Here is a 54,512-nt window from a genome sequence, read left to right as displayed (position 1 = left end):
CCAAACGCAAACAGCATGGTTTTAAGATAAATCGCTAAGTAAGCCTTGACGGTATATTGAGCAGAAAACTTGCGCTTACCATAACGGTATCCGTTAGCAAAATAGTTCGAAATTCCCACCAAAACCCAGACGAACACAAAAGGTATCGTCAGCAGTAAAAGTACACCAACCGGAACGATCTCGAAGCTAATTGCCGCCATAGCAGAAAGAAACAACGCAATGATTGCCATCCCTCTTCCTAGAATAGCCATGTAAGCTTCCTTTAATGTCCCAGTAAAAGAGAAGTGCACATTGCGGTAACTGGTCATTGCGGAATCAAAACGCGCATTACTCCAAGCCAGCCAAGGTAGAATGGCGAGAAACGCCAACATCAGAACCCCACTCACTTCGGGTGCAAACTGATTTGATACGCTCCAAATGATAAAAACAACCACCGCTATAATACGACCCTTTAAAATTTGAATCGGCTTAGCGTGATATTCAAAACCATCACCATCGAGCCGAGTGTTGCCGTAAAAATATTGATTGGTTCTCACCTTCGCCCACGCCGAATAAATACCCAGCGTAATCACGGATAAGAGAACATTAACGATCCAAATCCCAAAAAACTCGGCGCCTTCCCCTTCAAATTTGAACGGGTACTTGTTGTTCTTCTCTTCGATAGAGTTGTTCTGTTCAAGCCTGTTGTTCTGTTCCATATTTTTCCATTCTGACGTGTTCGCCCCATACCTTTTTTACCGAGATCGCAGCTTTGTTTAGATCATTGTTTTATTTAGATCGCTGTCTTCGGACTCGGAGCGAGAGAGTGATTACCATTATTAGCTAATGGCGGTTAAAAATAACCGCTATCTAAAATACCAGCCTGATCAAATATCAGCCACTAACCAATTCATTCGCTTCAACTTTATTTTCAATATTGCGAATCAAGCAATGCGCACTCCAACAATGTTAGGTATTAGCAATTAAAACGATAGAAACAATCGTTTTTACCGAACCAATAAAAGTAGAGATACTAGGGTCTATTCACTTACGAGGACAGAATAATGAAGAAAACACTCACTTTCGCCGTACTCCATTTTTCAATCGCATTTTCTGTCGCGTACCTACTAACAGGGGATATTTTACCTGGCAGTTTAATTGCGATGATAGAGCCCTCAGTTAATACCGTTGCTTTCTATTTCCATGAAAAAGCTTGGGGGCAAATACCGTGGCTAAGACGCTACCAATCCCAAACTCAATTAAAAACAGCCAGCTTTGCCAGTGTGCATTTTGGTGTCGCATTTACCGTCACCTACTTAATAACAGGGGATGCATTCATTGGTGGCGTCATGGCATTGTTGGAACCCAGTATTAATACGGTTGCCTACTATTTCCATGAAAGAATTTGGCTAAAGCGAAGCCGTTTGGCTCCAATTTGCCAACACAACCACATTTAACATCCTTGCCTCTTGATTTAGTTGCCACATCACACTAAATATAGTTGTTAGTCGCAACTATATTTAGTGGTTAATATGGATACCTCAACGCTACGTACCCTTTCTCGCAACCTTGTTCGTGAACTTGGTTTACTCGATAAACAATGTGGGAACATCGATTTATCTCCGATTCAAGCGCACTGCTTAATTGAATTAGAGCAGCAGGTACTCACCGTAAATCAGGTTGCTCAAAGGCTGAACATCGACAAATCCAACGCCAGCCGAGCACTTAAAAGCCTCGCCAGCAAGCTGTGCATTGAAGTCACAACGAATCAACAGGACAAACGCAGTGTTCTCTATACATTAACGGCAAAGGGGTACGATCTTCTTCAACAGTTAAACCACCAACAAGACGTGCGCTACGAAGCCGCACTAAACCAAATGTCTTTTGAAGAGCAAGCAAGTTTACAGAGCGCTCTGGATCACTACATTCGCTCACTGACATCCTCCAAAATGAGCTATGAATTAACGCTACGCCCAATACGAAAAAGCGACAACGCCGCATTAGCTGCGGTGATCCGAACGGTCTCAGAAGAGCATGGGCTTTCTTCAGATAAAGGCTATAGCGTGGCGGACCCGACTCTAGAATTTTTATACGACGTGTACTCGCAGCCCCGCTCCCAATACTGGGTTATCGAGAACAATGGAAAAATAGTCGGAGGAGGTGGTTACGCCCCTTTACGTGGTCGAGATGACGTGTGCGAATTACAGAAAATGTACTTTTTACCGGAAGCCAGAGGTAAGGGGTTAGCCAAAACCATCGCAAAAATGGCCATGGAGCACGCCCAACATCAAGGTTTCAAGCAATGCTACCTTGAAACCACCCAATGTTTAAAAACCGCCATCAAACTCTATGAAAATCTCGGATTTAAACATTTAGACGCCCCGTGGGGGGATACCGGTCATGATGCCTGTGAAGTGGTAATGGCGAAGGCGCTTTAGGTCATTGGTTTAATTAAAACAACTCCCCTAAGAAGTCTATACTTGTCATTTTTTGAGGGGGCTTGCTCGTTCCTAGACTCCTGATCATAATGCCTTTGATTTTTTCTACAGACACTCCATAGTTCTTACCTTCATGAACTCTAAGCCATTGTGCCACCGGATTGTATTCAACAAACCCATATTTGGAGTAGATGCTCGGAACGTCGGCCACAAGGACATTGCATTCTATTCCCATATCCCAGCTCATGGTCTGAACCTCATCAAGCATGGATTTTAAGAACCCTTTCTTCCTGTACTTTTCATCGACCCATGCATCCGACACCCCAAGAATGGGTAAGAACGATTCATCAATATTTATGTACCGATAAATTATCGAACATTGAGAGACCAATTTATCCCCATCAAATATCACAATAACCCCATAAGGCACTTGTTTGTAAAAGTAGTTATTTGACGAATGATTCGGAAAGCTCTTATTTCTGCCTTCTATTATCTGATTTTTAAGCGTATCGCTGATGTCACTTGCATGAAAAAACACATTAGATCCTTTATGTAAAACAGCCAAGTTGAGCTGCTAACATAAAATCATAATATGGAGGGAACCGATAGCTGCCACATTTAGTAGTAATACCAATTCGTTGCACTTCACTAAACAGGAAAATGCATCACGCAGAGATCTTTACTGAGCCCTATCCGCATATTTTGGCTTTGCCCGTCTAGCATCACATCCAATTGGTAGAGATCGCGATCGTCTGGGAAGATCGGGTTAGCGTAGCGTGGTGCTTCGACTTGGAACAACGCTGTGGCGTGATCAGCTCTGACATCAATAGGAATATGATAGGTCATGCCATCAAATTTCACCGATGCCGACACCAATCCCGCAGCGAAGGTCTGATAATAGAGATCCACTTTAAACTCACAACCACCACCATGGTGCCAGATCTGCTCAGTGGTAATATGATCAAGCCTCAAATTACGAATAAATTGCAGGTATGGAGCCTGCCATATTCCAACTCGCTTATCTGTTTCTAACACAGGCTCTGGGTTCAACTGGCAAATCTCTGGTGTTTCGTCCAGTAGCCAGTCTTCATCTTGTTCCAAGAACAAAATTTCAAAGCGATTTCTACCTGGCTGTAAATAGGGGCGAATGTCCTTCTTATAACGATTCTGAGTGCCATCGCAATCAAATACCGCGACACCATTAATCCGCACCTCGGCATAGTAATCAACACCAGCCATCACCAAATCCACCGCTGGAAAAGCCAACATCGCATCATCGACTTCAATATCATGCATTAAATGCCATTCTTGATTTCGGATGTCAGATTCAGAAATAGACTCAGGCAACACATCGCTAAGCGGTGCTGGGAAGGTGATATCGTCCTGCGGGATAGAGAGGTCTGTGAGCGGTGAAAGCTGCCAAAGACCAGCGAGCGAAAGTTGCATGATAAATTGAGCCAGATCAAGTTTGGAGGCATTATAATGAAAGTAGACACATAATTTCTAATGAAATTTCAATTGTCTGACCACCACATGATCAAAATGGGAGCCAAGGTCTGCGTTTAGATATAAAAAAACGCCAGCATTAAGCCAGCGTTTCTCGATGAGGATGGGAAGGTTATTCTTCGTCGTCTTCTTCAACGTCGTAAGCGGCATCTTCACCTTCATAAAATGTACCCCACCCGTCGTAGATGATGTCGTATTTTTCAGCAAGGTTAACCAGCTTTTCGACTTGTGCATCGATGAGTTCAGCATTTAGAGCTGATTCCATCACGGCATCACAACAAAGAAGTTTGTTGCCATCTTCATCTTCTGTTTCTTCTGCTTCAAGGACTTCAAAGCCCATTTTGAACGCTTCTACTACGGCTTTTTCTAGCGTATTGAAGTCTTCGGCAAACAGGTGATGTTCAATTTCATACAGAGCATCAGGTTCACTGCCGTCTTCAAGTAATGCACTGATGATTTCGCGAGTGTCTTCTTTTTGAATTTCAAGTAACGCTTCTACCGATAGGTATTCATCTTGTTGAGACATTCGATTGCTCCGCTCTCTGGGTAATTAAACGCGTGAAATATGGCACGGTTCGCAGCAAATTACCACCAGCAAACTCGATCCTTGAGCATTTTTTCTGCTAACCAAAACCAACCTTGAGTCACAGAAACAAAATATTAACAAATGTACTTACTTTTTTTGAAACAGAACAAAGTCAGGTCAGGCTTTTCACCGCGTTTTTTAATAAATACGCCGATTTATGACTCAATATTGCATAGAGTTGAAATCCATAGAACTGCATAAAATCTAACGATTCACCGTGATTTGACCAGATTAATGCATCTTCATTCACACAGTAATGGGTATCATGACGCTTCGCTGACCATCCGACATGAATATTCAGGCACCCCAGCACTGTATCCATTTCACTCAAAAACAACACTAAAATTTACAAACACAAGCCAAAAAGGACTAATCCTCTAAAAATACGCCCTAAACATCGACATTATCACTAAATTACCGACTTGCATCTTGTCTTCATCCTTGTCATAAATGTGAGTCGGACCTCATTTTAAAGTAGGTCGCCCTTTTGTTTCATCTAAACCACTGGCTTATTGCAGCGTTTGTTGCGAGCACTTGTTACAAGAAAGTGGAATCGGATTAAAGCAAAGGGTCAGTCACGGAATTATTAGAAAGGACACCCAATGAGTAAGCTGTATGTCGGCTCTGAAGTCGGTCAATTGCGCAGAGTGTTGTTAAATCGTCCCGAGCGCGCACTCACCCACTTAACCCCTTCTAACTGTCAGGAGCTGTTGTTTGACGACGTTTTAGCAGTAGAAGCGGCAGGTGGAGAACACGATACTTTTGCACAAACACTAAGAGAACAAGACGTAGAAGTATTGCTGCTTCACGATCTTCTTGTTGAAACCTTAGCCGTGCCAGAGGCCAGAACATGGCTGCTTAATACTCAGATTTCAGATTTTCGCTACGGTCCAACTTTCGCGCGTGAGTTGCGTCATTACCTGAGTGAAATGGACAACGAACACCTAGCGACAGTTTTGCTTGGTGGTTTAGCCTATTCAGAGTTGCCTATTGCTTCCGCTTCCATGCTACCGAAGATGCATCAACCTTTGGACTTTGTGATAGAGCCTTTACCAAACCACCTATTCACCCGCGATACGTCTTGCTGGGTATACGGTGGGGTATCACTGAACCCGATGATGATGCCTGCACGTCAGCGTGAAACGAACCATTTGCGCGCCATTTACCGTTGGCACCCTGTGTTTGCAGGTCAAGATTTTATCAAATACTTCGGTGATGAAGATTTGCATTACGATAACGCAAATATTGAAGGCGGCGATGTTTTGGTTATTGGTAACGGTGCCGTCTTGGTCGGTATGTCAGAACGAACCACGCCTCAGGGTGTCGAGAACTTGGCAGCAGGGTTATTTGAGTCAGGTCAAGCATCTCAAGTGATTGCGATTAACTTGCCCAAGCACCGTTCCTGTATGCACTTAGATACTGTGATGACGCACATGGACGTTGATACGTTCTCGGTCTATCCAGAAATCATGCGTAACGACTTGGAAACTTGGCGCCTTACGCCAAATGGCGGCAAAGCGATGAACGTAGAGCAAGTGCCAAACTATATTCATGCCGTTGAACAAGCGCTGGATGTTGATCACCTTAAAATTATTACGACAGGTGGCGATAATTACGAAGCAGAACGCGAACAGTGGAATGATGCTAATAACGTTCTGACAGTGAAGCCTGGTGTTGTCGTCGCATACGAACGCAACGTTTACACCAACGAAAAATACGATAAAGCAGGGATTGAAGTTCTGACTATTCCGGGTAACGAGCTAGGACGTGGACGAGGTGGCGCTCGCTGTATGAGCTGTCCTATTGAACGCGACGGAATCTAAAAAACACCCGCTCTCCTTCAACCCACCTTGATGTGGGTTACTACACTCAAAAGGTTGATGCTAACAGCGTCAACCTTTTTTTGTTTTATTTAAAATAAACATTCACAAAAAGTGAATTTATATGTATAAATGATTTTTAACGTACTTGCCTTATCGAAGGAAGATTTATGGCTTTCAATTTACGCAATCGCAACTTCTTAAAGCTGCTTGACTATACGCCCAAGGAAATTGACTTTCTGCTTCAACTGTCTCAGCAGTTAAAAGCGGCGAAATATTCAGGCACTGAACAGAAAACGCTTATCGGGAAGAATATCGCATTAATATTCGAAAAAGCCTCTACCCGAACTCGATGCGCATTTGAAGTGGCCGCTTTTGATCAAGGCGCCCAAGTTTCCTACATCGGTCCATCGGGCTCTCAGATTGGTCATAAGGAGTCGATGAAAGATACGGCTCGTGTACTAGGCAGAATGTACGATGGCATTCAATATCGTGGATTTGGGCAAGACATCGTCGAAACACTCGGCAAACACGCTGGCGTGCCTGTTTGGAATGGGCTTACCGATGAGTTCCACCCCACTCAGATCCTTGCAGACTTTTTAACCATGCTTGAACACAGTAATGGTAAACCGCTGAATGAAATTCAATTTGCCTACCTTGGCGATGCCCGCTACAACATGGGGAATTCTCTTTTAGTCGGCGCAGCCAAAATGGGTATGCACTTTACCGTGGTGGCACCAAAAGCCTATTGGCCAAGTTCAGAGTTAATAGATGAATGCCAAACCATCGCTCAATCCACAGGTGCTTCTTTACACTTCACCGAAGATGTAGAAACAGGTGTTCAGGGTGCGGACTTCCTCTACACAGATGTGTGGGTTTCAATGGGAGAAGCACCTGAAGCATGGGATGAGCGCGTGGCACAAATGACGCCTTACCAAATTAACGCTAAGGTCATGAGCGCCACAGGTAACCCGAACGCCAAATTTATGCATTGCCTGCCTGCTTTCCACAACGATGAAACCACCATCGGGAAAGAGATAGCCGACAAGTACGGTTTAAAAGGACTAGAAGTTACTGAAGAGGTGTTTGAATCTGAGCAATCCATTGTTTTTGATCAAGCCGAAAACCGCATGCATACAATCAAAGCCGTTATGGTGGCAACCCTAGGACAATAGAAGTAACAAAAAACACAATGTAATCGCTTGCGATCACGTTCCTTAGGCGTATAATTCTCCGCAATTTGTCTGAGGAACGATTAATGAAACACACTCTCATCCCTGATTTAGTGATGATTAAGAAGCGACTAGGCTTCCCTGTTTTGTTTTATTGTTCCCGTATTATTTTTTAAAGCCTCCCTTCAATAGGGGGGCTTTTTTATGGCATCACCATAGGGAAGAAGATCATGGCGAACTCACTCTATCAAAAACACATTATCTCCATTTCTGAGCTGTCTCGTGACGAGCTGGAGCTGATCGTGAAAACAGCAGGTCAGCTGAAAAATGAACCTCAACCAGAGCTCATTAAAAACAAAGTTATCGCAAGTTGCTTCTTTGAACCTTCCACCCGAACACGTCTTTCATTTGAAACCGCAGTGCAACGTATTGGTGGCGATGTAATTGGCTTTGATAACGATGGCAACACCTCTCTGGCTAAGAAAGGCGAGACTCTAGCGGATTCTGTGCAAGTCATATCTTCTTACGTCGACGCGTTCGTTATGCGCCACCCACAAGAAGGGGCAGCTCGCCTTGCGTCTGAATTCTCTAATAATGTTCCAGTGATTAACGCTGGCGATGGTGCAAATCAGCATCCAACACAAACATTATTAGACCTATTCAGCATCTACGAAACTCAGGGAAGTTTAGACAACCTAAACGTCGCCTTCGTGGGTGATTTAAAATACGGACGCACGGTGCATTCACTAACACAAGCCTTGGCTAAGTTCAGCAATAACCGCTTCTTCTTCATTGCGCCAGAAGCATTGGCAATGCCGGATTACATTTGTGAAGAACTGGATGATGCTGGCATCGAATACAGCCTGCATACAGAAATGGAAAGTGTGGTCCCAGAACTCGATATTCTGTACATGACTCGAGTTCAAAAAGAACGTTTTGATGAATCTGAATATGCCCATATCAAATCGGCGTACGTGTTATCTGCTGCCACGCTAACCGGTGCTAAAGACAACCTAAAAGTCCTTCACCCACTCCCTCGTGTGGATGAAATTACAGTGGATGTCGATAAAACCCCTTACGCGTATTTCTTCCAGCAAGCTGAAAATGGCGTCTACGCCCGTGAAGCACTGTTGGCACTTGTACTTAACGACACTCTGTAACTGAGGAGAAAGATCATGGCTAAAGAAACTCAATTGCAGGTAGAAGCGATTCGTAACGGTACCGTTATCGACCACATTCCTGCTCAAATCGGTATTAAGGTTTTGCGCTTGTTCGATATGCACAATTCAGAAGAGCGTGTCACCATCGGATTAAACTTACCGTCTTCTGCATTAGGCGCAAAAGATCTTCTGAAGATTGAAAATGTCTTTATCAATGAAGATCAAGCGCAAAAGCTGGCGCTGTATGCTCCCCATGCAACCGTGAATCAAATTGAAGAGTACAAGGTTGTGAAAAAGCTAGCGCTAACACTGCCTGAAAAAATCTTGGGGGTATTCGCATGCCCTAATAGCAACTGCATCTCAAACTTCGAGCCTATCGATACGTCATTCTCTCTCATCGAGCGAAATGAAGATGTGCGTTTGAAGTGTAAGTACTGTGAGAAAGCGTTTTCGCGTGAGATTGTCACCGAACTTTAATCATCGTAGATTACCTTGTTAGTATAAAGAGCGACCACTTAGGTCGCTCTTTGTTGTTGGAATAATGACACCGGTTTGAAAGGGTAGAAAATTCGCTTGCAGCACCCTTGTTATGTTATTACATTTAGCCTTTATTTTTGATATTTGACTCAAATGCATTTACGGACGTTTCAACAATTCTTCGTTTTTCTCGCCATTAGCTGTGTGCTTTGGTTGAGTGCGGCGTTTGTTGTACACAGTCAGGATTGGGAACCCGCACACCATGAAGAACATGCGTGTGAGATGTTTTCGATCAGTAAGTATGCGCTTTCAGGGTCCATTCCATCAATTCCATATGTGCCGCATTTTTTCTGGACAAAAGCCTACGATGTTCTGAAACCAAGCTTTGCACCGTTGCCGTATTACCATGCTCGCTCTCCACCACGTGTTCTCGTTTAGCCATCTACTTTTCATTCAAATTTATAAACAGAGGTAAACATGAACCACGTATTTAAACTTTCACTATTGGCAGCGGCTATCGTTACAACATCGGCACACGCAGAAGAATTTCGTCAACATGATGCGCACGTCCACGGTGTTGTAGAACTTAACATTGCACAAGACGGTGACGAGCTGTTGATGGAAATCCATGCTCCTGGCGCTGATGTTGTTGGTTTTGAAAGTGCACCTAAAAATGCAGAGCAAAAGAAACAGCTAGCAAACGCGTTGTCTGTATTAAACAAAGCAGACAAAGTAATGACGCTTTCTAGTGCAGCTCAGTGTAAGCCGACCTTTACTGAAGTTCGCCATACACTTGGAGAAGATGGCGGTCACGACGATCATGACAAGCATGACCATCACGACGACCATGATAAGCACGATCATGACAAACATGACCACCACGATGACCATGATAAGCACGATCATGACAAACATGACCACCACGATGACCATGATAAGCACGATCATGACAAACATGACCATCACGATGACCATGATAAACACGATCATGACAAACATGATCATCACGACGACCATGATAAACACGATCACGATAAGCATGATCATGAAGAACATGGCGGTCACGGTGAGTTCATCGTTGAATACCACTTCGATTGTGGCAATATCGCAAAATTAAACCAGATTGATACTCAATGGTTCAAACACTTCCCATCAACAGAATCAATGAGCGTAAACATGATCACCGAAAAAGCTCAAGTAGCAACCGAGCTGAGTAAGAACAACCACAAGGTTTCGTTCTAACAATCTGTTATTGATTCATAAAATCAGATAAAACAATACCCAGAATACCGAGTTCGGTTTATCTTTCGAAAGGTTTAACCACGAAAGATAAACCGGTCCTAACTGGGTATTGAATAAACAGGATCTATTGACGCTAAAACAGAACGGATCGCACCATGACAGCCTCTCCTACCTCTTCACAGATAATTTCTCTGAAAGATATCCGTTACACTTGGACACCAGATGCACCGGATACCTTGAATATCTCTGAATTTGCCGTTTCACAAAAAGAGCGAATCTTCATCAAAGGGCCAAGTGGCTGCGGTAAATCGACATTACTGGGCTTACTAACCGGTATCTTAACGCCCCAACACGGCAGCGTGTCTATATTAGGTGAAACGGTTTCCAGTTTTTCACAAGGACAACGGGATCGCTTTAGAGCCGATCATATCGGTTACATATTTCAACAATTCAATTTGCTGCCGTATTTGTCAGTGATTGATAATGTGCTCTTACCTTGCCAGTTTTCTAGCCTTCGAAAAAATAACGTCAAACAATCGCTGGAACAAGAAGCCAAGCATTTACTGGAGCGTCTGCACCTACCAAAAGATAAGATCCACTCTCCCGTTATTGACCTCAGTATTGGTCAACAACAGCGTGTTGCTGCTGCCCGAGCTTTGATTGGTCACCCTGAATTACTGATTGCCGACGAACCCACGTCCGCACTCGACCATGACAACCGTGCCGCCTTTATTGAACTTCTAATGGAAGAAGCCACACAAGCCAATACCACCTTAGTATTTGTTAGCCACGACCCAACGTTGGAGTCTTTCTTTGATCGAACCATCGATCTACCAAATATTAATCAGGCTTTAGGAGGCGATCGCTAATGGCTATTCTTCATCTTGCCCGTAAAAGTCTGGGCAATCGCAAAGCAACGGCATTCTTAACGATTCTCACCGTCGCCATATCAGTGGTGTTACTCCTTGGAGTAGAACGCATACGCACGCAAGCCAAAAGCAGCTTTGCCAATACGGTTTCAGGTACCGATTTGATCGTTGGCTCTCGATCGGGTCAAGTCAACCTGCTGCTTTATTCTGTTTTTCGAATTGGTAATGCCACAAATAATATCGACTGGAGAAGCTTTGAAGAATTTAGCCAGCACCGATCAGTAAAGTGGGCGATTCCAATGTCTCTAGGTGACTCCCATCAGGGGTTCCGCGTGCTTGGTACAAACCAAAGTTACTTCGAGCATTTTCGTTATGGCAAAAAGCAGCCGCTAGAATTGCGTGAAGGTAAGCCTTTCAACCGTCTATTTGAGACGGTGATCGGTGCCGATGTTGCCAAAGCACTTAACTACAAGGTAGGTGACGAAATCATTATTGCCCATGGCATTAGTGATAAGTCATTCACTCGCCACGACAACCTTCCTTTTAAAATTGTGGGCATCTTTGCGCCAACAGGAACACCAGTAGATAAAACCGTTCATGTTTCCCTGCAAGCGATTGAAGCGATTCACGTGGGTTGGGAGTCCGGTGCAAAAATTGGCGAAACACCGAGCTCAGAGGTTCTAGAGCAACAAAATTTCCAGCCAAAGCAAATCACTTCCTTTATGCTAGGGCTGAAATCGAAGATTCATACCTTTGCGCTGCAGCGCCAGATCAACACCTACAACAAAGAACCCATGAGTGCGATTTTACCTGGTATCGCACTTCACGAACTTTGGGGGATGATGTCGGTGGCTGAACAAGCATTGCTGGCAGTATCGGGATTTGTGGTCGTTGCTGGGCTACTGGGTATGCTAAGCAGCCTGTTAACCAGCTTGCAAGAGCGAAGAAGAGAAATGGCGATATTGCGTGCGATGGGTGCGCGCCCTAAGCACATCTTTTTCTTACTGATTAGCGAAGCCAGCGCATTAACACTTGCAGGTATTGTATTTGGCATCGCACTTCTTTACATATTAATTGCAATAATAAGCCCCATTGCAGCGCAATTGTATGGCATAAATATAGAACTTACCGTGTTGAGTGCTCACGAGTGGATGTTACTTGGTTTAGTACAAAGTGCAGGTATACTCATCGGGTTTATTCCCGCATTCAGAGCGTATCGTCAATCTCTGGCGGACGGTATGACCATTAGGATATAAGGATATAAGGATATAAGATGAAAAAAATCCTACTCATCCTTTGCTGCGCCTTGAGCTTTATGGCTCCCGCATACGCAGACAAAGTGACTGTAGAAACATTAACCCTGGACTGGATTGATCTCATCCCAGAGAACGAAAGAAAGCAATTTACAGCTGGAGGGATGCCGGTTGCGGATCACAACACAGACGTTGTTCGTCAATCCAAAGTGGGCAGCGTTCGCCCAGAATTGAATGGCAGCAAAGTGAAAATCCCAGGCTTTGTTATCCCCTTAGAAGGCGACGATAAAAAGGTGACAGAGTTCTTATTGGTTCCCTACTTCGGCGCTTGTGTTCATGTCCCGCCACCGCCACCAAACCAAATTATCTACGTGAAGTTTGAAAAAGGTGCTCCGATACATCAACTGTGGGATGTCATTTACGTGGTAGGAACGTTGAAAACTGAGACCATCAATTCCGATTTGGCTGAGACAGGCTATTTGATTGAAGGAATTGAAATAGAAGAGTACGACGACGCTTAAGCCGCTAAAATAGGAATGTTAGTCTGCCTGCTAAACAATGAATTTAGAAAGGTAGGCTAACACTGCAATATAGATCAAAAGCAACAACGCAATTGATACATGCTTTCTAAGCTTTACCCCTTTCATCTCCTGCATATCACCTCCAATATACTCGCAACAATTTTAACAAATCGTTATCATTAGGAATAGTCAAAATCTTGATAAAATTCCATTAAGTTTGCTGGACTCGGGCTGGAAAGCCACTTTAGTATAGTAATCGAGCACTTAAACTTTATTTGGAATCGAATCAATGGCAGACGACAAAAAGCCTGTAGTTATAGAACAAGCCAACACGAAAGGCACATCCAATAAAAAGAAGACGTTTATACGCGACAGTGCAAGCCGAGTGATTCAAATCGCTCAGGTACATCAGTTGGATGCCTTATTAGAAGACGAGCCGCCTGAAACATCTGCTATTGAACGAGCCATCAGTCGCCAGAAGAAACGCCAAGAGCAACGCCAAAAGAACTTAGAGAAAATTCTTAAGTTTGCGCACGACAGCTGCAATAACGAAACCGCAGGTGAGCCCGATGCCGATTGGCTATACCGTTTCTTCGATATGGCGCAAGACATTCACAACTCCTCAATGCAAAAGTTGTGGAGCCAAGTCCTTAAGCGTGAAATCACCAACCCGGGCTCAACGTCTATGAAAGCCCTTCAAGTTCTAAAAGACATGTCGCCAAAAGAAGCTCAAAACCTACAACGCGCTGCATCATTAGCGTGTAGCTTTGGCAGCGATAACAGCAAAAAACTGCTGCTCGGTTTTAAGTCGAAAGAGGGTTTTTTAGGGTTCTACAAAAAGGAAAATACCACGGTCGTCAACATGGGGACCTATCAGCTTCCATACTCCAGTTTGTTGCATTTGATAGAGCTCGGATTAGTGCTCGGTACGGAGTTAGAGTCAGGTGAAGTGGATTTCGACCCTGCTCTGCTAATAAGCTATCAAGGTAAACAGATAGCACTTCAGCCAATGAACAAAGGCATCCGCTTGCTCTACTACCGCTTTACACCAACGGGCGATGAACTTTGCCGCTTATTAGGTAACAAACCCAATTCCAACTATTACGACCAACTTATGGCGCTATTGGCACAAAAATTCACCGTCCAAACAGAAGCAGGCAGTCACGTTAATCAAAGTGTATAGCTCGCTTATGAACTGACTCTTAAAGCCGGAACACTAAAATCAAAAAAGGGAATCACTGAGTGATTCCCTTTTTACTTTCTGTATCTAAGCTATCGATGTCTAAGCTATTTATTTCTAAAAGTGGCTTACTTAATGATGCCGCGGCTTCTTAGATCAGCTAAACACAATTCAACCAGTTCATCGATGCTCTTCTCACCAGCTGGCAAATCAATTTCAGGGTTTTCTGGCGTTTCATATTCAGAATCAATACCTGTGAAGTTTTTGATTTCACCAGCACGAGCCTTCTTATAAAGACCTTTAGGATCTCGCTGCTCACACACATCTAAAGAAGTATTTACGAATACCTCAAGGAACTCGCCTTCGTCGAGCATTGTGCGAACCATTTGGCGCTCAGCACGATGCGGTGAAATAAACGCAGACAGCACAATCAAACCAGCATCAGCCATTAATTTTGCTAGCTCGCCAATACGACGAATGTTTTCGCGGCGATCTTGTGATGAAAAACCCAAATCGCTACATAACCCGTGTCGAACGTTGTCACCATCCAACAGGTAAGTGTGATAACCCAATTCCGCTAATTTCACTTCCAGTGCACCAGCGACAGTTGATTTACCTGCACCCGATAATCCCGTAAACCACAGCACCGCTGGCTGTTGATTTTTTTGGTTAGCACGCGAAGCCTTACTTACCGAATGCTGATGCCATACGACGTTTTCATCGCGTTGCACGGTTGCTGTTGTCATAGTCGTTCAGTCCTTTATAAACCGCCACACCCAATCTTAGGCTGTGGACTTAAAATGGAAAAAAGTAAGGGATCAGCGTCAGCACTAGAGCTGAATACACCAGTGAAATAGGTAAGCCAACCCGCAAATAATCCGTTATGTGATAATTGCCTACGCTGTACACCAATAAATTGGTTTGATAACCGTATGGCGAAATAAAGCTGGCACTTGCCCCAAATAACACCGCCATAATGAATGGCATCGGGTCGACCCCATAACCAATCGCCATGCTGTACCCTAATGGGAACGCGAGCGCAGCGGCGGCGTTGTTTGTAATGAGCTCTGTCAGTACCAATGTGAGTAAGTAGGTTGCGACCAATGCGCCAAACACACCCCATCCATTGAACGCTTCAATGAACATGTCCCCCAGCCTCACCGACAAGCCCGACGACATCATGAGTTGAGCAATCGTCAATGCGCTGCCCACAATCACCACGATATCGGTAGGAAAACGTCTTCTGAGCTCGTTAAACGTTACGGTGCCAGCCGCAAGTAATACCAGTAAGTAACCTGCTAAGCCTTTCAGCAATGGAAGCACTTCCAGTAGCGCTAAACCAATCACACTCGCAAAACCGAGCAGTACCATAGTGGATTTATTCGAATCCAACCTTGCAGTGGAATCAAGGTCGTTAACCAGTACAAATTCTCTGCTGTGTGTTCGTCTTTCTGCTTCAAAGCGTTTACCGGGAACGAGCACTAATGTGTCACCCGCAGTCAAACGTACGTTGCCTAGCCCACCCTCTAATCGCTCATGACCACGGCGAATGGCCACCACTACGGCATCAAAACGGTCACGGAATTGCGAAGATTTCAGTGTTTTATTGCAGATAGATGCAGAAGAGCTGACAACCACCTCCAGAAAGCTTTGCCCGTTAAGATGGTGCTGACCAAACAGCTTCAACCCCTGAATTTCCTGTAATGTAGCGACGCTTTCTACATCGCCACAAAACAGCAGGCGATCTTTTGCTTGCAGCACAAAATCAGGGTCAACTGAGGCGGTAGTTTCACCATCGCGTATCACTTCAGCCAAAAACAGCTTTCTTAAGGCACGCAGATTATTTTCAGCAATGGTTCTACCCACTAATGGAGAGCCTGGCTCTACTATCGCTTCTAAGAAATAAGGTAAATCGTCTTGAGAATGATCTTCATGATTCGGAAGAAGATAGCTCAACGGAATCAGGATCAACATGCCACCAACCAAGACCGACAAGCCGATCATCGTTGGGGTAAAAAAGTTTAAACTCGGTAAACCTGCATCTTCCACAAAACTGTTGATGATCAGGTTTGTCGACGTGCCGATCAATGTCAGCGTTCCGCCTAAAATCGCGGCATAGCTGAGAGGAATCAACAATCGCGATGGTGAATGTTGTTGATTGCGCTTTATCGCACCAATCAATGACACTACAACCGCGGTATTGTTGGTAAACGACGAAAGCAACGCAGTCGAAATCCCCAGCTTTGCCACTACCGATCCCAAACGTCCTTCTGAGATATGGCGGCTTACCCAGCTGATTAAGCGAGATTTTTCCAGCGCACAAGACACCAGTATCAATAGCACTAATGTCAGTAATGATGAGTTAGTAAAGTTTGCGGCGATCTCGGTGATGTCGCTCAGTCCAGCCATATAAGCGAGAAATGCCGCACCAGCAAAAATAATACTCGGCTTAATGCGCGTGACCAATAAACAGGTCACGATGCCAAGTAACACCGCTAATACAAATCCTTGTTCCCACATACCCTACTCTCTGAGAAAAGTAAGGGAGCGTTGTCGCTCCCTTATTTAAGGGCTTTCACCCTTGAGCTTCTATTTAAGCAATTTGCTTAAGTCTTTCGCATCCCAGTGAGGGAAATGCTTACGAACTAAAGCATTCAGTTCAAGCTCAAAGGCAGAGAAATCGCCCGCTTGTACTTCAGTTTCACTTAAACGCTCACGAATCAGACCAGCACCAACGGTGACATTGGTTAGACGGTCAATGATAATAAAGCCACCTGTATCAGCGCAGTCTTGGTAAGCATCTAAAGCAACAGTCTCATTCAGAGACCACTCACATGCAGCAATACCATTTAGCGGTACTTCTTGTGCGTCATGCTTAGATAGGTTGTTGATGTCATATTGATATTGAATCGCTTCAACCTGACCAACCGTTTTCTTACCCGCTATCTTGACGTCGTAATCTTTGCCCGGCTTAAGTGGCTCTTCCGTCATCCATACAACATCCGCCAAAATACGGTTCGTTGAATCGATGTTGGCTTTCTCAAGCACAATCAAGTCGCCACGGCTAATGTCGATTTCATCTTCTAAGGTCAATGTTACGGCTAGACCCGCTTGCGCAGATTCTAAGTTGCCATCGAACGTAACAATGCTTTCCACCTTCGAGGTTTTACCTGAAGGAAGAGCACGAATCGCATCACCTACAGAAATCGAACCTGAAGATACCGTGCCCGCGAAACCACGGAAATCGAGATTAGGACGGTTCACGTATTGAACAGGGAAACGGAATTCGCCGTCGCCTCTTTCTTGGTCTACGTCAACATCTTCAAGTAGCTCAAGCAGTGATGGACCTTCGTACCAACTCATAGGCTGGCTCTTGTCTACCACGTTATCGCCTTCCAGTGCTGAAATAGGAATCAGCTGGATATCGATATTGCTTTCAAGCTTCTTAGAGAAATCCAAGTATTCTTGTTTGATTTGCTCGTAACGATCTTGCGAGAATTCAACCAAGTCCATCTTGTTCACCGCTACGATGAAATGACGAATACCAAGAAGGCTAGAAATAAACGAGTGACGACGCGTTTGATCCAAAATGCCTTTACGTGCATCCACAAGGATAACGGCCACATCACACGTTGATGCACCTGTCGCCATGTTACGAGTGTATTGCTCATGTCCCGGAGTATCCGCGATAATGAACTTACGCTTCTGAGTCGAAAAATAGCGGTACGCTACATCGATGGTGATCCCTTGCTCACGCTCTGCCTGCAGACCGTCAACCAATAGAGCCAAGTCAGGCTTTTCACCTGTTGTCCCTACACGCTGGCTGTCTGAGTGAACGGCGGCTAACTGATCTTCATAAATTTGCTTAGAATCATGCAGCAAGCGACCGATTAATGTACTTTTACCATCATCTACTGAACCACAAGTCAGGAATCTAAGTAGAGATTTGTGTTGGTGTTCATTGAGGTATCCTTCGATCCCCAACTCTGCTAATTGAGCTTCAACAGCACTGTTCATGTTTTCTTTCCTTAGATTTAGAAGTAGCCTTGACGTTTCTTAAGTTCCATCGATCCTGACTGATCGTGGTCGATCGCACGTCCTTGACGTTCACTCGATGTTGCTACTAGCATCTCTTCGATAATTTCCGGAAGCGTAGTCGCTTCAGATTCGATTGCGCCTGTCAGCGGGTAACAACCCAAAGTACGGAAACGAACGTTACGCTCTTCTACTTTTTCATCTGCTGCAATTTCCATACGTTCATCATCAACCATGATCAGCATGCCATCACGCTCTACAACAGGGCGTTTGTCTGCTAGGTACAATGGAACGATTTCAATATTCTCTAGGTAGATGTATTGCCAAATGTCCAACTCGGTCCAGTTTGAAAGTGGGAATACACGAATGCTTTCCCCTTTGTTTACTTGACCGTTGTAAGTTTTCCAAAGCTCAGGACGCTGATTTTTCGGGTCCCATGTGTGGTTTTTGTCACGGAAAGAATACACACGCTCTTTCGCACGTGATTTCTCTTCATCACGACGAGCACCGCCAAACGCCGCATCAAAACCATATTTGTTCAGCGCTTGTTTCAAGCCCTGAGTTTTCATGATATCGGTGTGCTTTGAAGAACCGTGAGTGAACGGACCAACGCCCATTGCCAGACCTTCTGGGTTCTTGTGAACCAAAAGATCGAATCCGTATTTTTCTGCTGTGCGATCGCGAAACTCAATCATTTCGCGGAATTTCCAGTCGGTATCGACGTGCAACAATGGGAAAGGAATTTTCCCTGGGTAGAACGCTTTACGTGCTAAATGCAGCATCACCGATGAATCTTTACCGATGGAGTACATCATGACGGGGTTATCAAACTCAGCAGCCACTTCACGGATGATATGAATGCTCTCCGCTTCTAGCTGTTGTAAGTGAGTTAATCGTTGTTGATCCATTTTCTTTTGCTTCCTTTAAGGCTCGTCGACGAGCTTTCAAATATGCTCAGAGTCAAACAAGAGTTAGGCAAAACTCATTGCCGGCTCTAAATCTTGTTGGTTTTCACCAAACCAGCTCAACTTGCTGGACAGATTAACCACTTCCCCTACTACGATGAGAGAAGGTGATTCCGCATGCACGGCGAGATCTGCCAATTCGTTTAGCTGGCCTTTGAATACTTTCTGACAGGATTGAGTACCACGTTCGATGATGGCAATCGGTGTTTCAGCATCGCGACCAAATTTGATCAATTGCTCTTGTATGTAGCTGGATTTCATTAACCCCATGTAGATAACCAATGTCTGATTTCCACGAGCTAACGTTGACCAGTCCATTTGATCGCTTTCCGCTTTCAAATGGCCCGTAATGAACATTGCCGATTGCGCATAATCGCGATGCGTCAATGGGATCCCTGCGTACGCTGTCGCGCCAGCAGCTGCAGTAATGCCTGGAATCACCTGAAAAGGCACACCCGCTTCAAATAAAACTTCCAATTCTTCGCCACCACGACCAAATACAAATGGATCGCCACCTTTAATGCGAACGACTCGGTGGCCTTGAAGGGCAAAATCCACCAGCAACTGGTTGGTTTTCTCTTGTGGAACACTGTGGTGACCCGCACGCTTTCCCACGCACACCAATATCGTGTCATCAGGAACCAACTCCATGATTTCATCGGAAACAAGATAGTCGTAAAGAACGACATCGGCTTGTTGAAGGTAGTTCAGTGCTTTTAAAGTGAGTAGCTCTGCATCACCCGGACCTGCGCCAACTAACGCAACTTCGCCAGGACGCAGCTTACTTTTTCGAGCTGAACTCGAACGTTCTGCCACTAAGCGAGGCTTTTTATTTGGGAATTGCGTCAGTGTGTCTATACCGGCCATGGTGCTCATCATCATTTTTCCTGTGATGATGGCATTATGACCAGCATCCGTTATTACCTGAAATTCTAAAATTTCATTTTTTATTCGAAAAGTTGATAAGAACAAAAAAGCATGAGACATGAATATTGAGCAATTTATTCATTTCGTGAAAAAACTCCCCCTATATTGCGCCCAATTGCATTTATAAGATGCGGTTTAAGGGAATTATCAATTACAAAACCAATAGAAAATTTGGCTTATAGCTAACAGTTTGACATTTCCAACTTAGCCACAGATCACACTATTCATAAGCAAGACAAATTTGTTTCATTGATTTTTGTTACATTTCGACATGTCAATTTTCATCCTATTACTTTTCGTCTTATGACTCTGGAGCAAACCATGAAACTGGCTGTGAAACCTCTTTCTATTGCGGTCCTTGGTGGCTTATTGACCATTGCGGGTCCAGCAATGGCTGACACCATTAAATTGAGAATCATTGAAACCACCGACATTCACACTAATGTGATGGATTATGATTACTACAAAGATAAGCCATCTCAAAAGATTGGCTTAACCCGTGCAGCTACATTAGTGAAGCAAGCTCAGCAAGAAGTGACGAACAGCGTTCTGGTTGATAACGGTGATCTGATCCAAGGCAGCCCTATGGGGGACTACATGGCAGCCAAAGGGATCGAAAAAGGCGAAGTTCACCCTGTTTATAAAGCCATGAACCAGTTGAACTATGATGTGGGCAACATTGGTAACCATGAATTCAACTACGGTTTGGATTTCCTAATGGAAACCATTGATGATGCTAACTTCCCATACATCAGTGCCAACGTATTCGACAAAAAAACAGGCGAGCACTATTTCACGCCTTACATCATCAAAACTCATAATTTCAAAGATGTGGATGGCAATGTTCAGGAAGTCAAAGTTGGCTACATCGGTTTCGTTCCGCCACAAATTATGGTGTGGGACAAAAAGAACCTTGAAGGCAAAGTGTTTGCCAAAGACATAAAAGAAACAGCTGAAGAATTGGTACCAAAGATGAAAGCTGAAGGCGCTGACGTCATTGTTGCCATTCCACACTCCGGTATTTCTAGTGACCCGTACAAGCTTGGGGCCGAAAACTCAACACTCTACTTATCTGAAGTCGAAGGCATTGATGCGATTGCATTCGGTCACGCTCACTCTGTATTTCCGGGTAAAGGGTTTGATAACCTCCAAGGCGTTGACAATAAAAAAGGCACCATTAATGGTGTTGTGTCTGTAATGCCTGGTCGCTGGGGTAGCCACGTAGGTGTCATGGATCTTGTCTTAGAAAAAGATGGGGAAGGCTGGAAGGTATCGAACGGACAAGCCGAAGCGCGTCCAATTTTCGATAAAAAATCCAAAACCTCGCTAGCAGAACCAGATAAAGACATGGTGAAGGTGTTAGAAGCCGATCACAAAGGCACTCGCGACTTTGTAAACCAGCCAATAGGTAAAGCTAACGATGTGATGTACAGCTTTTTAGCATTGGTTCAAGATGACCCAACTATTCAGATCGTCAACTTAGCTCAGAAAGATTACGTGGAACGCTTTATACAAGGTGATCCTGATCTAGACGGAATCCCAGTACTTTCAGCGGCAGCACCGTTCAAAGCGGGTGGGAGAAAGAACGATCCAGCCAACTTTACTGAAGTGGAATCTGGTGAGTTGACGTTCAGAAACGCCGCCGATCTTTACTTGTACCCGAACACGTTAGTCGCACTCAAAGTGACGGGTAAAGAGGTGAAAGAGTGGCTTGAATGTTCACCGGGTCAATTCAAACAAATTGATACTGCTTCATCGGCACCACAAAGTTTGATTGATTGGGACGACTTCCGTACGTACAACTTCGATGTCATTGATGGTGTTAACTACCAAATCGACATCACTAAGCCTGCGAAATACGACGGAAATTGTAAAGTCATCAATGAAGGCTCTGAGCGTATCGTTGGTTTAACTTATCAAGGCAAACCTATCGATTTGAAGCAAGATTTCATTATCGCTTCAAATAACTATCGCGCATACAGCAACAAGTTCCCCGGTACAGGTTCTGAATTTGTGGCATTCGATGCACCCGATGAAAACCGCACGGTATTAGCAAACTACATATCTCGTGTGAGCCAAGAAAATGGGCAATTTGCTCCGAGTGCTGATAATAATTGGTCATTCGCCCCAATTACAAGTGACACAAAGCTGGATATCCGCTTTGAAACCTCACCAAGTGAAAAAGCAGCCGCCTTTATTAAAGAGAAAGGTCAATACCCAATGGAGCGCGTCGCAACCGATGATGTTGGATTTGGTGTATACCGATTAGAATTGCAAAAATAGCCACTACCTATTTAAAGCAACTCTGATTAAGATAAACCGCAGCCAAGGCTGCGGTTTTTTATCAGATACGCCGATTCAATGAGTAGAATATGGACAAAAAATTTACCACACATCTCGAAAAGCTTGGGTTTTCACCTCAAGAAATAAAACCTATTCAGGATCAATCCAGCCTATTAGAGCTTCCGACGCGCCATATCCTGACACACCAAGGGGAATCCCCTTCTCATGCGTTCTTTTTGTTAGAAGGCTTGTGTCACGCATGTTATCTGACTAGTGATGGAAAGCAGTACAGCAAAGAGTTCTACTGGGAAGTGGATTGGCTAATCAGTTTTGAAAGCTTAGTAAAAAATGGACCTTCTCCGTATTTATTGGAATCTCTTACGCCAGTCAAATTGCTGTCGTTTCCAATTGAGTTAATCGAGCAATGGCGGGCTGAATCACATCCGCTTTATATCAAATTGCTGGAGACTCAGTTGATGTACAAAGAAAGTAAGGAACGCTTTATGTTGCTCCACTCTCCAGAAGAGCGTTACAGCCTGTTTTGCGAAACTTACCCAGATTTGGTTTCAAGAATCACGGATTACCAAATCGCTGCATACCTTGGCATTACTCATATCAGCCTAAGCCGTATTAAAAAGCGCTTGAAAGAGAAAGTTAACAAAAGTTAATGAGTGCTTACCCCTCTTTGTCATACATTAGTCGATTCTAGATATACAGAGGTTTACTATGATCAATTGGCAACTCCTTTCATTTACCCAACTTTCCACTATGCAGCTCTACCAAATGATCAAATTACGGGTGGATGTATTTGTTGTGGAGCAAGACTGCCCTTACCCCGAATTAGATGACAAAGACCATGCAGAAGGGGCTTTTCATCTATTGGGATATGATGGAGAAGAGCTGGTCGCCTGTGCGAGGTTACTTGCTGAGGGGATTAGCTACCCAAGTGCTGCGAGTATCGGTCGAGTGGCGACCAAAGAAAGTGCGCGAGGCACCGGACTTGGGCATGAATTGATGCAGCAAGCCCTTACGAACTTAGAGTCTGTGTGGGGTAATGTTCCCGTTAAAATAAGCGCTCAAGAACACCTTAGCCAGTACTACGGAAAACATGGCTTTGTGCAGTACACAGAAATGTACCTAGAAGATGGTATTCCCCATATTGGCATGGTCAGGGAAGCGAAAGAAAGGTGCCTATAACTCCAACTAATCTTGCGCTTTTATTCTTGATTGCGGGCAACTTAATGGCGTCTGTATCGGATGTTGCTGTTAAGGTTCTGGGAGACGGTGCGAATGTTTTCCAATACATATTCATTCGCCAATTGGTTTCCGCTTTGGTTGTTTTACCACTATGGATTCAACTTCAACCAACCGAACGTAGATTAAAAGGCTTGCCTATCAACCTCCTACGTTCACATTTAGTGCTTATTGGCAGTGGTTGTATGGTGATAGCAATTACTCACTTACCGTTAGCAACGGCTAATGCGGTTTTCTATGCCGCTCCGCTATTAATGCTTCCTCTTTCAGCTTGGTTACTCAAAGAAAAACCTCAAACGACTAAAATTATCGCCACATTCATTGGCTTTGCTGGCGTACTACTGGTACTTCGCCCTTCTCAATTCCATTGGGCAGCCATTTTTGCTTTAGGCACGGCCGTAACGTTAGCCTTATTTAATGTATTGGTTCGCAAGCTTCCAGGCAATCAACCTGTCGTGGCTACTTTATTTTGGACCTCCATTTTCTCATTGCCAATCTCAGGTGCGCTAGCTTGGGCAAACTGGCACCCCATTTCTTTCGAGTCCTTATTGTGGATCGTTTTCAGTGCATGTTGCATTCTGGCCTACAATGGCTTTGCCGTTGCTGCCTACAAAAAAGCTGAAACATCGCAAATTGCCCTAGCGGAATATTCTGGATTGTTATTCGTTACGTTATTTGGCGTGTTGTGGTTTAACGAAATTCCAGACTGGCTCACGGCGGTCGGTATCTTACTGATTGTTTTGCCTATGATGCCTATTAAAGCCACCAAAAAGCGTCAATCTCCTTAATAACGTCTAAACTTTTTATGAAATGGTGAATACTTCAGCACTTTTATCCGGTCTTTGTTGAAGTTATCGCGCTATTCCTGACATTTTCCACGCTCCGTGGTCACTCCAAGAATAGCTTCACGTAATTCATACAAAGGTGCAGGTAGACGTGGCTGAATATGCGCAACAGTTTAATCTTTGGGCGTCACAACAAACACTCTTAAGCTTAATGCTAGGAGTGATTTTGGTTTCCTATCTGCTAGAAGATTTAGCCATTCTTGGCGCGGCTGGACTTGCGACTCAAGGAGCCATGCCGACATCTATGGCTCTGATTGCTATCTTTATCGGTATCGCAACGGGTGATTTAGGGCTCTATTACTTAGGAAAATGGGCTCACCAATCTCGTTGGTTACGTTATCGCCTGCTTTCTCACAAATCGATGCGCTGGGTTCGTCACAAACTGCACAACCGCCCTATTTTCAATCTATTCATTATTCGCTTTATCCCTGGTCTTCGGACATTGGGCTATTCCTTAAGTGGCTTTTTTCAACTGCCTCTCGCTTCTTTTATGTCTGCCGTACTGTTTGCGACTGCATTGTGGACGGCACTGATATTTGGCTGCACTTTCTGGCTGGGTCAACAGGCATGGATTCAAGCCAGCTCACATCAATGGTTACTAATACCAGTGCTGTTTATCACTTTGGTAATGGGTAACCGACTTATGAAATCTCGCTTTTCAAGGAGAGTGTAATGACAAGTTCGCCGTTGGCACTAGACAGCCAGTTTGAAGCGATCGACGTTGAAACTGGCATCAACAAAGGGATGCCAAAGTTTGTACAGGATCAGCAAGGTAGTATTTCACCTTACGAATTTTTGCCTGCTTGGGTGTTCTATACCCCAGTAGTGCTCCAAAGCTTTGCTCTTGCTCTGCGCTATGGTGATGTTCGCTTGCCACTAGTTGCTAATCCGAGCATTAAACTCAGCGGTATGGTGGGCGAATCCAAACACGATATCCTTTCTTTGGCTGGCAGTTATGCTCGCCAATGGGTTTCCCCCTTTATCACGGTATTCCAAACCGGTGAAGACGTAGCGGAGCAGTCGTCCAAGGCTTATCGGCAAATGCAAGATAATGGATTGGGTTTCCCTATCGTTGCAAAGCCTGATCTCGGTTGCCGCGGTGCTGGCGTAAAGCTTTTACATAACATGGATCAACTGACGCAATACTTCGAAAGTTTCCCCAAGGATTCTCGATTCCTATTGCAAGAAAAAGCCCCTTACCCAGCGGAAGCGGGTGTGTTCTACGTTCGCTACCCCGGAGAAAAGAAAGGGAAAGTCATATCTCTAACGTTGAAATACGCCCCATTTGTTGAAGGTGATGGGCAATCAACACTTAAAGAACTGATTGAGGCAGACCCTAGAGCAGGTCAATTGACGCATTTGTATTTCCCTCGTCACCAATCAAAGCTCAACCAAATATTACAGAAAGGAGAATCCTTTCAGTTGGCATTTGCTGGTAGCCATAGCCGAGGCAGCATATTTAGAAATGGAAATGCCTATATATCCGAGAAGCTAACCGAGCAACTAGACCGCATATTCGATGATGTTGAAGGTTTTTGCTACGGGCGTCTGGATATTAAATTTCAGGATATTTATGAGCTCATGGACGGGAAGAACTTTACCATTTTGGAAATCAATGGAGCGAGCTCAGAAGCCGCACACATCTGGGATCGAAAAACCCCATTACGGGAAATTTTTTCCACCCTTTTATTCCAATATCGCACATTGTTTGCGATTGGCGCATTGCAGAAAAAAGCTGGGCATAAGCCACCATCGATAAGCCAGTTACTGGCAGCGTGGCGCGAAGAAAAACAGCTTGTCAATGCTTACCCGCAAACCGATTAGAACAAGGACAACTTATGCAAATTGCGCCTATTTCGCTTACTGCTTCATTGCAAAATTTATCTTCCACCGTATTGGGAACCATTGAAACGATTGATCAAGGTATCGATTTACTGATGCAGATTAATTCGGATGATTATCAACTCGCAACACCGCCATTGGTGACGAGCTCTATGGGTGAGCATTGCCGTCATGTATTAGACATTTTTCATGCGCTTTCAGATTACGAAAATGGCGTAGATTACAACCTTCGCAGACGCGGACACGATGTGGAAAAAACGCGAGAGCTTGCCATTGTTGAATTCCAAGCCATAAAGCATTGGCTCAGCAAGCTAACGCCAGAGGAATTGAAACGCTCGATATCCGTTAAAACAGAAGTCGCTTTATCGGAAACACTGAGTGCTGAACTCACTTCCCAGCTGGAGCGAGAAATCGCATTTGCGGCGGTTCATGCAACGCATCATTACGCGCTAATGAAAGTGCTGGCGATTCAATTGGGTTATCAGACTGATAAAGAATTGGGATTCGCACCCGCTACCGCGACGTACTTAAGGGAGCAAGACTAATGTGCACCGTATCTTGGCTGTTAAAGGATGATGGCTACCAGGTCTTTTTTAATCGAGACGAGCAAAAAAGCCGAGCTCAAGCTGTACCGCCCACGCCTTTTTGCCACCAAGGTGTCGAATATCTTATGCCAGTTGACCCTGATGGCGGTGGCAGCTGGATTGCGACGAACGAACATGGTCAATCAATCTGTTTGTTGAATTACTACCAAGGAAGCGTTCCGAAAGGTGTACTAACAAGTCGAGGTTTACTGGTTAAATCTTTAGCGGCATTTCAAAACTATACTCAAGTAGATGAATACTTACAGTCGATTGATTTGAAATCTTTCGCACCTTTTTCATTACTGATTTTTGAACCCGATTTAACGCGTCGTCACTCAACAGTAAAAGGGGTTTGTTGGACTGGGCAATCTTTGGTTTATATACGACCTAACCCTCCATTAATCTCGTCTTCTGTCGATTACCAAAAAGCGTTTGAACTGAGAAGTGAATGCTACCAAGCGTATACATCCACTCACGCCAATGTCGATCAATTGCTGGAATTTCACGCATCTCATATTCCAAGCAAGGGACACTTATCTACTTGTATGCATCGCAAAGACGCCCATACCGTCAGTTTCACGCATATTTTAGTTACGAGTTCAGAAAGAGGTATGAGCTATTACCCTGGCTCACCTTGCTGTGGCATTACGGAATCGTACCTAACTCAAAATAGAATCTCTTTAATCCCTTCATCCAATGTGAAAATTGCATAACGAGGAACCCATTATGATACGCATGATCACCGTAGTTTGTACGTTAGTATTAGGGATGTTCTCCGCCATGACCTATGCGGCAGACCCTATCTATACTGGCTTTTTTAGCAGCAAAGCGATTTCTGGTTATGACGCAGTCAGCTATTTCGAAGCCAGCGAACCACAAAAAGGCAGTAGCGACCATACCATCGAATATCAAGGCGCTGAATGGTATTTCACATCCAAAGAGAATCTCGAAAAATTCATTCAAAATCCCGAGAAATACGCGCCTCAATATGGTGGATATTGTGCGTGGGCTGTCGGCGCTAAAAACGATACAGCGCCGGGCGATCCCCTTCAGTGGAATATTGTTGATGGCAAGTTGTACCTAAACTACGACGCGGACATTAAATCTCGTTGGGAAAAAGACATTCCTGGCTTTATTAGTAGCGGCGACAAAAATTGGCCAGAGCTAGTGAGTAATTAGGAGAAATCTATGCAAGTTACCTCTTCTCCGTTTCAGCTTCCCGCTGTCACGCCGTTTCGAATAGTAGAGCGGGTTGCTGAACGAGTCACAGGGCTGCGTTATTTGGATTCCTTATACCAAAAGCGTCCGATGGATCTCGATTGTTTTGAGTTTATGGATTACACACTTCAAGCTCTTAATATCGACTATAACGTCCAGCAAGGCTCATTAAATAGCATTCCAGAGGAAGGTCCTGTTGTCATTGTTGCCAACCATCCACTTGGGGCGATTGAAGGGGTGATATTGGCCGCTTTAGTTCGCCACCGAAGACCCGATGTAAAAGTGATGGCGAATGAATTGCTCAAACAACTTCCTGAGCTGTCTGATTTGTTCATTGGTGTGGATGTTTTTGAATCTAAGAGTGCAATAAAAACAAACTTAACCGCGATGCGCAGTGCACATCAACATCTGGCTAATGGTGGAGCGCTGATCATTTTCCCTGCGGGTGAAGTTTCTACTTATCAAGATGCACAGCTGCAAGACAAAACTTGGAGCCGTTCTGTTGCCAAGCTGGTTAAAAAAAGTAAGGCAACGTGCGTACCTATCTATATCGAAGGGAAAAACAGCTCGTTGTTTTATCTAGCGGGTAAAATACATCCACTTCTAAGAACCGCGATGTTAGGTAGAGAAATGATCGGGAAGCGATCGTCTCAAATACAGCTGTCCATCGGCGAACCCATTCTTTACTCTGAAATGAAATCTTTGAATTCGGAGCAAGATTTAGTTCACTACCTCAGGCTAAACACCTACTTACTTCGTAAGCAGTCCGGACAATCAAAGAGTTTACAACTGGCTTCATTCTCCACACCCGTTATGGATGCAATAGATAGTGAAAGGCTACAAGATGAAGTCAATGCGCTTCCAAGTGAATGCTTACTTCTTTCTCAAGGCGATTTTTCGGTTTATTGCGCGAGAAAAACGCAGATCCCAAACCTGATTCTAGAGATTGGCAGAGTAAGAGAAGCGAATTTCCGAGATGTAGGTGAAGGTACTGGTAAGGCATTAGATCTAGATCATTATGATGAGTATTACGATCATCTCTTTATTTGGCACAGTAAAGACAAACAGTTAGTCGGAAGCTATCGGCTGGGTAAGGTTGATGAAATCTTGCAGCAACATGGATTGAAAGGTCTGTACTCTCGTAGTTTGTTTAACTACAGCCAATCGTTTGTCGAAAGTCTCGACCATTCCATTGAGCTTGGTCGCTCTGTCGTCAATAAGCCTTATCAGAGAAACCTACAATCTCTTTTGATGCTTTGGAAAGGCATTGCGAGCTATGTTTATCGCAACCCGAAGTACACGCATTTATACGGTCCAGTCAGCATAAGTAATGACTATAGCCAAATTGCACGTCAACTAATGGCAAGTTGCCTGTCCATTCATCACTACGATGAACATAAAGCCAACTTGGTTTCCCCGTCGGTACCACTTAAAAAAGATGAATCAGTTTTTTGGCGTAATGACATGCTCAGTGCATTAGGCAGCGTTCAGCTACTGTCCAAAGTACTTTCCCGCATGGAAGAAGGCAAAGGGTTACCAGTCCTTTTAAGGCAATACCTAGGTTTAAATGGTCAGTTGGTATGTTTCAATGTCGATCCAGAATTTAACGACGCATTAGATGGGTTAATCGTTGTGGACTTGCGCAATGTGCCCGAAAGAACATTAGGGAAATACATGGGAAAAGAAGAAGCCAAAACTTACCTGTGTCATCACCCATAAGCGCTTAAACTTAGGTAGAAAAGAAAACGACTTCCGCGATTGGCTGAAGTCGTTTTACACCTTTCATTATTTACTTCGACCAAAGCCGCCATCTGAGAGTCTAAAAAACATCACGGATACCGATTTCTGCTCGAGCTGTAATATGTCTAGCTTTCCATCATCATCCAATTTAAATCGAATCAGCTGCCCTTCTCTTATCTTACTCAGTGGCTTATCGATACCCTCAATCTTAACCAGTGCGTTGAGATCAGTCATAGGTAGCTCGTTAGAACGAAAAACCTGAGCAAGTGTGTCTCCAGACTTAACAATATATTCTTTCCAAGCTTCTGTGCGAGGAGACTGTTGACTACTGGATGAAGATTGTTCGCTCAAACCTGTCGTTGTGATATCCAAAGGTTTGCGCACACTTTCAGGTTCTTTTTCATCCGGCACTGATTCACTAGGAGCTGGCAAGATAGAAAGAATAATAACTGCTACAGATAGCCCAATAACGCCTCTTTGGTGAAGCTTGGGCATACTTGCCCAATGATGTTTTATCTTGGAGCCTATTGCTCGTGCATCAACACCTTCGAACTTACTTTTTAGTTGATCGAATAATTTTGGCTGGCGAGTTCTAGCCACTCTCCGATTCATAATGCATATACCTTAGCGAACTGTCTTTCTATTATCTACGAACACGGTTCCTTAACAAAACGGACCGTTACACAAGTTAACAGTAACTTGACATATATTGGCATTTGCCGTTTCTTCACGCTAGTAGAACTGCTATCCTTTTGCTGCACAAATTCACACAATAGAGAGACAAGATGTCTGAAATCAAATTAGAAACCGTAGAGCAGAAAGCAAGCTACGGAATTGGTCTGCAAATGGGTCAACAATTGGCTGGTAGCGGTCTTGAAGGTTTGAATGTAGACGCGATCGCAAAAGGCATCGCTACTGCATTGACTGGCGGTATGCCTGAGATTGAAGTTGATGATATCAACAACGCACTTCAAGAGCTTCACACTCGTGCAGAATCTGCTCGCGCAGAAGTAGCAAAAGTAGCAGCAGCAGACGGTGAAGCGTTCTTGAAAGACAACGCTCTACGCTCTGAAGTTACCGTTCTTGAGTCTGGTCTACAGTACGAAGTGATCACTGAAGGTACTGGCGAAATCCCAAGTTCAGACAAATCTGTTCGTGTTCACTACCACGGCGAATTGACTGACGGTACTGTATTCGACAGCTCTGTTTCTCGCGGTCAACCTGCTGAGTTCCCTGTAACTGGCGTAATCAAAGGTTGGGTTGAAGCACTTCAATTAATGCCTGTTGGTTCTAAGTGGAAACTATACATTCCTCAAGATCTTGCATATGGCGAGCGCGGTGCTGGTGCATCTATCCCTCCTTATGCAGCTCTAGTATTCGAAGTAGAACTACTGGCTATCCTGTAATCTTACGTCGTCTCAAAAATGAAGCGGTGCTGAGCACCGCTTTTTTTATGTCATAAAGTAAACTGCTCATTCCCGTTTTGTAATCTCGGCACGACTCTCTAATCAAAACGGAAAATCCGACTAGGATTAATACACTCAACCGCATCAAGAAGCTCCATTCAAAGTATCTTGAAATTTTAAAATGGCTTGAGTTTTAGTGCCTTTATATAGGAATGAGTTATGAAAATTAAAACAACGATTATCACATTATCTGCGCTGCTGCTTGTCTCTCCAAGCTACGCATTCTTCGGCTTTGGTTCTTCTGAGGAAAAATCCTCAGTAGACCTTAACTCACTTGCTAACGATGCTTTCTCCAGCCAAGTCGACACTCAAGCTGATTCAGATTTAGTAAAAATGCTAAGCTCGCAACTGGATGTTTCACCAACTCAGGCAACGGGCGGCGCTGGCGCTCTCTTAGCACTCGCTTCCAATTCTTTAGGAGCTTCGCAAACGACAGAACTTGCTTCTGCAATTCCAGGTCTGAGTTCGTTAACTGGTTCCATACCAGGGCTATCAGGACTCGCGAGTAACTTTGGTGCTGTATCTGATATTTTTAGCAAACTAGGGCTCGACCCATCAATGGTGACACAGTTTGCTCCCATCATTCTGAAATACTTAGGTACCCAGAATGCATCTTCAGGTCTTCTGGATTCGCTTGGGAAAATTTGGCAATAGAGCTCTAAGCCACCAGTAACACTCCAATCAATAATTGGGTGGTTTTTGACCACCCTCTCTTTAACAAACTGAAAAGTATGCCACTCTGAATTTTTAATCATGGAAGAGTAGGTATTATGAAAGACGAAACACTGTCAATTCATCACGGCTATCAAACCGATCCCACAACTAAAGCTGTTGCGACCCCAATATATCAAACAGTTGCTTATGAATTCGACAACGCTCAGCATGGCGCTGATCTCTTCAACTTAGAAGTCCCTGGAAATATCTATACTCGTATAATGAACCCTACCAATGACGTGCTAGAGCAAAGAATGGCTGCGTTAGAGGGTGGACTTGCTGGGTTAGTTGTGAGTGCTGGCAGTGCCGCAATTAATTATGCGGTTCTAACACTAGCTCAAAGTGGAGACAACATTGTCTCGACGCCTCAGCTCTATGGTGGTACCTACACTTTATTTGCGCATATGCTGCCACAACAAGGTATTGAGGTTAAGTTCGCAAAGGATGATAAACCTGAAAGCTTAGCTGAGTTAATCGATGAAAACACCAAAGCGGTTTATTGTGAGTCTATAGGTAACCCAGCAGGTAACATCGTCGACATTGAGAGCATTTCAACCTTAGCGCACGCGAAAGGTGTTCCCGTCATTATTGATAATACGGTCGCAACACCTGTCCTTTGCAAACCTATTCAATTTGGTGCGGACATTGTCGTTCACTCTTTGACGAAATACGTAGGAGGCCACGGCACCACGCTTGGGGGAGTTATTGTTGATTCAGGAAAATTCCCATGGGCAAAGTATAAGGATCGATTCCCTGTATTTAATCAGCCTGAACCTTCCTACCACGGGGTTGTATACACAGAAGCCTTCGGTGAAGCGGCCTTTATAGGAAGAGCAAGAACGGTTCCACTGCGTAATACCGGGGCTGCTTTATCACCTATGAATGCCTTCATGCTAATGCAAGGATTGGAAACCCTTTCCCTTAGAATGGAAAGACATTGCGATAACGCACTAAAAGTAGCCAAATATCTAGAACAGCATGAGAAAGTCAGTTGGATTAGCTATGCGGGACTGGAGAGCTCTGACCATTACGGTCTGGCTCAAAAATACATGGGCGGTAAACCCTCTGCTATTTTGTCATTTGGTTTGAAAGATGGCTATGATGCTGGTATACGTTTTTACGATGCGCTTAATCTTTTCAAGAGACTTGTGAATATTGGCGATGCCAAATCGCTTGCGTGTCATCCTGCTTCAACAACCCATAGGCAGATGAGTGTCGAAGAACAAGCAAATGCAGGTGTTGTACCTGAAATGATTCGCTTATCGGTTGGCATTGAACATATAGATGACATCATCGCAGATTTAGAGCAAGCCCTAAAAGCGTAGTCTCTAATTTACAGGTACAAAAAAGCCGAGCATTACGCTCGGCTTTTAAGTTCTACACGAACTGATTACTCAGCAGCTGCTTCTTCAGCAACTTCTGGGCGATCAACAAGCTCAATGTAAGCCATTGGAGCTTTGTCACCAGTACGGAAACCGGCTTTTAGGATACGAGTGTAACCGCCCTGACGAGCAGCGAAACGTGGACCTAGTTCGTTAAATAGTTTTGCCACAACTTCGTTATCACGAGTGCGAGCAAATGCCAGACGACGGTTAGCAACGCTGTCAGTCTTAGCTAGTGTAATCAAAGGCTCAACGACGCGACGCAGCTCTTTTGCTTTTGGCAAAGTAGTCTTGATAACTTCATGACGTACTAGAGAGCTAGCCATGTTGCTGAACATCGCCTTGCGATGACTGCTGTTGCGGTTGAGTTGACGACCACTCTTACGATGGCGCATGACCTAATCCTTCTAACTATTATCGATTAATCTTCAGCGATCGACGCTGGTGGCCAGTTTTCTAGGCGCATACCTAGAGACAGTCCACGTGAAGCAAGCACGTCTTTAATCTCAGTAAGAGACTTCTTACCAAGGTTAGGCGTTTTAAGTAGCTCAACCTCAGTACGCTGTACAAGATCACCGATGTAGTGAATCGCTTCTGCTTTCAAACAGTTAGCAGAGCGAACTGTTAGTTCAAGATCGTCTACAGGACGCAGTAGGATCGGATCGAACTCCGGCTTCTCTTCCTTCTCTTCAGGGACACGAATGTCACGAAGATCTACGAAGGCATCAAGTTGCTCAGCAAGGATTGTTGCAGAACGACGAATTGCTTCTTCTGGATCAAGAGTACCGTTCGTTTCCATATCGATAACAAGCTTATCCAAGTCAGTACGCTGCTCAACACGTGCCGCTTCTACAGTGTAGGCAATTTTGTCTACAGGACTGTAAGTTGCGTCAACAAGCAAACGACCGATTGGGCGCTCATCTTCTTCAGTATGGATACGAGACGATGCTGGAACATAACCACGACCACGTTCTACTTTAATACGCATAGCGATTTCAGCATTATCATCAGTTAGATGACAAATAACGTGCTCTGGGTTAGCGATCTCTACATCACCATCATGGGTGATGTCACCTGCAACAACAGGGCCCGAGCCTGATTTGTTCAGTGTAATAAACACTTCATCTTTGCCCTCTGCCACTTTAACAGCAAGACCTTTCAGGTTAAGAAGGATCTCAAGGATATCTTCTTGTACACCTTCTTTGGTGCTGTACTCGTGAAGAACGCCTTCAATCTCAACCTCGGTTACTGCGCAACCAGGCATAGAAGATAGAAGAATGCGACGAAGCGCATTACCTAGAGTATGACCAAAGCCACGCTCTAATGGCTCAAGAGTTACTTTTGCGTGTGTCGTGCTAACTTGTTCAATGTCAACAAGACGTGGCTTAAGAAATTCTGTTACAGAACCCTGCATTGTGTCCTCTCTTTAATTTAAACCTTACTTAGAGTAAAGCTCGACGATCAGGTGTTCGTTGATGTCAGCTGACAGATCTGAACGCTCAGGCAAACGCTTGAACGTACCTTCCATCTTGCCACCATCTACTTCAATCCAAGTTGGTTTTTCGCGTTGTTCAGCAACTTCAATAGCTGCCTTAATGCGAGATTGCTGTTTAGCTTTCTCACGAATAGATACAACGTCGTTAGCCGCAACTTTGAATGAAGGAACGTTTACAACTTTACCGTTTACTAGGATAGCTTTATGGCTAACTAGCTGACGTGCTTCTGCGCGAGTTGCGCCAAAGCCCATGCGGTAAACTACGTTATCAAGACGACCTTCAAGAAGCTGAAGTAGGTTTTCACCCGTGTTGCCTTTAAGGCGTGCAGCTTCTTTGTAGTAGTTACGGAATTGTTTTTCTAGAACGCCGTACATACGACGAACTTTTTGCTTCTCACGAAGCTGAACGCCATATTCAGATAGACGACCGCGACGAGCGCCGTGTACACCTGGTGCGTTATCGATTTTACACTTGGTATCAATCGCACGAACACCAGACTTAAGGAATAAGTCAGTGCCTTCGCGACGGCTAAGCTTCAGCTTAGGACCCAAATATCTTGCCATGATTCTTCTCCAACTTTCCTAGAAACGTTATACGCGACGTTTCTTAGGTGGACGACAACCGTTATGAGGGATCGGAGTCGCATCAACAATGTTTGTGATACGGAAACCCGCAGCGTTTAGAGCGCGGATAGTAGACTCACGACCAGGACCAGGGCCCTTGACCATAACTTCTAGGTTCTTTAAGCCATATTCTTTGGCCATTTCACCACAACGCTCAGCAGCAACCTGTGCAGCGAACGGTGTAGATTTACGAGAACCGCGGAAACCAGAACCGCCAGCTGTTGCCCATGCAAGAGCATTACCTTGACGGTCAGTGATGGTTACGATTGTGTTATTGAAAGAAGCATGGATGTGCGCTACGCCATCTGCTACTTGCTTGCGTACGCGCTTACGAGCGCGAGTTGGTTGTTTTGCCATTGTACTCTACCTTCCGATTATTTTTTGATCGGCTTGCGCGGACCCTTACGGGTGCGAGCGTTGGTTTTAGTACGCTGTCCACGTAGTGGTAGACTGCGACGATGACGAAGACCACGGTAACAACCAAGGTCCATAAGACGCTTGATGTTCATGGAAACTTCACGACGTAGATCACCTTCTACAGTGTACTTAGCTACACCATCACGCAGTTGATCAATCTGCTCTTCAGTTAGTTCACTGATCTTCACATTTTCAGCAATACTCACGTCAGCTAGAATAGCTTGAGCGCGAGTTTTACCGATGCCGTAAATTGCAGTTAATGCAATCACAGCATGCTTCTGATCAGGAATGTTAATGCCTGCTATACGGGCCACTATTCACTCCTAGTACTTATATAAGAAATTATCCGCAGCAAAGCCCGTAGAGGATACGCTGCGGGATACTACTTCTTTTGCACGCAAAAGGTAGGCCGAGGAATATACTCGACACTACCTTATATTTCAAGTAAAAATTTCTGCTTAAATTAGCCTTGGCGCTGCTTGTGCTTTGGCTCACTGCAAATCACGCGAACGACACCGTTACGCTTGATTACTTTACAGTTACGGCAGATTTTTTTAACGGAAGCACGAACTTTCATTGCTAAACTCCGTAATGAAATCTGAAACTACTGTCGAATTAACGACCGTAGCCTTTCAGATTCGCTTTTTTCAACACAGAATCATACTGTTGTGACATCAGATGAGTCTGTACCTGTGCCATGAAGTCCATGATAACAACAACTACGATAAGTAGTGATGTACCGCCAAAATAGAAACGTACGTTCCAAGCGATCATCATGAACTCGGGAATCAGACAGATAAAGGTAATGTATAACGCACCTGCTAGGGTTAATCGCGTCATTACTTTATCAATGTACTTAGCTGTCTGCTCACCTGGGCGGATACCGGGTACGAACGCTCCAGACTTCTTCAAATTATCTGCTGTTTCACGTGGGTTGAAAACCAACGCTGTATAAAAGAAACAGAAGAAAATAATCGCTGCTGCATAAAGCATTACATACAGAGGCTGTCCAGGGCTAAGGGCCAAAGACACATCAGTTAACCAACTGAATGCGCTGTCCTCACCACCTGAGTTACCAAACCACTGCGCTAATGTTCCTGGGAACAAAATAATACTAGACGCAAAAATCGCTGGTATCACACCTGCCATATTAATTTTAAGAGGCAAGTGTGTGCTTTGCGCTGCAAAAACTTTACGACCTTGCTGACGTTTCGCATAGTTAACGACGATTCGACGTTGACCACGCTCCATGAAAACAACGAAGTAAATCACTGCAAACGCTAAAACAGCAATTAGCAACAGAAGAAGTACGTTCAGTTCACCTTGACGCGCTTGCTCTATTGTTTGACCGATTGCCGATGGCAATCCAGCGACGATACCTGCAAAGATAATCAATGAGATACCGTTACCAATTCCTCGCTCAGTAATCTGTTCACCTAACCACATTAAGAACATGGTGCCGGTTACTAGACTGATGGTTGCAATAACAGTAAACATGGTTTGATCGATAACGACCAATTGACCTGTGACCATGCTTGGCAAAGCAGTTGCAATACCAATAGCTTGGAATGTAGCAAGTACAAGCGTGCCGTAACGCGTATATTGGCTTATCTTACGACGGCCGGCTTCACCCTCTTTCTTGAGTTCAGCTAACGCAGGATGAACTACAGTTAGCAGTTGGACAACAATCGATGCCGAAATATACGGCATGATGCCCAACGCTAATATAGAAGCACGCTCAAGTGCACCACCGGAGAACATGTTAAACATTTCTACGATGGTACCCTTTTGCTGTTCGAACAAATCGGCAAGTACAGCTGCGTCAATACCAGGGATCGGTACAAAAGAGCCCGCTCTGAATACTAAAAGTGCACCTAATACGAATAATAAGCGCGACTTTAGTTCAGCTAAGCCGCTTTGAGCACTACGAAAATCTTGTCCTGGTTTTTTAGCCATCTGTACCTCGTCCCTCGAGTATTAATCCTCGATTTTACCGCCTGCAGCTTCGATTGCAGCTTTAGCACCTTTAGTTACGCGTAGACCTTTAACAGTCACAGCTTTGCTAATTTCACCAGAAAGAACAACTTTAACAAATTCGATGTTCTTAGTGATTACGTTAGCAGCTTTCAAGCTGTTTAGATCAACTACGTCACCATCTACCTTCGCCAGTTCACCTAGACGAACTTCAGAAGTCACTAGACTCTTACGAGAAGTGAAACCGAATTTTGGTAGACGTTGTTTCAAAGGCATCTGACCGCCTTCAAAACCTGGACGAACACTGCCGCCAGAACGTGATTTTTGACCTTTATGACCACGGCCACCTGTTTTACCAAGGCCTGAACCGATACCGCGACCTAAACGCTTCTTAGAAGGCTTAGAACCTGCAGCCGGTGATAGAGTATTCAAACGCATTCTGATTACTCCTCAACTTTAACCATGTAGTAAACCTTGTTGATCATTCCGCGCACGCACGGAGTATCTTCAAGTTCTACAGTGTGGTTGATACGACGAAGACCTAGACCACGCAAAGACGCTTTGTGCTTTGGTAGACGGCCAATTGAGCTTTTAGTTTGAGTTACTTTAATAGTTGCCATGGTGTTCTTACTCCGAAATAGATTCAACAGTTAGACCACGCTTAGCAGCAACCATCTCAGGAGACTTCATGCCACTCAGACCATCGATCGTCGCGCGAACGATGTTGATAGGGTTCGTAGAACCGTATGCTTTAGCAAGTACGTTATGAACACCTACAACTTCAAGTACTGCACGCATCGCACCACCTGCGATGATACCAGTACCTTCTGCAGCTGGCTGCATGTAAACTTTTGAGCCAGTGTGACGACCTTTCACCGCGTGGTGAAGAGTTCCGTCATTAAGCGCTACAGTAACCATGTTACGGCGCGCTTTTTCCATTGCTTTTTGAATCGCTGCTGGTACTTCACGAGCTTTGCCGTAACCGAAACCAACGCGACCATTACCGTCACCAACAACAGTTAGTGCAGTAAAACTAAAGATTCGACCACCTTTAACCGTTTTAGAAACACGGTTAACAGCAATTAGCTTTTCGTGCAAATCTGTAGCTTGTTGTTGTTCTTTAGCCATCTTCCAACCCTACCTTAGAATTTCAGACCAGCTTCGCGAGCAGAATCTGCTAGCGCCGCTACTCGACCGTGGTATTGGAAACCAGAACGATCGAAAGCAACATCAGAGATGCCTTTTTCGATAGCGCGCTCAGCAATAGCTTTACCTACAGCTTTAGCAGCGTCAACGTTACCAGTATTCTTAACTTGCTCACGGATCGCCTTTTCTACAGTAGAAGCGGCAGCGATAACCTCAGAGCCGTTTGATGCGATAACCTGTGCATACACGTGACGAGGAGTGCGGTGTACAACTAGGCGAGTCGCGCGAAGTTCTGCAATCTTACGACGTGCACGTGTAGCACGACGGATGCGAGATGCTTTCTTATCCATAGTGTTACCTTACTTCTTCTTAGCTTCTTTAGTACGCACATTTTCATCTGCGTAACGAACACCTTTACCTTTATAAGGCTCAGGCTCACGGTAAGAACGAATGTCAGCCGCAACTTGACCAACTAACTGCTTATCAGCACCAGTTAGGACAATTTCAGTTTGGCTTGGACATTCGGCTTTAATACCCGCTGGCACTTCGTGCTCAACTGGGTGAGAGAAGCCTAGAGTCAAGTTTACTGCGTTGCCTTTAACAGCAGCACGGTAACCAACACCCTTTAGAGTTAGCTTCTTAGTAAAGCCTTCAGTAACACCAACAACCATGTTGTTTGCAAGTGCACGAGCTGTACCAGCTTGTGCCCATGCGTTAGCCGCACCTTCGCGTGGACCGAAAGTTAGCTTGCTTTCTTCTTGAGAAAGCACAACAGCGTCGTTGAATACACGAGACAATTCGCCTTTAGGACCCTTAACGCTAAGTTCTTGGCCGTTTAGTTTCACCTCTACGCCAGCTGGAATAGCGACAGGTGCTTTAGCAACACGAGACATAGTCTACTCCTATTAAGCTACGTAGCAGATGATTTCACCACCAAGACCTGCTTTACGAGCAGCACGGTCAGACATCAGACCCTTGGAAGTGGACACTACAGCAACACCCAAACCGCCCATCACAGTAGGTAGCGAGTCTTTATTTTTGTAGACACGCAGACCTGGACGTGAAACACGTTGGATTTGCTCGATTACTGGTTTAGCTTGGAAGTACTTAAGAGTTACTTCTAGCTCTGGTTTCGCTTCGCCGCTTACAGCGAAGTCTGCGATGTAACCTTCAGCTTTTAGTAGTGCAGCAATTGCAACTTTAAGCTTTGAAGAAGGCATTTTTACAGCAACTTTATTTGCTGCCTGACCGTTACGAACGCGGGTCAGCATATCCGAAATCGGATCTTGCATGCTCATAGATTTTACTCCAAATGATTAAGTGGCAATTACCAGCTAGCCTTACGAAGACCCGGAATCTCGCCTTTCATGCAAGCTTCACGAACCTTAATGCGGCTTAGACCGAACTTACGTAGGTAACCGTGTGGACGACCAGTTTGGTTGCAACGGTTGCGCTGACGTGATGCACTTGAATCACGTGGAAGAGATTGCAGTTTAAGAACCGCATTCCAACGATCTTCTTCAGATGCGTTAACATCGCTAATGATAGCTTTAAGCGCTGAACGCTTCTCAGCGAACTTAGCTACTAGCTTCGCGCGTTTAGTTTCGCGCGCTTTCATTGATTGTTTAGCCATAACAGTAACCCTTCACCTTACTTACGGAATGGGAAGTTAAAGGCAGCCAGCAGAGCACGGCCTTCCTCATCGGAGCTTGCAGACGTCGTGATAGTAATATCAAGACCGCGTACACGATCGACTTTATCGTAGTCGATTTCCGGGAAGATGATTTGCTCGCGAACGCCCATGCTGTAGTTACCACGACCGTCAAAAGACTTCGCGCTAACACCACGGAAATCACGTACACGTGGAAGTGCAATCGAGATTAAACGCTCGAAGAAATCCCACATACGTTCGCCACGTAAGGTTACTTTACAACCAATTGGGTAGCCTTCACGAATTTTGAAACCTGCAACAGATTTACGCGCTTTAGTGATAAGAGGCTTTTGACCAGAGATCGTTGCCATATCAGCTGCTGCGTTTTCTAGCAGTTTCTTATCGTTGATTGCTTCACCAACGCCCATGTTTAGGGTGATTTTTTCAATCCTAGGGACTTGCATGACGCTTGAGTAGCTGAACTCTTTGGTAAGCTCAGCAACTACAGACGACTTGTAGTAATCATGCAGTTTCGCCATAGTAGAACTCCAAATTACTTTCTATTAGTTAGAAACAGTTTCACCGTTTGATTTGAAGAAACGCACTTTTTTGCCTTCTTCAAAACGGAAACCGATACGGTCCGCTTTACCAGTAGCCGCATTGAAAACTGCAACGTTGGAAGCATCAATTGCTGCTTCTTGTTCAACGATGCCACCTTGTTGACCTAGAGCCGGTACAGGCTTTTGGTGCTTCTTAACAAGGTTGATACCTTCAACGATAACTTTACCAGTTTCAAGAACCTTAGTTACTTTACCGCGCTTGCCTTTATCTTTACCAGCAAGAACGATTACTTCGTCGTTACGACGGATTTTAGCTGCCATTTTGTGCCGCTCCTTACAGAACTTCTGGAGCCAGTGAAACAATCTTCATGAATTTCGCATTACGAAGTTCACGAGTCACTGGACCAAAGATACGTGTGCCGACTGGTTGCTCAGTAGTGTCATTCAACAATACACAAGCATTACGGTCGAAGCGAATGACAGAACCGTCTGGGCGACGTACGCCTTTTCGAGTGCGCACTACCACCGCTTTCAGAACATCACCTTTTTTAACTTTACCGCGAGGAATTGCTTCCTTAACAGTAACTTTGATGATATCTCCGATATGTGCATAACGGCGGTGAGAGCCACCCAGAACCTTAATACACATTACTCTACGAGCGCCGGAGTTATCCGCAGCGTCGAGTGTACTTTGCATTTGGATCATTTTAGTGCTCCGCTAAATATTAAAACTAGACCCTTCACGGGTCGGGCTGCCTCTTTATAAGGGCTGCGAATTGTACCACCCTTTTATGTACTTGGGTAGCCAAAAAATAAGCGGCTCCAAAAATAATTGGAGCCGCTTTTTCATCGTATCAAAACGAAATTAAAACTTCGCTTTTTCTACAACTTTTACCAAAGTCCAAGATTTCTTCTTAGACAGTGGACGACACTCTTGAATCTCAACGGTATCGCCTAGGCCACACTCGTTGTTTTCGTCGTGCGCGTGCAGTTTAGTTGTGCGCTTTACGAACTTGCCGTAAATTGGGTGTTTCACCATGCGCTCGATAGCAACAACGATAGACTTATCCATCTTGTCGCTTACTACACGACCTTGTTGAGTACGAATTTTGTCGCTCATTATGCGCCTGCCTTCTCAGTCAAAACAGTTTTCACACGTGCGATATCACGGCGCACAGCTTTCAGAGTATGAGTTTGCTGTAGCTGACCAGTTGCAGCTTGCATGCGCAAGTTGAACTGTTCGCGTAGCAAATTCAATAGCTCAGCGTTAAGCTCTTCAACGCTTTTCTCGCGTAGATCTTGTGCTTTCATCACATCACCTGCTTAGTTACAAATGTAGTTTTTACAGGCAGTTTACGCGCCGCAAGGCGGAACGCTTCACGTGCCAACTCTTCAGGTACGCCATTCATTTCGTACATTACCTTTCCAGGTTGGATTTGGGCTACCCAGTACTCAACGTTACCTTTACCCTTACCCTGACGAACTTCAAGCGGTTTTTCTGTGATAGGTTTGTCTGGAAAAATACGAATCCAGATTTGACCTTGACGTTTAATGTGACGTGTCATAGCACGACGAGCCGCTTCAATCTGACGAGCAGTGATACGACCACGGCCTACAGCTTTAAGACCGAATTCGCCGAAGCTTACTTCAGTACCTTTAGCTAGACCACGGTTGCGACCAGTCTGAACCTTACGGAACTTAGTACGTTTAGGTTGTAGCATCAGTCGACTCCTTACTTACGGCCTTTACGCTGCTTCTTAGGCTTGTCAGCCTTTGGCTCTACAGCATTAGCTGCTGGCATTCCGCCTAGGATCTCACCTTTGAAGATCCAAACTTTAATGCCGATTACACCGTATTGGGTGTGAGCCGAAGAAGTTGCGTAATCAATGTCAGCACGTAGAGTGTGTAGAGGTACACGACCTTCACGGTACCACTCTGAACGTGCAATTTCAGCGCCGCCTAGACGACCACTTACTTCCACTTTGATGCCTTTAGCGCCTAGACGCATAGCATTCTGTACCGCGCGCTTCATAGCACGACGGAACATAACACGACGCTCTAGTTGAGACGCGATGCTGTCACCCACAAGCTGAGCGTCAAGCTCTGGCTTGCGTACTTCAGCGATGTTGATTTGCGCTGGTACACCTGCAATTTTAGCTACAGCTGCGCGTAGCTTCTCTACGTCTTCACCTTTCTTACCGATTACAACACCTGGACGAGCAGTGTGAATAGTCACACGGATACTCTTTGCAGGACGCTCGATAACGATGCGTGATAGAGACGCTTTTGAAAGTTCCTTCGTTAGGAACTGACGTACCTTGAAGTCGCCGTCTAGGTTGTCAGCGAAATCTTTGGTGTTAGCAAACCATGTAGCATTCCAAGGCTTAACGATGCCAAGACGAATACCATTTGGATGTACTTTCTGACCCATTGCTTACTCTCCTAGTCTCTTAGCGATCTGCTACAACAACAGTGATGTGGCTTGAACGCTTCAAGATACGATCCGCACGACCTTTTGCACGAGGCATAATACGCTTCATGGTTGGGCCTTCATCTACGAAGATTTTAGCGACATTCAGATCGTCGATGTCTGCACCTTCGTTGTGCTCTGCATTCGCGATTGCTGATTCAAGAACTTTTTTGATTAACTCTGCAGCTTTTTTATTGCTGAAAGTTAGTAGTTCAAGAGCCTGATCCACAGATTTACCGCGGATTTGATCAGCAACTAAGCGTGCTTTCTGAGGAGAAATACGAGCAAAGTTATGTTTAGCAATAGCTTCCATCATCTACTCCTTATTTCTTCTTAGCTTTCTTATCCGCAGCGTGACCGCGGTAAGTACGAGTTGGTGCGAATTCGCCCAGTTTGTGACCGATCATTTCTTCGGTTACAAATACTGGAACGTGCTGACGACCATTATGGACAGCGATGGTCAAACCGATCATTGTAGGAATGATCATTGAGCGACGGGACCAAGTCTTAATAGGCTTTTTGTCTCCGCTTTCCACCGCTTTCTCTACCTTCTTCAGCAAGTGTAGGTCAATAAATGGACCTTTCTTGAGAGAACGTGGCATGGCGATTCCTCTTATATAGATTACTTGTTACGACGACGTACGATGTACTTGTCAGTGCGTTTGTTCTTACGAGTCTTAAAGCCTTTAGTAGGCATACCCCATGGGGATACTGGGTGACGACCGCCAGATGTGCGACCTTCACCACCACCATGTGGGTGATCTACTGGGTTCATTACTACACCACGTACGGTTGGACGTACGCCGCGCCAGCGTGAAGCACCAGCTTTACCAAGTTCACGTAGCATATGCTCAGAGTTACCAACTTCACCGACTGTTGCACGGCCTTCTGATAACACTTTACGCATTTCGCCAGAACGTAGACGGATAGTTACGTACGCACCGTCGCGAGCAACGATTTGAGCGTAAGCACCAGCCGAACGAGCTAGCTGAGCACCTTTACCAGGCTTAAATTCAACACAATGTACAGTAGAACCTACTGGGATGTTGCGCATCGGCAGAGTGTTACCTGCTTTGATTGGCGCATCTACACCAGATTGAATCTGGTCACCTGCTTGAACACCTTTTGGTGCAATGATGTAACGACGCTCACCGTCTGCGTACAGAACTAGAGCGATGTTTGCGCTACGGTTTGGATCGTATTCTAGACGTTCAACTTTCGCTGGGATACCGTCTTTAGTACGTTTGAAATCAATTACACGGTAATGGTGTTTATGACCACCACCGATGTGACGTACTGTAATACGACCGTTGTTATTACGACCACCATTCTTAGAGTTTTTCTCTAGAAGAGGTGCGTATGGCTTGCCCTTGTGTAGGTCAGCGTTAACAACTTTAACAACATGACGACGACCAGGGGAAGTCGGCTTACATTTAACAATAGCCATTTTTCAACTACTCCTGTTATTCCGCGCCGCCAACAAAGTCAAGATCTTGACCTTCTTTCAAAGTAACGTACGCTTTCTTAACGTCGCTGCGGCGACCTTGGCGTAGACCTTGACGTTTGGTCTTACCCTTAGTAATAAGAGTATTTACAGACTTAACTTCAACTTCAAAAAGCTTTTCTACAGCAGCTTTGATCTCTTTCTTAGTAGCATCTTGTGCAACTTTGAAAACGATAGTGTTCGCTTTCTCTGCAGCCATAGTTGCTTTTTCAGAGATGTGCGGAGCACGTAGAACTTTTAGGATACGCTCTTCAGTGATCATGCTAGCATCTCCTCAACTTGCTTAACTGCTTCTGCAGTCATCAGAACCTTGTCGAAAGCAACTAGGCTGACTGGATCAATACCAGCAACGTCACGTGCATCAACTTTGTATAGGTTACGAGCAGCTAAGAATAGATTCTCATCTACTTCGCCAGTTACGATAAGAACATCGTTAAGCTCAAGCTCTTTAAGCTTAGCTACTAGCTCTTTAGTTTTTGGCGCTTCAACTGAGAAGTTATCAACAACGATTAGACGCTCTTGACGAACCAACTCAGAAAGAATGCTCTTCATAGCACCGCGGTACATTTTTTTGTTTACTTTTTGACTGTGATCCTGTGGTTTCGCAGCAAAAGTAACACCACCTGTACGCCAGATTGGGCTACGAATTGTACCAGCACGTGCACGGCCAGTACCTTTTTGACGCCATGGCTTAGCGCCACCGCCAGATACTTCAGAACGAGTCTTTTGAGCACGTGTACCTTGACGAGCACCTGCTGCGTACGCAACAACTACTTGGTGTACAAGAGCTTCGTTGAAGTCACGTCCGAAAGTAGTCTCGGAAACAGTTAGTGCATCAGCACCTTTAACTATCAATTCCATTACTTACTCCTAGACGTTATGCTTTAACAGCTGGTTTTACGATCACGTTACCGCCAGTCGCGCCTGGTACTGCACCTTTAATAAGAAGCAGATTGCGCTCAGCGTCAACACGTACGATCTCTAGGTTTTGAGTCGTTACACGCTCAGCACCCATGTGACCTGCCATTTTCTTGCCTTTAAACACGCGACCTGGAGTTTGACATTGGCCAATTGAACCCGGTGCACGGTGAGACAATGAGTTACCGTGAGTCATATCTTGAGTACGGAAGTTCCAACGCTTAACAGCGCCTTGGAAACCCTTACCTTTAGATGTACCAGTAACGTCTACTTTTTTAACTTCGTTGAAAAGTTCTACGTTTAGCTCTGAGCCAACTTCAAACTCTTCACCGTTTTCTAAACGGAATTCCCAAAGACCGCGACCAGCTTCAACACCTGCTTTCGCAAAGTGACCAGCTTCAGCTTTAACAACACGGTTAGCTTTCTTAGTACCAGTAGTTACCTGGATTGCAGCGTAGCCATCAGACTCAAGAGTTTTAACTTGAGAAATACGGTTCGCTTCAACCTCAACAACGGTTACTGGGATAGAAACGCCTTCTTCGGTAAATACGCGGGTCATACCCACTTTACGTCCGACTAGACCAATCATTATTCTAATCTCCCTTAACCTAGGCTGATTTGTACGTCAACGCCAGCAGCTAGATCTAGGCGCATCAGAGCATCAACAGTTTTGTCTGTTGGCTCAACGATGTCGATTAGACGCTTGTGAGTACGGATTTCGTACTGGTCACGCGCATCTTTGTTGACGTGTGGAGAGATAAGAACAGTGAAACGCTCTTTACGAGTAGGTAGTGGAATAGGACCACGAACCTGTGCGCCGGTACGCTTTGCTGTTTCAACGATTTCCGCAGTAGAAGCATCGATCAATTTATAATCGAAAGCTTTAAGGCGGATACGAATACGTTGGTTCTGCATGAGACAGAGCTCCAATAATAATAAATTACACAAACAATATCGCCACTCATACTCGCTAAAGCGAGAGAATGCCGATTGATTTATGTGAAACCGTAGTATCCAAATCGGACACATTGTCAGCTAATTTTCGATTAACTTTAGCTACTAAGTAGAAAAGTCAATTGTATTAACTGCGAACATAAGCTGAGTTTACATTACTAAGCGGAACGCTTACTCCTCACTGCTCATTGGTTCACAACTGGCTAAGCCAGTGCGCGGTATTATACAGATCACAAATTGGTATGCAATAGACGATGGAAAAATAAGCGGGAAGTTTTTGGCAGTAAAAAGCCGAAGTAATCTAGCAGACTACTTCGGCTTTCAAAATTCTATTTAATTCTCATCAACGAATTGTGCTTGCTGATAGTTCTCAATACCGACTTTATCAATTAGCCCTAGCTGTGTTTCGAGCCAATCAACATGCTCTTCTTCGTCTTCTAGTATGTTTTGGAATAAATCTCTAGAGACAAAATCACGAACACTTTCAGCATATGCTATCGCTTCTTTCAGATCTGGAATAGCGGACATTTCGACTTTGAGGTCACACTCAAGCATTTCCTTTGTGTCCTCACCTATCATAAGCTTACCCAAATCTTGAAGATTAGGTAGTCCTTCTAAAAATAGGATTCGCTCTATAAGATGATCAGCATGCTTCATCTCATCAATAGATTCTTCGTATTCTTTATCTGCCAAATGCTTAAGCCCCCAATCTTTGTACATTCTTGCATGTAAAAAGTATTGGTTAATTGCTACTAACTCATTCCCTAAAACAATATTGAGGTGTTGTATAATTTTTGGATCACCTTTCATGACAAAGCCCTCCTTGATCGGCTTCTTTAACTTTAGAAGCAATCTCAAAGGTGTCAAAGCTATTTTAGGGCTGTCTCAATATTGAGCGTTAGCCGACTTTCTTAAACAATGTTGATACTGTGTCGTTAAGAATTTCCTTTGCACTTTTTACGCACTTTCCACATTGGGATCCGAGAGGCGTACACTGCCTAATTCCTTTGATATCAGTCACCCCTTCTTCAAGAGCTAGCTGTCGAATTTTTTTATCAGATACACCGTGGCAAATACAAACAAACATTTTCTACATCCAATCTATTACAATTAGAAATATAAACGAGAATGGTTAGCATTGCCAATCTTATTGACATTTTGATTAGAAGAATTGGTTATATAAGAAAAGGAGGTTTAAGAGGTCGTTGAAATAGAAATAAAAAAAGGAGCCGAAGCTCCTTTTTAAGATGCGATTATCGCAAAATCATTCGATATTAGTCGAAGATTTTCGCAACAACACCAGCACCTACAGTACGACCACCTTCACGGATTGCGAAACGTAGACCTTCATCCATCGCGATTGGAGCGATTAGTTCAACAGTCATTTGTACGTTGTCGCCAGGCATTACCATTTCAACGCCTTCAGGAAGAGTGATGTCACCCGTTACGTCCGTAGTACGGAAGTAGAACTGTGGACGGTAACCTTTGAAGAATGGAGTGTGGCGACCACCTTCGTCTTTAGACAGAACGTATACTTCTGACTCAAACTTAGTGTGTGGGTTGATTGAACCCGGTGCAGCCAGTACTTGACCACGCTCAACTTCTTCACGCTTAGTACCACGTAGAAGTGCACCAACGTTCTCGCCCGCACGACCTTCGTCTAGAAGCTTACGGAACATCTCAACACCAGTACATGTAGTAGTTGTAGTATCTTTGATACCAACGATTTCTACTTCGTTACCTACGTTTAGGATACCACGCTCGATACGACCTGTTACAACCGTACCACGACCCTGGATAGAGAATACGTCTTCGATTGGTAGTAGGAACGGCTGATCTACAGCACGCTCTGGCTCTGGGATGTAAGAATCTAGTGCTTCTGCAAGCTCTACAATCTTGTCTTCCCACTGCTTCTCGCCGTTTAGAGCGCCAAGAGCTGAACCTTGGATAACTGGTAGGTCATCACCTGGGAATTCGTACTCAGAAAGAAGTTCACGAACTTCCATTTCTACTAGCTCTAGAAGCTCTTCATCATCAACCATGTCACACTTGTTCATGAATACGATGATGTAAGGGATACCAACCTGACGGCCTAGTAGGATGTGCTCACGAGTTTGAGGCATTGGACCATCAGTCGCAGCTACAACTAGGATACCACCGTCCATTTGCGCAGCACCTGTGATCATGTTCTTAACATAATCGGCGTGTCCTGGGCAGTCTACGTGTGCGTAGTGACGAGATGGAGTGTCGTACTCAACGTGAGAAGTTGCGATTGTGATACCGCGCTCACGCTCTTCTGGAGCGTTATCGATTGATGCGAAGTCTTTCGCTTCACCGCCGTACACTTTAGATAGAGTAGTACAGATTGCAGCAGTTAGAGTTGTTTTACCGTGGTCAACGTGGCCGATAGTACCAACGTTTACGTGCGGTTTCGTACGTTCAAATTTTTCTTTAGACACGATCGTGTTCCTTCCTAGTTATGATTCACCCTGAAATCTGCTCAAGGTGCGCCAGAATTTGCTATTTTATGCGCCAACGTGCGTCAGCGCAATAGGTTCGTTATTAATCAAATAACGATTATCCACGCTCTGAAATAATTGCTTCAGCAACATTTTTAGGCACTTCAGCGTACTCACTAAACTCCATGGAGTAAGAAGCACGACCTTGTGTCGCAGAACGTAAGTCAGTTGCGTACCCGAACATGGCTGACAACGGAACTTGTGCACGAATTATCTTCAGGCCAGCTGTCCCCTCGTCCATACCTTCAATGATGCCGCGACGACGGTTAAGATCGCCTACTACATCACCCATCCAGTCTTCTGGAGTCGTTACTTCAACCTTCATCATTGGCTCTAAAAGAACAGGTTGCGCTTCAAGTGCACCGTTCCTAAAGGCCATGGAGCCAGCGATTTTAAACGCCATCTCACTTGAGTCGACATCGTGGTATGAACCATCGAAGAGTGTTGCTTTAACATCCAGTACAGGATAGCCAGCCAACACACCGTTGTTCATTTGCTCCTCGATACCTTTCGATACGGAGCTGATGTATTCTTTAGGAACAGCACCACCAACGATCTCATCTACAAAAACAAACCCGTCACCAACTTCTGCAGGTTCTAGTTTCAGCCATACATGTCCGTATTGACCTCTACCACCTGACTGGCGGACAAATTTGCCTTCAACTTCTGTGCTACCGCGAATTGTTTCACGGTAAGCAACTTGTGGTTTACCCACGTTGCAGTCCACACTGAATTCACGCTTCATGCGATCAACAATAATTTCTAGATGGAGTTCTCCCATACCCGAAATCAGTACTTGACCTGTTTCATCATCAGTTTCAACACGGAAAGAAGGATCTTCTGCTGCCAGTTTACCTAGCGCAATACCCATTTTTTCCTGATCAGCTTGAGAGCGAGGTTCAACTGCAATTTGAATTACTGGTTCAGGGAACTCCATGCGTTCAAGTACCACTTTATGATCTTGATTACACAGCGTATCACCTGTTGTTACATCTTTTAGACCAACTGCAGCGGCAATGTCGCCAGCGCGAATTTCTTTAATCTCTTCACGCTTGTTTGAGTGCATCTGCACAATACGACCGAAACGTTCACGCTTCTGCTTAACTGAGTTATAGACGCTGTCGCCAGAGTTCACAACACCAGAGTAAACACGCATGAATGTCAATGTGCCTACAAATGGGTCTGTCGCAATTTTAAACGCGAGTGCAGAAAATGGTTCGTTGTCGTCAGCATGACGCTCAACTTCATTTTCATCGTCGTCTATACCTTTGATTGCAGGTACATCAACAGGCGAAGGTAGGAATTCAATAACAGCATCCAATACGGCTTGCACACCTTTATTCTTGAACGCACTGCCACATGTAGCCAGTACGATTTCGTTGTTTAGTGTACGAGTACGTAGCGCATCCTTGATTTCAGCTTCAGTTAATTCACCGTCTTCAAGGTATTTGTCCATTAACTCTTCGCTTGCTTCAGCCGCTGCTTCAACTAGATTTGAATGCCACTCTTCCGCAAGTTCTTGCATGTCAGCTGGAATGTCTTCGTATGTAAACGTCATGCCTTGATCGGCTTCATTCCAGTTGATTGCTTTCATCTTGATAAGGTCAATGACACCTCTGAACTCATCTTCTGCACCAATATTTAATTGGATAGGAACTGGGTTCGCACCAAGACGATCTTTAATTTGGTTTACAACGCGTAGAAAATCTGCACCTGCACGGTCCATCTTGTTTACAAATACCATACGAGGAACTTGGTATTTGTCTGCTTGACGCCATACAGTTTCAGACTGAGGTTCAACACCTGAAGAGCCACAGAACACAACCACTGCACCATCAAGTACACGGAGAGAACGCTCTACTTCGATAGTAAAGTCTACGTGTCCAGGGGTATCAATGATGTTTACGCGATGATCTTGGAACTGTGCTTCCATACCACGCCAGAAAGTAGTAGTTGCAGCTGAGGTGATGGTAATACCACGCTCCTGCTCCTGCTCCATCCAGTCCATGGTTGCAGCACCATCGTGAACTTCGCCGATTTTGTGAGAAAGGCCAGTGTAGAACAGAATACGCTCAGTTGTGGTTGTTTTTCCTGCGTCTACGTGAGCACAAATACCGATATTACGGTAGCGCTCAATAGGAGTTTTACGAGCCACGATTGTATCCTCTTACTAAGGTTCACCTTAGGAAATAGAAAAGTGCTGCGAGAGAACCTCGCAGCACAGAAGGTATTACCAGCGGTAATGTGCGAATGCTTTGTTAGCATCAGCCATACGGTGAACGTCTTCACGTTTCTTAACCGCAGTACCTTTGTTCTCAGACGCATCTAGCATTTCAGCAGCTAGGCGTTGAGCCATAGATTTTTCACCACGCTTACGCGCAGCTTCAACCAACCAACGCATAGCAAGTGCGTTACGGCGAACCGGACGTACTTCTACAGGTACTTGGTAAGTTGAACCACCCACACGGCGAGATTTAACTTCTACCGCTGGGCGAACATTTTCAAGAGCTTCTTCAAATACAGCTAAGTGATCTTTACCAGATTTCTCAGCCATTGCTTCTAGTGCAGTGTAAACAATTTTCTCTGCAGTAGATTTCTTTCCGTCAACCATAAGGATGTTAACGAACTTTGCCAGCAATTCAGATTTGAACTTAGGATCTGGAAGGATCTTACGCTGACCAATTACGCGACGACGTGGCATGGATATTCTCCGTTGTCTTCTTCAGGTTATCCAAAACTTTTCAGTTTCTTCAAAAAATAAAAATGAAAATTTAGTGTTTGGCCTTACTTAACGCCTTTCTTTTTACAGAAAAGGGGCATTAAGACTTAGGACGCTTCACACCATACTTAGAACGACCTTGCTTACGGTCGTTTACGCCAGCACAGTCAAGTGCGCCGCGAACAGTGTGGTAACGTACACCCGGAAGGTCTTTAACACGACCGCCACGGATTAGAACAACTGAGTGCTCTTGAAGGTTGTGACCTTCACCGCCGATGTACGAAGTCACTTCGAAGCCGTTCGTTAGACGAACACGACATACTTTACGAAGTGCTGAGTTAGGTTTTTTAGGTGTAGTAGTGTAAACACGAGTACATACACCACGTTTTTGTGGGCACGCTTCTAGTGCAGGCACGTTGCTTTTAACAACCTGCTTTGCACGAGGCTTACGTACCAACTGGTTAATAGTTGCCATTAACTAGCTCCTGAATTACTTGAAAGTAAGCTTTGTGAAAAATCTATTCCCCAAAATGCACCTATGTACAATTGGGGACGCAAAATTCTATGCAGCAGTGATGTGAGTGTCAAGAAATATACAGATCTTTTTTACCAGCTTAGCTTGTCTAGCGAAAAACACATAAAGACAAGCTCAAATCATAACTGCATTTTTAGGGAGGATAATTGAATGCCGATGCGGCTTATTCCCAGGTTAAGGTGGTTTCATGTGCCTCTGTGAGAGTAACCCAATCGTTAAAGTCGGCTTTAACGACATTATCATCAATACAGCTTCTCAGTCCTCTTGCATCCACATCAGGCATCAGTACATATATAGCCAGTTTATCGTTTGAGAGGTATTCAAAAGCATGATGGTGAGTGTTAGCTGCATAGACGGAATCTTCAACAAGCAAGATAATATCTTGTGAGGATGCGTATTGGATGGCTTCTTTTATTGCAGTTTGAGATTTGACGATGTGTAGCATGCTCTATTCTCAGAAAGTCAGTGCTTTACCAGCAGAATTCAATTTATCTATCATCTGTTTTCTAGATAATCGGCTTGCATCAATGATTAACTCTGCATCTTTTAGTCCACGCTCAAGGAGAGAATCTTCACATATGAACACGTTTTCGATGTCATACAAATCGAAGAGTTTGAACATTGGAGCATAATCTTTGCTAAGAATGTCAGATGTATTTTGCGACGCTAGTAATTGAGCAACGCCATCACCGATAAACAAAACCGATATGTCCTCACAATATGCCGATGCAGCCAAAAGCGCATCGACGCCTTCTCGTCCAGAATTTCGACCGTGAGGTAACGTTCTAAAGACAAATGTTAACTTACTCAAAATTGAATCACTCTATCTTGGGTGAGCATTGCTTCAGCTAAGCTCCCCAAACCGGCTTGTTCAAAACCATGGGCTAGATTGTGCTGCGTCAATTGATGTTGTTCCGCTTCATCTTGGCTAACCACTCCACGTCTTAACGCGGCAGCGACGCAAGTCTCCATACGAATACCATTTGTTTGGGCTAACTCTTGCCACGCTTTTGTTAGATCAAACTCATCGTTAGCAGGTACCGATAATTGCGTTCCGTTGTAGACGCCATCTTGATAAAAGAAAATGCTGACTAGCGTATGCCCTTTTTCAATCAGTGCGCATGCGAATTGGTAAGCATTTCGAGCGGATTGAGTGCCATATACCCCACCATTGACAACCAAAGTGTAGGTGAGAGATGCACTCACTTCTCACCGTCCTCAGTCTTACGCTGACGAATATACAAATAAACTGTGTGCTTTGAAATGTTGAGCCTATCCGCAACCCGGTTAATTGCGTCTTTTATGTCAAAAATACCTTTGTCATAGAGATCCATAACAATCTGACGATTTTTAGTGTTGTTAGAAACAGACTTATCTGCGTTGATGTCTTCTATAGTACGCTCGACCGTTTGATCCACCAGCTCTTCTACGTCGCTAGCAAAGTTAACGGAAGAGGCAGCCTCTTTCGCTTCTTCATTTGGCATAAATGCTTGCAAAACTTGAGAGAAAGGCACATCTAGGTTGATATTGATACATAAGAGACCAATAACACGGTTGTCACCGTTACG

The 54,512-nt window shown here is 44.5% G+C and carries 74 protein-coding genes (2 of these 74 cut by a window edge); 25 read left to right on the top strand and 49 right to left on the bottom strand.

Annotated elements, in window-relative coordinates; genetic code table 11:
* Positions 1 to 698, bottom strand: the 5' portion of a protein-coding gene (locus LDO37_RS02320) for a YjgN family protein (protein WP_126609618.1). The gene continues 538 nt to the left of window position 1, outside the view; 698 of the gene's 1,236 nt are visible here — the first part of the coding sequence; its start codon is at positions 696 to 698; its stop codon lies off the left edge, out of view.
* A 345-nt stretch (positions 699 to 1,043) separates the two neighbouring features.
* Between LDO37_RS02320 and LDO37_RS02315 the strand changes: the two genes are divergently transcribed.
* Positions 1,044 to 1,436 carry a DUF2061 domain-containing protein gene (locus tag LDO37_RS02315; RefSeq protein ID WP_126609619.1) on the top strand — a complete coding sequence of 131 codons (393 nt, stop codon included), beginning with the start codon at positions 1,044 to 1,046 and terminating at the stop codon, positions 1,434 to 1,436.
* A gap of 75 nt (positions 1,437 to 1,511) precedes the next feature.
* Complete coding sequence (locus LDO37_RS02310; protein WP_126609620.1) at positions 1,512 to 2,417, top strand: bifunctional helix-turn-helix transcriptional regulator/GNAT family N-acetyltransferase; 906 nt, start codon at positions 1,512 to 1,514, stop codon at positions 2,415 to 2,417.
* A 13-nt stretch (positions 2,418 to 2,430) separates the two neighbouring features.
* Here LDO37_RS02310 and LDO37_RS02305 read toward each other — a convergent pair whose 3' ends face one another.
* From LDO37_RS02305 to LDO37_RS02290, 4 genes are all read right to left on the bottom strand, one after another.
* A complete protein-coding gene (locus tag LDO37_RS02305) occupies positions 2,431 to 2,955 on the bottom strand; it encodes a GNAT family N-acetyltransferase (RefSeq protein WP_185829922.1) in 525 nt (174 codons plus the stop codon).
* A gap of 110 nt (positions 2,956 to 3,065) precedes the next feature.
* Positions 3,066 to 3,863 (bottom strand): glycosyl hydrolase 2 galactose-binding domain-containing protein, encoded by a 798-nt coding sequence (locus LDO37_RS02300; RefSeq protein ID WP_126609622.1) that lies wholly within the window; start codon positions 3,861 to 3,863, stop codon positions 3,066 to 3,068.
* A 172-nt stretch (positions 3,864 to 4,035) separates the two neighbouring features.
* Positions 4,036 to 4,449, bottom strand: a complete 414-nt coding sequence (gene rraB, locus LDO37_RS02295) for a ribonuclease E inhibitor RraB (RefSeq protein ID WP_101111139.1) — start codon at positions 4,447 to 4,449, stop codon at positions 4,036 to 4,038.
* A gap of 172 nt (positions 4,450 to 4,621) precedes the next feature.
* Entirely contained in the window at positions 4,622 to 4,831 is a 210-nt protein-coding gene (locus LDO37_RS02290; RefSeq protein ID WP_126609623.1) for a hypothetical protein, read from the bottom strand.
* A gap of 280 nt (positions 4,832 to 5,111) precedes the next feature.
* Here LDO37_RS02290 and arcA point away from each other — a divergent pair, with 280 nt between their 5' ends.
* From arcA to LDO37_RS02240, 10 genes are all read left to right on the top strand, one after another.
* Positions 5,112 to 6,332, top strand: a complete 1,221-nt coding sequence (gene arcA / locus LDO37_RS02285; protein WP_126609624.1) for an arginine deiminase — start codon at positions 5,112 to 5,114, stop codon at positions 6,330 to 6,332.
* Positions 6,333 to 6,499: 167 nt separating this feature from the next.
* The gene (gene argF, locus LDO37_RS02280) at positions 6,500 to 7,504 is read left to right on the top strand and encodes an ornithine carbamoyltransferase (RefSeq protein ID WP_101111142.1); all 1,005 of its coding nucleotides are present in this window, start codon (positions 6,500 to 6,502) and stop codon (positions 7,502 to 7,504) included.
* Positions 7,505 to 7,731: 227 nt separating this feature from the next.
* The gene (pyrB, locus tag LDO37_RS02275) at positions 7,732 to 8,661 is read left to right on the top strand and encodes an aspartate carbamoyltransferase (RefSeq protein ID WP_101111143.1); all 930 of its coding nucleotides are present in this window, start codon (positions 7,732 to 7,734) and stop codon (positions 8,659 to 8,661) included.
* A gap of 15 nt (positions 8,662 to 8,676) precedes the next feature.
* The gene (pyrI, locus tag LDO37_RS02270; protein ID WP_101111144.1) at positions 8,677 to 9,138 is read left to right on the top strand and encodes an aspartate carbamoyltransferase regulatory subunit; all 462 of its coding nucleotides are present in this window, start codon (positions 8,677 to 8,679) and stop codon (positions 9,136 to 9,138) included.
* 153 nt (positions 9,139 to 9,291) lie between these two features.
* Complete coding sequence (locus tag LDO37_RS02265) at positions 9,292 to 9,576, top strand: DUF2607 family protein (RefSeq protein ID WP_126605798.1); 285 nt, start codon at positions 9,292 to 9,294, stop codon at positions 9,574 to 9,576.
* A gap of 39 nt (positions 9,577 to 9,615) precedes the next feature.
* Positions 9,616 to 10,380, top strand: a complete 765-nt coding sequence (zrgA, locus tag LDO37_RS02260) for a zinc uptake protein ZrgA (protein ID WP_224055311.1) — start codon at positions 9,616 to 9,618, stop codon at positions 10,378 to 10,380.
* A 155-nt stretch (positions 10,381 to 10,535) separates the two neighbouring features.
* Positions 10,536 to 11,249: an ABC transporter ATP-binding protein gene (locus tag LDO37_RS02255; protein WP_126605797.1), complete on the top strand. Its 714-nt coding sequence runs from the start codon at positions 10,536 to 10,538 to the stop codon at positions 11,247 to 11,249.
* Complete coding sequence (locus LDO37_RS02250) at positions 11,249 to 12,505, top strand: ABC transporter permease (RefSeq protein ID WP_126605796.1); 1,257 nt, start codon at positions 11,249 to 11,251, stop codon at positions 12,503 to 12,505. The genes LDO37_RS02255 and LDO37_RS02250 overlap by 1 nt, the downstream gene beginning before the upstream one ends.
* 17 nt (positions 12,506 to 12,522) lie before the next feature.
* Positions 12,523 to 13,023, top strand: coding sequence for a DUF3299 domain-containing protein (locus LDO37_RS02245; protein WP_185829683.1), 501 nt, complete (start codon positions 12,523 to 12,525; stop codon positions 13,021 to 13,023).
* Between the two features lie 289 nt (positions 13,024 to 13,312).
* Positions 13,313 to 14,206, top strand: a complete 894-nt coding sequence (locus tag LDO37_RS02240; RefSeq protein WP_101111148.1) for a TIGR03899 family protein — start codon at positions 13,313 to 13,315, stop codon at positions 14,204 to 14,206.
* Between the two features lie 125 nt (positions 14,207 to 14,331).
* Here LDO37_RS02240 and cysC read toward each other — a convergent pair whose 3' ends face one another.
* The 5 genes from cysC to cobA all read right to left on the bottom strand — a co-directional run bounded on the left by cysC (position 14,332) and on the right by cobA (position 20,070).
* Positions 14,332 to 14,949 (bottom strand): adenylyl-sulfate kinase, encoded by a 618-nt coding sequence (gene cysC, locus LDO37_RS02235; RefSeq protein WP_101111149.1) that lies wholly within the window; start codon positions 14,947 to 14,949, stop codon positions 14,332 to 14,334.
* A gap of 49 nt (positions 14,950 to 14,998) precedes the next feature.
* Positions 14,999 to 16,723 (bottom strand): SLC13 family permease, encoded by a 1,725-nt coding sequence (locus LDO37_RS02230; protein WP_126605795.1) that lies wholly within the window; start codon positions 16,721 to 16,723, stop codon positions 14,999 to 15,001.
* A 69-nt stretch (positions 16,724 to 16,792) separates the two neighbouring features.
* Positions 16,793 to 18,220 carry a sulfate adenylyltransferase subunit CysN gene (gene cysN, locus LDO37_RS02225; protein ID WP_126605794.1) on the bottom strand — a complete coding sequence of 476 codons (1,428 nt, stop codon included), beginning with the start codon at positions 18,218 to 18,220 and terminating at the stop codon, positions 16,793 to 16,795.
* Between the two features lie 17 nt (positions 18,221 to 18,237).
* Positions 18,238 to 19,146: a sulfate adenylyltransferase subunit CysD gene (gene cysD / locus LDO37_RS02220; RefSeq protein ID WP_104399898.1), complete on the bottom strand. Its 909-nt coding sequence runs from the start codon at positions 19,144 to 19,146 to the stop codon at positions 18,238 to 18,240.
* 63 nt (positions 19,147 to 19,209) lie between these two features.
* Positions 19,210 to 20,070 carry a uroporphyrinogen-III C-methyltransferase gene (gene cobA / locus LDO37_RS02215; RefSeq protein ID WP_126605802.1) on the bottom strand — a complete coding sequence of 287 codons (861 nt, stop codon included), beginning with the start codon at positions 20,068 to 20,070 and terminating at the stop codon, positions 19,210 to 19,212.
* 381 nt (positions 20,071 to 20,451) lie between these two features.
* Between cobA and cpdB the strand changes: the two genes are divergently transcribed.
* From cpdB to LDO37_RS02165, 10 genes are all read left to right on the top strand, one after another.
* Positions 20,452 to 22,413, top strand: coding sequence for a 2',3'-cyclic-nucleotide 2'-phosphodiesterase (gene cpdB / locus LDO37_RS02210; protein ID WP_126605793.1), 1,962 nt, complete (start codon positions 20,452 to 20,454; stop codon positions 22,411 to 22,413).
* Between the two features lie 89 nt (positions 22,414 to 22,502).
* Entirely contained in the window at positions 22,503 to 23,081 is a 579-nt protein-coding gene (locus tag LDO37_RS02205) for a Crp/Fnr family transcriptional regulator (protein ID WP_126605792.1), read from the top strand.
* A 58-nt stretch (positions 23,082 to 23,139) separates the two neighbouring features.
* Positions 23,140 to 23,610, top strand: a complete 471-nt coding sequence (locus LDO37_RS02200; RefSeq protein ID WP_126605791.1) for a GNAT family N-acetyltransferase — start codon at positions 23,140 to 23,142, stop codon at positions 23,608 to 23,610.
* The gene (locus LDO37_RS02195) at positions 23,607 to 24,455 is read left to right on the top strand and encodes a DMT family transporter (protein WP_126605801.1); all 849 of its coding nucleotides are present in this window, start codon (positions 23,607 to 23,609) and stop codon (positions 24,453 to 24,455) included. Before LDO37_RS02200 ends, LDO37_RS02195 begins: the two co-directional genes overlap by 4 nt.
* Before the next feature lie 208 nt (positions 24,456 to 24,663).
* Positions 24,664 to 25,185, top strand: a complete 522-nt coding sequence (locus LDO37_RS02190; RefSeq protein ID WP_224055425.1) for a DedA family protein — start codon at positions 24,664 to 24,666, stop codon at positions 25,183 to 25,185.
* On the top strand, positions 25,185 to 26,336 hold the full coding sequence (locus LDO37_RS02185) for a D-alanine--D-alanine ligase (RefSeq protein WP_126605790.1): 1,152 nt from the start codon (positions 25,185 to 25,187) through the stop codon (positions 26,334 to 26,336). The genes LDO37_RS02190 and LDO37_RS02185 overlap by 1 nt, the downstream gene beginning before the upstream one ends.
* A gap of 14 nt (positions 26,337 to 26,350) precedes the next feature.
* The gene (locus LDO37_RS02180; RefSeq protein ID WP_126605789.1) at positions 26,351 to 26,899 is read left to right on the top strand and encodes a hypothetical protein; all 549 of its coding nucleotides are present in this window, start codon (positions 26,351 to 26,353) and stop codon (positions 26,897 to 26,899) included.
* On the top strand, positions 26,899 to 27,651 hold the full coding sequence (locus LDO37_RS02175) for an NRDE family protein (RefSeq protein WP_126605788.1): 753 nt from the start codon (positions 26,899 to 26,901) through the stop codon (positions 27,649 to 27,651). The genes LDO37_RS02180 and LDO37_RS02175 overlap by 1 nt, the downstream gene beginning before the upstream one ends.
* Positions 27,652 to 27,664: 13 nt before the next feature.
* Positions 27,665 to 28,117, top strand: coding sequence for a YHS domain-containing (seleno)protein (locus LDO37_RS02170; RefSeq protein WP_221768487.1), 453 nt, complete (start codon positions 27,665 to 27,667; stop codon positions 28,115 to 28,117).
* A gap of 9 nt (positions 28,118 to 28,126) precedes the next feature.
* The gene (locus LDO37_RS02165; RefSeq protein WP_126605787.1) at positions 28,127 to 29,875 is read left to right on the top strand and encodes a lysophospholipid acyltransferase family protein; all 1,749 of its coding nucleotides are present in this window, start codon (positions 28,127 to 28,129) and stop codon (positions 29,873 to 29,875) included.
* A gap of 66 nt (positions 29,876 to 29,941) precedes the next feature.
* On the opposite strand, the gene LDO37_RS02160 is transcribed toward LDO37_RS02165, so the two are convergent.
* Positions 29,942 to 30,508 (bottom strand): LysM-like peptidoglycan-binding domain-containing protein, encoded by a 567-nt coding sequence (locus LDO37_RS02160; RefSeq protein WP_126605786.1) that lies wholly within the window; start codon positions 30,506 to 30,508, stop codon positions 29,942 to 29,944.
* A gap of 173 nt (positions 30,509 to 30,681) precedes the next feature.
* Here LDO37_RS02160 and LDO37_RS02155 point away from each other — a divergent pair, with 173 nt between their 5' ends.
* The 3 genes from LDO37_RS02155 to LDO37_RS02145 all read left to right on the top strand — a co-directional run bounded on the left by LDO37_RS02155 (position 30,682) and on the right by LDO37_RS02145 (position 33,401).
* Positions 30,682 to 31,302, top strand: coding sequence for an FKBP-type peptidyl-prolyl cis-trans isomerase (locus tag LDO37_RS02155; protein ID WP_101111165.1), 621 nt, complete (start codon positions 30,682 to 30,684; stop codon positions 31,300 to 31,302).
* A 219-nt stretch (positions 31,303 to 31,521) separates the two neighbouring features.
* Positions 31,522 to 32,016: a DUF2780 domain-containing protein gene (locus tag LDO37_RS02150; RefSeq protein WP_126605785.1), complete on the top strand. Its 495-nt coding sequence runs from the start codon at positions 31,522 to 31,524 to the stop codon at positions 32,014 to 32,016.
* Positions 32,017 to 32,132: 116 nt separating this feature from the next.
* Complete coding sequence (locus LDO37_RS02145) at positions 32,133 to 33,401, top strand: O-acetylhomoserine aminocarboxypropyltransferase/cysteine synthase family protein (protein ID WP_126605784.1); 1,269 nt, start codon at positions 32,133 to 32,135, stop codon at positions 33,399 to 33,401.
* Between the two features lie 65 nt (positions 33,402 to 33,466).
* Here the strand turns inward: LDO37_RS02145 and rplQ are convergent, their stop codons facing one another.
* The 38 genes from rplQ to LDO37_RS01955 all read right to left on the bottom strand — a co-directional run.
* The gene (rplQ, locus tag LDO37_RS02140; protein ID WP_101111168.1) at positions 33,467 to 33,853 is read right to left on the bottom strand and encodes a 50S ribosomal protein L17; all 387 of its coding nucleotides are present in this window, start codon (positions 33,851 to 33,853) and stop codon (positions 33,467 to 33,469) included.
* Positions 33,854 to 33,879: 26 nt separating this feature from the next.
* Entirely contained in the window at positions 33,880 to 34,872 is a 993-nt protein-coding gene (locus tag LDO37_RS02135; protein WP_101111169.1) for a DNA-directed RNA polymerase subunit alpha, read from the bottom strand.
* A gap of 24 nt (positions 34,873 to 34,896) precedes the next feature.
* Complete coding sequence (gene rpsD, locus LDO37_RS02130) at positions 34,897 to 35,517, bottom strand: 30S ribosomal protein S4 (protein ID WP_101111170.1); 621 nt, start codon at positions 35,515 to 35,517, stop codon at positions 34,897 to 34,899.
* A 27-nt stretch (positions 35,518 to 35,544) separates the two neighbouring features.
* Positions 35,545 to 35,934, bottom strand: a complete 390-nt coding sequence (gene rpsK, locus LDO37_RS02125) for a 30S ribosomal protein S11 (protein WP_101111171.1) — start codon at positions 35,932 to 35,934, stop codon at positions 35,545 to 35,547.
* Positions 35,935 to 35,951: 17 nt separating this feature from the next.
* Positions 35,952 to 36,308: a 30S ribosomal protein S13 gene (rpsM, locus tag LDO37_RS02120; protein ID WP_101111172.1), complete on the bottom strand. Its 357-nt coding sequence runs from the start codon at positions 36,306 to 36,308 to the stop codon at positions 35,952 to 35,954.
* Between the two features lie 149 nt (positions 36,309 to 36,457).
* Positions 36,458 to 36,571 (bottom strand): 50S ribosomal protein L36, encoded by a 114-nt coding sequence (gene rpmJ / locus LDO37_RS02115; RefSeq protein WP_000868186.1) that lies wholly within the window; start codon positions 36,569 to 36,571, stop codon positions 36,458 to 36,460.
* A gap of 38 nt (positions 36,572 to 36,609) precedes the next feature.
* Positions 36,610 to 37,950, bottom strand: a complete 1,341-nt coding sequence (gene secY, locus LDO37_RS02110; protein WP_101111173.1) for a preprotein translocase subunit SecY — start codon at positions 37,948 to 37,950, stop codon at positions 36,610 to 36,612.
* 21 nt (positions 37,951 to 37,971) lie between these two features.
* Entirely contained in the window at positions 37,972 to 38,406 is a 435-nt protein-coding gene (gene rplO / locus LDO37_RS02105) for a 50S ribosomal protein L15 (RefSeq protein WP_101111174.1), read from the bottom strand.
* 5 nt (positions 38,407 to 38,411) lie between these two features.
* Positions 38,412 to 38,588 (bottom strand): 50S ribosomal protein L30, encoded by a 177-nt coding sequence (gene rpmD / locus LDO37_RS02100; protein WP_101111175.1) that lies wholly within the window; start codon positions 38,586 to 38,588, stop codon positions 38,412 to 38,414.
* 7 nt (positions 38,589 to 38,595) lie between these two features.
* Positions 38,596 to 39,096, bottom strand: a complete 501-nt coding sequence (rpsE, locus tag LDO37_RS02095; protein WP_101111176.1) for a 30S ribosomal protein S5 — start codon at positions 39,094 to 39,096, stop codon at positions 38,596 to 38,598.
* A gap of 14 nt (positions 39,097 to 39,110) precedes the next feature.
* A complete protein-coding gene (gene rplR / locus LDO37_RS02090) occupies positions 39,111 to 39,464 on the bottom strand; it encodes a 50S ribosomal protein L18 (protein WP_101111177.1) in 354 nt (117 codons plus the stop codon).
* Between the two features lie 9 nt (positions 39,465 to 39,473).
* Entirely contained in the window at positions 39,474 to 40,007 is a 534-nt protein-coding gene (rplF, locus tag LDO37_RS02085) for a 50S ribosomal protein L6 (RefSeq protein WP_104399911.1), read from the bottom strand.
* 12 nt (positions 40,008 to 40,019) lie between these two features.
* Positions 40,020 to 40,412: a 30S ribosomal protein S8 gene (rpsH, locus tag LDO37_RS02080; protein WP_101111179.1), complete on the bottom strand. Its 393-nt coding sequence runs from the start codon at positions 40,410 to 40,412 to the stop codon at positions 40,020 to 40,022.
* 29 nt (positions 40,413 to 40,441) lie between these two features.
* Entirely contained in the window at positions 40,442 to 40,747 is a 306-nt protein-coding gene (gene rpsN / locus LDO37_RS02075) for a 30S ribosomal protein S14 (RefSeq protein ID WP_101111180.1), read from the bottom strand.
* Positions 40,748 to 40,764: 17 nt separating this feature from the next.
* Positions 40,765 to 41,304: a 50S ribosomal protein L5 gene (gene rplE / locus LDO37_RS02070; RefSeq protein ID WP_101111181.1), complete on the bottom strand. Its 540-nt coding sequence runs from the start codon at positions 41,302 to 41,304 to the stop codon at positions 40,765 to 40,767.
* A gap of 24 nt (positions 41,305 to 41,328) precedes the next feature.
* Positions 41,329 to 41,646 (bottom strand): 50S ribosomal protein L24, encoded by a 318-nt coding sequence (rplX, locus tag LDO37_RS02065; protein WP_101111182.1) that lies wholly within the window; start codon positions 41,644 to 41,646, stop codon positions 41,329 to 41,331.
* Between the two features lie 13 nt (positions 41,647 to 41,659).
* A complete protein-coding gene (gene rplN / locus LDO37_RS02060; RefSeq protein WP_004398463.1) occupies positions 41,660 to 42,031 on the bottom strand; it encodes a 50S ribosomal protein L14 in 372 nt (123 codons plus the stop codon).
* Positions 42,032 to 42,190: 159 nt separating this feature from the next.
* Positions 42,191 to 42,445 (bottom strand): 30S ribosomal protein S17, encoded by a 255-nt coding sequence (gene rpsQ, locus LDO37_RS02055; RefSeq protein ID WP_101111183.1) that lies wholly within the window; start codon positions 42,443 to 42,445, stop codon positions 42,191 to 42,193.
* Positions 42,445 to 42,636, bottom strand: coding sequence for a 50S ribosomal protein L29 (gene rpmC, locus LDO37_RS02050; RefSeq protein WP_004410456.1), 192 nt, complete (start codon positions 42,634 to 42,636; stop codon positions 42,445 to 42,447). The genes rpsQ and rpmC overlap by 1 nt, the downstream gene beginning before the upstream one ends.
* The gene (rplP, locus tag LDO37_RS02045) at positions 42,636 to 43,046 is read right to left on the bottom strand and encodes a 50S ribosomal protein L16 (RefSeq protein WP_004398466.1); all 411 of its coding nucleotides are present in this window, start codon (positions 43,044 to 43,046) and stop codon (positions 42,636 to 42,638) included. Before rplP ends, rpmC begins: the two co-directional genes overlap by 1 nt.
* A gap of 11 nt (positions 43,047 to 43,057) precedes the next feature.
* Positions 43,058 to 43,756, bottom strand: a complete 699-nt coding sequence (gene rpsC, locus LDO37_RS02040) for a 30S ribosomal protein S3 (RefSeq protein WP_101111184.1) — start codon at positions 43,754 to 43,756, stop codon at positions 43,058 to 43,060.
* 19 nt (positions 43,757 to 43,775) lie between these two features.
* Complete coding sequence (rplV, locus tag LDO37_RS02035; RefSeq protein WP_004398468.1) at positions 43,776 to 44,108, bottom strand: 50S ribosomal protein L22; 333 nt, start codon at positions 44,106 to 44,108, stop codon at positions 43,776 to 43,778.
* A gap of 10 nt (positions 44,109 to 44,118) precedes the next feature.
* Positions 44,119 to 44,397 carry a 30S ribosomal protein S19 gene (gene rpsS, locus LDO37_RS02030; RefSeq protein ID WP_004736729.1) on the bottom strand — a complete coding sequence of 93 codons (279 nt, stop codon included), beginning with the start codon at positions 44,395 to 44,397 and terminating at the stop codon, positions 44,119 to 44,121.
* A 20-nt stretch (positions 44,398 to 44,417) separates the two neighbouring features.
* Positions 44,418 to 45,242 carry a 50S ribosomal protein L2 gene (gene rplB / locus LDO37_RS02025; protein WP_126605783.1) on the bottom strand — a complete coding sequence of 275 codons (825 nt, stop codon included), beginning with the start codon at positions 45,240 to 45,242 and terminating at the stop codon, positions 44,418 to 44,420.
* Between the two features lie 16 nt (positions 45,243 to 45,258).
* A complete protein-coding gene (gene rplW, locus LDO37_RS02020) occupies positions 45,259 to 45,561 on the bottom strand; it encodes a 50S ribosomal protein L23 (protein ID WP_038175168.1) in 303 nt (100 codons plus the stop codon).
* The gene (gene rplD / locus LDO37_RS02015) at positions 45,558 to 46,160 is read right to left on the bottom strand and encodes a 50S ribosomal protein L4 (RefSeq protein ID WP_101111186.1); all 603 of its coding nucleotides are present in this window, start codon (positions 46,158 to 46,160) and stop codon (positions 45,558 to 45,560) included. The genes rplW and rplD overlap by 4 nt, the downstream gene beginning before the upstream one ends.
* A gap of 16 nt (positions 46,161 to 46,176) precedes the next feature.
* Positions 46,177 to 46,806: a 50S ribosomal protein L3 gene (gene rplC, locus LDO37_RS02010; protein ID WP_101111187.1), complete on the bottom strand. Its 630-nt coding sequence runs from the start codon at positions 46,804 to 46,806 to the stop codon at positions 46,177 to 46,179.
* Between the two features lie 14 nt (positions 46,807 to 46,820).
* The gene (gene rpsJ, locus LDO37_RS02005) at positions 46,821 to 47,132 is read right to left on the bottom strand and encodes a 30S ribosomal protein S10 (protein ID WP_001181007.1); all 312 of its coding nucleotides are present in this window, start codon (positions 47,130 to 47,132) and stop codon (positions 46,821 to 46,823) included.
* Positions 47,133 to 47,504: 372 nt separating this feature from the next.
* On the bottom strand, positions 47,505 to 47,981 hold the full coding sequence (gene bfr, locus LDO37_RS02000; protein ID WP_126605782.1) for a bacterioferritin: 477 nt from the start codon (positions 47,979 to 47,981) through the stop codon (positions 47,505 to 47,507).
* Positions 47,982 to 48,069: 88 nt separating this feature from the next.
* Positions 48,070 to 48,258, bottom strand: a complete 189-nt coding sequence (locus LDO37_RS01995; RefSeq protein WP_126605781.1) for a (2Fe-2S)-binding protein — start codon at positions 48,256 to 48,258, stop codon at positions 48,070 to 48,072.
* 187 nt (positions 48,259 to 48,445) lie between these two features.
* Complete coding sequence (tuf, locus tag LDO37_RS01990; RefSeq protein ID WP_101111190.1) at positions 48,446 to 49,630, bottom strand: elongation factor Tu; 1,185 nt, start codon at positions 49,628 to 49,630, stop codon at positions 48,446 to 48,448.
* Between the two features lie 118 nt (positions 49,631 to 49,748).
* Positions 49,749 to 51,845 (bottom strand): elongation factor G, encoded by a 2,097-nt coding sequence (gene fusA / locus LDO37_RS01985; RefSeq protein WP_101111191.1) that lies wholly within the window; start codon positions 51,843 to 51,845, stop codon positions 49,749 to 49,751.
* 75 nt (positions 51,846 to 51,920) lie between these two features.
* Positions 51,921 to 52,391, bottom strand: a complete 471-nt coding sequence (gene rpsG / locus LDO37_RS01980; protein ID WP_031493416.1) for a 30S ribosomal protein S7 — start codon at positions 52,389 to 52,391, stop codon at positions 51,921 to 51,923.
* A gap of 118 nt (positions 52,392 to 52,509) precedes the next feature.
* Positions 52,510 to 52,884, bottom strand: a complete 375-nt coding sequence (gene rpsL / locus LDO37_RS01975; RefSeq protein WP_004399892.1) for a 30S ribosomal protein S12 — start codon at positions 52,882 to 52,884, stop codon at positions 52,510 to 52,512.
* A gap of 223 nt (positions 52,885 to 53,107) precedes the next feature.
* Positions 53,108 to 53,389, bottom strand: a complete 282-nt coding sequence (gene tusB, locus LDO37_RS01970; RefSeq protein WP_126605780.1) for a sulfurtransferase complex subunit TusB — start codon at positions 53,387 to 53,389, stop codon at positions 53,108 to 53,110.
* A 9-nt stretch (positions 53,390 to 53,398) separates the two neighbouring features.
* Entirely contained in the window at positions 53,399 to 53,755 is a 357-nt protein-coding gene (tusC, locus tag LDO37_RS01965) for a sulfurtransferase complex subunit TusC (protein WP_126605779.1), read from the bottom strand.
* Positions 53,752 to 54,150 carry a sulfurtransferase complex subunit TusD gene (gene tusD / locus LDO37_RS01960; RefSeq protein ID WP_126605778.1) on the bottom strand — a complete coding sequence of 133 codons (399 nt, stop codon included), beginning with the start codon at positions 54,148 to 54,150 and terminating at the stop codon, positions 53,752 to 53,754. The genes tusC and tusD overlap by 4 nt, the downstream gene beginning before the upstream one ends.
* Positions 54,147 to 54,512, bottom strand: the 3' portion of a protein-coding gene (locus LDO37_RS01955) for a helix-turn-helix transcriptional regulator (protein ID WP_371410790.1). Its footprint extends 315 nt past the window's final position; the window shows 366 of its 681 coding nt (coding positions 316-681); its start codon lies off the right edge, out of view; its stop codon occupies positions 54,147 to 54,149. The genes tusD and LDO37_RS01955 overlap by 4 nt, the downstream gene beginning before the upstream one ends.

The organism is Vibrio penaeicida, from assembly GCF_019977755.1.
GTDB classification, from domain to species: Bacteria; Pseudomonadota; Gammaproteobacteria; order Enterobacterales; family Vibrionaceae; genus Vibrio; species Vibrio penaeicida.
This window is presented reverse-complemented; position numbering and strand designations above follow the sequence as displayed.

Bases quoted from the DNA above. Each gene is read 5' to 3' on its own strand.
- LDO37_RS02315 (WP_126609619.1), top strand. From the start codon at position 1,044: ATGAAGAAAACACTCACTTTCGCCGTACTCCATTTTTCAATCGCATTT.
- LDO37_RS02310 (WP_126609620.1), top strand. From the start codon at position 1,512: ATGGATACCTCAACGCTACGTACCCTTTCTCGCAACCTTGTTCGTGAA.
- LDO37_RS02300 (WP_126609622.1), bottom strand. From the start codon at position 3,863: ATGCAACTTTCGCTCGCTGGTCTTTGGCAGCTTTCACCGCTCACAGAC.
- rraB (WP_101111139.1), bottom strand. From the start codon at position 4,449: ATGTCTCAACAAGATGAATACCTATCGGTAGAAGCGTTACTTGAAATT.
- LDO37_RS02290 (WP_126609623.1), bottom strand. From the start codon at position 4,831: ATGGATACAGTGCTGGGGTGCCTGAATATTCATGTCGGATGGTCAGCG.
- arcA (WP_126609624.1), top strand. From the start codon at position 5,112: ATGAGTAAGCTGTATGTCGGCTCTGAAGTCGGTCAATTGCGCAGAGTG.
- argF (WP_101111142.1), top strand. From the start codon at position 6,500: ATGGCTTTCAATTTACGCAATCGCAACTTCTTAAAGCTGCTTGACTAT.
- pyrB (WP_101111143.1), top strand. From the start codon at position 7,732: ATGGCGAACTCACTCTATCAAAAACACATTATCTCCATTTCTGAGCTG.
- pyrI (WP_101111144.1), top strand. From the start codon at position 8,677: ATGGCTAAAGAAACTCAATTGCAGGTAGAAGCGATTCGTAACGGTACC.
- LDO37_RS02265 (WP_126605798.1), top strand. From the start codon at position 9,292: ATGCATTTACGGACGTTTCAACAATTCTTCGTTTTTCTCGCCATTAGC.
- zrgA (WP_224055311.1), top strand. From the start codon at position 9,616: ATGAACCACGTATTTAAACTTTCACTATTGGCAGCGGCTATCGTTACA.
- LDO37_RS02255 (WP_126605797.1), top strand. From the start codon at position 10,536: ATGACAGCCTCTCCTACCTCTTCACAGATAATTTCTCTGAAAGATATC.
- LDO37_RS02250 (WP_126605796.1), top strand. From the start codon at position 11,249: ATGGCTATTCTTCATCTTGCCCGTAAAAGTCTGGGCAATCGCAAAGCA.
- LDO37_RS02245 (WP_185829683.1), top strand. From the start codon at position 12,523: ATGAAAAAAATCCTACTCATCCTTTGCTGCGCCTTGAGCTTTATGGCT.
- LDO37_RS02240 (WP_101111148.1), top strand. From the start codon at position 13,313: ATGGCAGACGACAAAAAGCCTGTAGTTATAGAACAAGCCAACACGAAA.
- cysC (WP_101111149.1), bottom strand. From the start codon at position 14,949: ATGACAACAGCAACCGTGCAACGCGATGAAAACGTCGTATGGCATCAG.
- LDO37_RS02230 (WP_126605795.1), bottom strand. From the start codon at position 16,723: ATGTGGGAACAAGGATTTGTATTAGCGGTGTTACTTGGCATCGTGACC.
- cysN (WP_126605794.1), bottom strand. From the start codon at position 18,220: ATGAACAGTGCTGTTGAAGCTCAATTAGCAGAGTTGGGGATCGAAGGA.
- cysD (WP_104399898.1), bottom strand. From the start codon at position 19,146: ATGGATCAACAACGATTAACTCACTTACAACAGCTAGAAGCGGAGAGC.
- cobA (WP_126605802.1), bottom strand. From the start codon at position 20,070: ATGGCCGGTATAGACACACTGACGCAATTCCCAAATAAAAAGCCTCGC.
- cpdB (WP_126605793.1), top strand. From the start codon at position 20,452: ATGAAACTGGCTGTGAAACCTCTTTCTATTGCGGTCCTTGGTGGCTTA.
- LDO37_RS02205 (WP_126605792.1), top strand. From the start codon at position 22,503: ATGGACAAAAAATTTACCACACATCTCGAAAAGCTTGGGTTTTCACCT.
- LDO37_RS02200 (WP_126605791.1), top strand. From the start codon at position 23,140: ATGATCAATTGGCAACTCCTTTCATTTACCCAACTTTCCACTATGCAG.
- LDO37_RS02190 (WP_224055425.1), top strand. From the start codon at position 24,664: ATGCTAGGAGTGATTTTGGTTTCCTATCTGCTAGAAGATTTAGCCATT.
- LDO37_RS02185 (WP_126605790.1), top strand. From the start codon at position 25,185: ATGACAAGTTCGCCGTTGGCACTAGACAGCCAGTTTGAAGCGATCGAC.
- LDO37_RS02180 (WP_126605789.1), top strand. From the start codon at position 26,351: ATGCAAATTGCGCCTATTTCGCTTACTGCTTCATTGCAAAATTTATCT.
- LDO37_RS02175 (WP_126605788.1), top strand. From the start codon at position 26,899: ATGTGCACCGTATCTTGGCTGTTAAAGGATGATGGCTACCAGGTCTTT.
- LDO37_RS02170 (WP_221768487.1), top strand. From the start codon at position 27,665: ATGATACGCATGATCACCGTAGTTTGTACGTTAGTATTAGGGATGTTC.
- LDO37_RS02165 (WP_126605787.1), top strand. From the start codon at position 28,127: ATGCAAGTTACCTCTTCTCCGTTTCAGCTTCCCGCTGTCACGCCGTTT.
- LDO37_RS02160 (WP_126605786.1), bottom strand. From the start codon at position 30,508: ATGAATCGGAGAGTGGCTAGAACTCGCCAGCCAAAATTATTCGATCAA.
- LDO37_RS02155 (WP_101111165.1), top strand. From the start codon at position 30,682: ATGTCTGAAATCAAATTAGAAACCGTAGAGCAGAAAGCAAGCTACGGA.
- LDO37_RS02150 (WP_126605785.1), top strand. From the start codon at position 31,522: ATGAAAATTAAAACAACGATTATCACATTATCTGCGCTGCTGCTTGTC.
- LDO37_RS02145 (WP_126605784.1), top strand. From the start codon at position 32,133: ATGAAAGACGAAACACTGTCAATTCATCACGGCTATCAAACCGATCCC.
- rplQ (WP_101111168.1), bottom strand. From the start codon at position 33,853: ATGCGCCATCGTAAGAGTGGTCGTCAACTCAACCGCAACAGCAGTCAT.
- LDO37_RS02135 (WP_101111169.1), bottom strand. From the start codon at position 34,872: ATGCAGGGTTCTGTAACAGAATTTCTTAAGCCACGTCTTGTTGACATT.
- rpsD (WP_101111170.1), bottom strand. From the start codon at position 35,517: ATGGCAAGATATTTGGGTCCTAAGCTGAAGCTTAGCCGTCGCGAAGGC.
- rpsK (WP_101111171.1), bottom strand. From the start codon at position 35,934: ATGGCAAAACAACCAACTCGCGCTCGTAAGCGCGTACGCAAGCAAGTA.
- rpmJ (WP_000868186.1), bottom strand. From the start codon at position 36,571: ATGAAAGTTCGTGCTTCCGTTAAAAAAATCTGCCGTAACTGTAAAGTA.
- secY (WP_101111173.1), bottom strand. From the start codon at position 37,950: ATGGCTAAAAAACCAGGACAAGATTTTCGTAGTGCTCAAAGCGGCTTA.
- rplO (WP_101111174.1), bottom strand. From the start codon at position 38,406: ATGCGTTTGAATACTCTATCACCGGCTGCAGGTTCTAAGCCTTCTAAG.
- rpmD (WP_101111175.1), bottom strand. From the start codon at position 38,588: ATGGCAACTATTAAAGTAACTCAAACTAAAAGCTCAATTGGCCGTCTA.
- rpsE (WP_101111176.1), bottom strand. From the start codon at position 39,096: ATGGCTAAAGAACAACAACAAGCTACAGATTTGCACGAAAAGCTAATT.
- rplR (WP_101111177.1), bottom strand. From the start codon at position 39,464: ATGGATAAGAAAGCATCTCGCATCCGTCGTGCTACACGTGCACGTCGT.
- rplF (WP_104399911.1), bottom strand. From the start codon at position 40,007: ATGTCTCGTGTTGCTAAAGCACCTGTCGCTATTCCAGCTGGCGTAGAG.
- rpsH (WP_101111179.1), bottom strand. From the start codon at position 40,412: ATGAGCATGCAAGATCCGATTTCGGATATGCTGACCCGCGTTCGTAAC.
- rpsN (WP_101111180.1), bottom strand. From the start codon at position 40,747: ATGGCTAAACAATCAATGAAAGCGCGCGAAACTAAACGCGCGAAGCTA.
- rplE (WP_101111181.1), bottom strand. From the start codon at position 41,304: ATGGCGAAACTGCATGATTACTACAAGTCGTCTGTAGTTGCTGAGCTT.
- rplX (WP_101111182.1), bottom strand. From the start codon at position 41,646: ATGGCAGCTAAAATCCGTCGTAACGACGAAGTAATCGTTCTTGCTGGT.
- rplN (WP_004398463.1), bottom strand. From the start codon at position 42,031: ATGATCCAAATGCAAAGTACACTCGACGCTGCGGATAACTCCGGCGCT.
- rpsQ (WP_101111183.1), bottom strand. From the start codon at position 42,445: ATGAGCGACAAAATTCGTACTCAACAAGGTCGTGTAGTAAGCGACAAG.
- rpmC (WP_004410456.1), bottom strand. From the start codon at position 42,636: ATGAAAGCACAAGATCTACGCGAGAAAAGCGTTGAAGAGCTTAACGCT.
- rplP (WP_004398466.1), bottom strand. From the start codon at position 43,046: ATGCTACAACCTAAACGTACTAAGTTCCGTAAGGTTCAGACTGGTCGC.
- rpsC (WP_101111184.1), bottom strand. From the start codon at position 43,756: ATGGGTCAGAAAGTACATCCAAATGGTATTCGTCTTGGCATCGTTAAG.
- rplV (WP_004398468.1), bottom strand. From the start codon at position 44,108: ATGGAAGCTATTGCTAAACATAACTTTGCTCGTATTTCTCCTCAGAAA.
- rpsS (WP_004736729.1), bottom strand. From the start codon at position 44,397: ATGCCACGTTCTCTCAAGAAAGGTCCATTTATTGACCTACACTTGCTG.
- rplB (WP_126605783.1), bottom strand. From the start codon at position 45,242: ATGGCTATTGTTAAATGTAAGCCGACTTCCCCTGGTCGTCGTCATGTT.
- rplW (WP_038175168.1), bottom strand. From the start codon at position 45,561: ATGATCACTGAAGAGCGTATCCTAAAAGTTCTACGTGCTCCGCACATC.
- rplD (WP_101111186.1), bottom strand. From the start codon at position 46,160: ATGGAATTGATAGTTAAAGGTGCTGATGCACTAACTGTTTCCGAGACT.
- rplC (WP_101111187.1), bottom strand. From the start codon at position 46,806: ATGATTGGTCTAGTCGGACGTAAAGTGGGTATGACCCGCGTATTTACC.
- rpsJ (WP_001181007.1), bottom strand. From the start codon at position 47,132: ATGCAGAACCAACGTATTCGTATCCGCCTTAAAGCTTTCGATTATAAA.
- bfr (WP_126605782.1), bottom strand. From the start codon at position 47,981: ATGAAAGGTGATCCAAAAATTATACAACACCTCAATATTGTTTTAGGG.
- LDO37_RS01995 (WP_126605781.1), bottom strand. From the start codon at position 48,258: ATGTTTGTTTGTATTTGCCACGGTGTATCTGATAAAAAAATTCGACAG.
- rpsG (WP_031493416.1), bottom strand. From the start codon at position 52,391: ATGCCACGTCGTCGCGTAATTGGTCAGCGTAAGATCCTTCCAGATCCT.
- rpsL (WP_004399892.1), bottom strand. From the start codon at position 52,884: ATGGCAACTATTAACCAGTTGGTACGTAAGCCTCGTGCAAAGCAGGTT.
- tusB (WP_126605780.1), bottom strand. From the start codon at position 53,389: ATGCTACACATCGTCAAATCTCAAACTGCAATAAAAGAAGCCATCCAA.